This window comes from Corynebacterium singulare, assembly GCF_000833575.1.
Classification (GTDB): domain Bacteria; phylum Actinomycetota; class Actinomycetes; order Mycobacteriales; family Mycobacteriaceae; genus Corynebacterium; species Corynebacterium singulare.
Genome location: NZ_CP010827.1, coordinates 1,260,536 through 1,318,206, shown reverse-complemented (window position 1 = coordinate 1,318,206; position 57,671 = coordinate 1,260,536). Strand labels below are relative to the sequence as shown.

54 protein-coding genes (2 of these 54 running past the window's edge) are annotated in these 57,671 nt (G+C 59.8%); 23 read left to right on the top strand and 31 right to left on the bottom strand.

Going from position 1 to position 57,671, the window contains the following annotated elements; translation table 11 throughout:
- On the bottom strand, nt 1–731 hold the beginning of the coding sequence (gene gltX / locus CSING_RS06080; RefSeq protein ID WP_407637948.1) for a glutamate--tRNA ligase. The gene continues 760 nt to the left of window position 1, outside the view; the window shows 731 of its 1,491 coding nt (coding positions 1–731); its start codon is at nt 729–731; the stop codon falls past the left edge of the window.
- A gap of 172 nt (nt 732–903) precedes the next feature.
- On the opposite strand from gltX, the gene CSING_RS06075 reads away from it, so the two are divergent.
- The 8 genes from CSING_RS06075 to CSING_RS06040 all read left to right on the top strand — a co-directional run bounded on the left by CSING_RS06075 (nt 904) and on the right by CSING_RS06040 (nt 10,873).
- A complete protein-coding gene (locus tag CSING_RS06075) occupies nt 904–3,255 on the top strand; it encodes a choice-of-anchor M domain-containing protein (protein WP_042533216.1) in 2,352 nt (783 codons plus the stop codon).
- Between the two features lie 14 nt (nt 3,256–3,269).
- The gene (locus CSING_RS06070) at nt 3,270–4,334 is read left to right on the top strand and encodes a choice-of-anchor M domain-containing protein (RefSeq protein WP_042530624.1); all 1,065 of its coding nucleotides are present in this window, start codon (nt 3,270–3,272) and stop codon (nt 4,332–4,334) included.
- Nucleotides 4,334–5,821, top strand: a complete 1,488-nt coding sequence (locus tag CSING_RS06065; RefSeq protein ID WP_042530622.1) for an anchored repeat ABC transporter, substrate-binding protein — start codon at nt 4,334–4,336, stop codon at nt 5,819–5,821. Before CSING_RS06070 ends, CSING_RS06065 begins: the two co-directional genes overlap by 1 nt.
- Before the next feature lie 20 nt (nt 5,822–5,841).
- Complete coding sequence (locus tag CSING_RS14065; protein ID WP_042530620.1) at nt 5,842–6,759, top strand: choice-of-anchor M domain-containing protein; 918 nt, start codon at nt 5,842–5,844, stop codon at nt 6,757–6,759.
- Nucleotides 6,752–7,480, top strand: a complete 729-nt coding sequence (locus CSING_RS06055; protein WP_042530619.1) for an anchored repeat-type ABC transporter ATP-binding subunit — start codon at nt 6,752–6,754, stop codon at nt 7,478–7,480. The genes CSING_RS14065 and CSING_RS06055 overlap by 8 nt, the downstream gene beginning before the upstream one ends.
- A complete protein-coding gene (locus CSING_RS06050) occupies nt 7,477–8,364 on the top strand; it encodes an anchored repeat-type ABC transporter permease subunit (RefSeq protein ID WP_042530617.1) in 888 nt (295 codons plus the stop codon). The genes CSING_RS06055 and CSING_RS06050 overlap by 4 nt, the downstream gene beginning before the upstream one ends.
- Entirely contained in the window at nt 8,361–9,689 is a 1,329-nt protein-coding gene (locus tag CSING_RS06045; RefSeq protein WP_042530615.1) for a choice-of-anchor M domain-containing protein, read from the top strand. The genes CSING_RS06050 and CSING_RS06045 overlap by 4 nt, the downstream gene beginning before the upstream one ends.
- Nucleotides 9,690–9,769: 80 nt before the next feature.
- Nucleotides 9,770–10,873 (top strand): isochorismate synthase, encoded by a 1,104-nt coding sequence (locus CSING_RS06040; protein ID WP_042530613.1) that lies wholly within the window; start codon nt 9,770–9,772, stop codon nt 10,871–10,873.
- 2 nt (nt 10,874–10,875) lie between these two features.
- Here CSING_RS06040 and CSING_RS06035 read toward each other — a convergent pair whose 3' ends face one another.
- From CSING_RS06035 to CSING_RS05990, 10 genes are all read right to left on the bottom strand, one after another.
- Nucleotides 10,876–11,685, bottom strand: a complete 810-nt coding sequence (locus CSING_RS06035) for a fumarylacetoacetate hydrolase family protein (RefSeq protein ID WP_186302159.1) — start codon at nt 11,683–11,685, stop codon at nt 10,876–10,878.
- A gap of 90 nt (nt 11,686–11,775) precedes the next feature.
- Entirely contained in the window at nt 11,776–12,399 is a 624-nt protein-coding gene (locus CSING_RS06030) for an exonuclease domain-containing protein (RefSeq protein ID WP_042530609.1), read from the bottom strand.
- Nucleotides 12,400–14,256 carry a DUF294 nucleotidyltransferase-like domain-containing protein gene (locus CSING_RS06025; RefSeq protein ID WP_042530607.1) on the bottom strand — a complete coding sequence of 619 codons (1,857 nt, stop codon included), beginning with the start codon at nt 14,254–14,256 and terminating at the stop codon, nt 12,400–12,402.
- Between the two features lie 17 nt (nt 14,257–14,273).
- Nucleotides 14,274–15,293: a 3-isopropylmalate dehydrogenase gene (locus CSING_RS06020; protein ID WP_042530605.1), complete on the bottom strand. Its 1,020-nt coding sequence runs from the start codon at nt 15,291–15,293 to the stop codon at nt 14,274–14,276.
- A 164-nt stretch (nt 15,294–15,457) separates the two neighbouring features.
- Nucleotides 15,458–17,044: a phosphoglycerate dehydrogenase gene (gene serA, locus CSING_RS06015; RefSeq protein ID WP_042530603.1), complete on the bottom strand. Its 1,587-nt coding sequence runs from the start codon at nt 17,042–17,044 to the stop codon at nt 15,458–15,460.
- Between the two features lie 44 nt (nt 17,045–17,088).
- Complete coding sequence (locus tag CSING_RS06010; protein ID WP_236684054.1) at nt 17,089–17,988, bottom strand: hypothetical protein; 900 nt, start codon at nt 17,986–17,988, stop codon at nt 17,089–17,091.
- Nucleotides 17,978–19,771, bottom strand: coding sequence for a GmrSD restriction endonuclease domain-containing protein (locus CSING_RS06005; protein WP_042530601.1), 1,794 nt, complete (start codon nt 19,769–19,771; stop codon nt 17,978–17,980). Before CSING_RS06005 ends, CSING_RS06010 begins: the two co-directional genes overlap by 11 nt.
- A 121-nt stretch (nt 19,772–19,892) precedes the next feature.
- Nucleotides 19,893–20,906, bottom strand: coding sequence for a ketol-acid reductoisomerase (ilvC, locus tag CSING_RS06000; protein WP_042530599.1), 1,014 nt, complete (start codon nt 20,904–20,906; stop codon nt 19,893–19,895).
- Between the two features lie 84 nt (nt 20,907–20,990).
- Entirely contained in the window at nt 20,991–21,506 is a 516-nt protein-coding gene (ilvN, locus tag CSING_RS05995; RefSeq protein ID WP_042530597.1) for an acetolactate synthase small subunit, read from the bottom strand.
- A 5-nt stretch (nt 21,507–21,511) separates the two neighbouring features.
- Entirely contained in the window at nt 21,512–23,332 is a 1,821-nt protein-coding gene (locus tag CSING_RS05990) for an acetolactate synthase large subunit (protein ID WP_042530595.1), read from the bottom strand.
- A 312-nt stretch (nt 23,333–23,644) separates the two neighbouring features.
- On the opposite strand from CSING_RS05990, the gene CSING_RS05985 reads away from it, so the two are divergent.
- Both CSING_RS05985 and ilvD read left to right on the top strand, forming a co-directional pair.
- Complete coding sequence (locus tag CSING_RS05985) at nt 23,645–24,178, top strand: PH domain-containing protein (protein WP_042530594.1); 534 nt, start codon at nt 23,645–23,647, stop codon at nt 24,176–24,178.
- 2 nt (nt 24,179–24,180) lie between these two features.
- On the top strand, nt 24,181–26,034 hold the full coding sequence (gene ilvD / locus CSING_RS05980; protein ID WP_042530592.1) for a dihydroxy-acid dehydratase: 1,854 nt from the start codon (nt 24,181–24,183) through the stop codon (nt 26,032–26,034).
- On the opposite strand, the gene CSING_RS05975 is transcribed toward ilvD, so the two are convergent.
- The 6 genes from CSING_RS05975 to CSING_RS05950 form a co-directional block, all read right to left on the bottom strand.
- Nucleotides 25,968–27,215 carry a glycosyltransferase family 87 protein gene (locus CSING_RS05975; protein ID WP_052471392.1) on the bottom strand — a complete coding sequence of 416 codons (1,248 nt, stop codon included), beginning with the start codon at nt 27,213–27,215 and terminating at the stop codon, nt 25,968–25,970. The genes ilvD and CSING_RS05975 overlap by 67 nt on opposite strands.
- Nucleotides 27,178–29,385: an acyltransferase family protein gene (locus CSING_RS05970; RefSeq protein ID WP_042530590.1), complete on the bottom strand. Its 2,208-nt coding sequence runs from the start codon at nt 29,383–29,385 to the stop codon at nt 27,178–27,180. The genes CSING_RS05975 and CSING_RS05970 overlap by 38 nt, the downstream gene beginning before the upstream one ends.
- A gap of 83 nt (nt 29,386–29,468) precedes the next feature.
- Nucleotides 29,469–29,789 (bottom strand): transcriptional regulator, encoded by a 321-nt coding sequence (locus CSING_RS05965; RefSeq protein ID WP_042530587.1) that lies wholly within the window; start codon nt 29,787–29,789, stop codon nt 29,469–29,471.
- Complete coding sequence (locus CSING_RS05960; RefSeq protein WP_042530585.1) at nt 29,786–30,223, bottom strand: hypothetical protein; 438 nt, start codon at nt 30,221–30,223, stop codon at nt 29,786–29,788. The genes CSING_RS05965 and CSING_RS05960 overlap by 4 nt, the downstream gene beginning before the upstream one ends.
- A gap of 93 nt (nt 30,224–30,316) precedes the next feature.
- A complete protein-coding gene (locus CSING_RS05955) occupies nt 30,317–31,348 on the bottom strand; it encodes a DoxX family protein (protein WP_042530584.1) in 1,032 nt (343 codons plus the stop codon).
- Between the two features lie 28 nt (nt 31,349–31,376).
- Complete coding sequence (locus CSING_RS05950) at nt 31,377–32,261, bottom strand: LysR family transcriptional regulator ArgP (RefSeq protein WP_042530582.1); 885 nt, start codon at nt 32,259–32,261, stop codon at nt 31,377–31,379.
- Nucleotides 32,262–32,331: 70 nt separating this feature from the next.
- Here CSING_RS05950 and CSING_RS05945 point away from each other — a divergent pair, with 70 nt between their 5' ends.
- Complete coding sequence (locus CSING_RS05945) at nt 32,332–33,021, top strand: LysE/ArgO family amino acid transporter (protein ID WP_042530580.1); 690 nt, start codon at nt 32,332–32,334, stop codon at nt 33,019–33,021.
- On the opposite strand, the gene CSING_RS05940 is transcribed toward CSING_RS05945, so the two are convergent.
- The 6 genes from CSING_RS05940 to CSING_RS05915 all read right to left on the bottom strand — a co-directional run bounded on the left by CSING_RS05940 (nt 33,018) and on the right by CSING_RS05915 (nt 41,353).
- Nucleotides 33,018–34,430, bottom strand: a complete 1,413-nt coding sequence (locus CSING_RS05940; RefSeq protein ID WP_042530578.1) for a YkvI family membrane protein — start codon at nt 34,428–34,430, stop codon at nt 33,018–33,020. The two genes, CSING_RS05945 and CSING_RS05940, sit on opposite strands and share 4 nt — an antisense overlap.
- Nucleotides 34,431–34,634: 204 nt before the next feature.
- Nucleotides 34,635–35,690 (bottom strand): NAD(P)-dependent alcohol dehydrogenase, encoded by a 1,056-nt coding sequence (locus tag CSING_RS05935; RefSeq protein WP_042530576.1) that lies wholly within the window; start codon nt 35,688–35,690, stop codon nt 34,635–34,637.
- A gap of 55 nt (nt 35,691–35,745) precedes the next feature.
- Nucleotides 35,746–37,251 carry an Asp-tRNA(Asn)/Glu-tRNA(Gln) amidotransferase subunit GatB gene (gene gatB, locus CSING_RS05930; protein ID WP_042530574.1) on the bottom strand — a complete coding sequence of 502 codons (1,506 nt, stop codon included), beginning with the start codon at nt 37,249–37,251 and terminating at the stop codon, nt 35,746–35,748.
- Between the two features lie 43 nt (nt 37,252–37,294).
- Nucleotides 37,295–38,893 carry an aspartate:alanine exchanger family transporter gene (locus CSING_RS05925; protein WP_042530571.1) on the bottom strand — a complete coding sequence of 533 codons (1,599 nt, stop codon included), beginning with the start codon at nt 38,891–38,893 and terminating at the stop codon, nt 37,295–37,297.
- Between the two features lie 32 nt (nt 38,894–38,925).
- On the bottom strand, nt 38,926–39,957 hold the full coding sequence (locus CSING_RS05920) for an ATP-dependent 6-phosphofructokinase (RefSeq protein WP_042533211.1): 1,032 nt from the start codon (nt 39,955–39,957) through the stop codon (nt 38,926–38,928).
- A gap of 22 nt (nt 39,958–39,979) precedes the next feature.
- Nucleotides 39,980–41,353: an MFS transporter gene (locus CSING_RS05915; protein ID WP_042530569.1), complete on the bottom strand. Its 1,374-nt coding sequence runs from the start codon at nt 41,351–41,353 to the stop codon at nt 39,980–39,982.
- 48 nt (nt 41,354–41,401) lie between these two features.
- Here CSING_RS05915 and CSING_RS05910 point away from each other — a divergent pair, with 48 nt between their 5' ends.
- Nucleotides 41,402–41,725: a hypothetical protein gene (locus CSING_RS05910; RefSeq protein WP_042530567.1), complete on the top strand. Its 324-nt coding sequence runs from the start codon at nt 41,402–41,404 to the stop codon at nt 41,723–41,725.
- Nucleotides 41,726–42,418: 693 nt separating this feature from the next.
- Here CSING_RS05910 and gatA read toward each other — a convergent pair.
- Nucleotides 42,419–43,903: an Asp-tRNA(Asn)/Glu-tRNA(Gln) amidotransferase subunit GatA gene (gene gatA / locus CSING_RS05905; RefSeq protein ID WP_042530565.1), complete on the bottom strand. Its 1,485-nt coding sequence runs from the start codon at nt 43,901–43,903 to the stop codon at nt 42,419–42,421.
- A 2-nt stretch (nt 43,904–43,905) separates the two neighbouring features.
- Nucleotides 43,906–44,208 (bottom strand): Asp-tRNA(Asn)/Glu-tRNA(Gln) amidotransferase subunit GatC, encoded by a 303-nt coding sequence (gatC, locus tag CSING_RS05900; protein WP_042530563.1) that lies wholly within the window; start codon nt 44,206–44,208, stop codon nt 43,906–43,908.
- Between the two features lie 199 nt (nt 44,209–44,407).
- On the opposite strand from gatC, the gene CSING_RS05895 reads away from it, so the two are divergent.
- Nucleotides 44,408–45,067, top strand: a complete 660-nt coding sequence (locus CSING_RS05895) for an ACT domain-containing protein (protein ID WP_042530561.1) — start codon at nt 44,408–44,410, stop codon at nt 45,065–45,067.
- On the opposite strand, the gene CSING_RS05890 is transcribed toward CSING_RS05895, so the two are convergent.
- Genes CSING_RS05890 through CSING_RS05875 form a run of 4 tightly spaced genes read right to left on the bottom strand, consistent with a single transcriptional unit; the run spans nt 45,064 to nt 49,978 of the window.
- Entirely contained in the window at nt 45,064–45,825 is a 762-nt protein-coding gene (locus CSING_RS05890; RefSeq protein WP_042530559.1) for an HAD family hydrolase, read from the bottom strand. The two genes, CSING_RS05895 and CSING_RS05890, sit on opposite strands and share 4 nt — an antisense overlap.
- Complete coding sequence (locus CSING_RS05885; RefSeq protein ID WP_042530556.1) at nt 45,822–46,592, bottom strand: HAD family hydrolase; 771 nt, start codon at nt 46,590–46,592, stop codon at nt 45,822–45,824. The genes CSING_RS05890 and CSING_RS05885 overlap by 4 nt, the downstream gene beginning before the upstream one ends.
- Nucleotides 46,589–48,613, bottom strand: coding sequence for an NAD-dependent DNA ligase LigA (gene ligA, locus CSING_RS05880; RefSeq protein WP_042530554.1), 2,025 nt, complete (start codon nt 48,611–48,613; stop codon nt 46,589–46,591). The genes CSING_RS05885 and ligA overlap by 4 nt, the downstream gene beginning before the upstream one ends.
- A 54-nt stretch (nt 48,614–48,667) precedes the next feature.
- Complete coding sequence (locus CSING_RS05875; RefSeq protein ID WP_158407799.1) at nt 48,668–49,978, bottom strand: ATP-binding protein; 1,311 nt, start codon at nt 49,976–49,978, stop codon at nt 48,668–48,670.
- A gap of 95 nt (nt 49,979–50,073) precedes the next feature.
- Between CSING_RS05875 and CSING_RS05870 the strand changes: the two genes are divergently transcribed.
- The 10 genes from CSING_RS05870 (at nt 50,074) to CSING_RS05820 (ending at nt 56,593) form a co-directional block, all read left to right on the top strand.
- Nucleotides 50,074–50,745 (top strand): 3'-5' exonuclease, encoded by a 672-nt coding sequence (locus tag CSING_RS05870; protein WP_042530552.1) that lies wholly within the window; start codon nt 50,074–50,076, stop codon nt 50,743–50,745.
- A 53-nt stretch (nt 50,746–50,798) separates the two neighbouring features.
- Nucleotides 50,799–51,326: an ArsR/SmtB family transcription factor gene (locus CSING_RS05865; RefSeq protein ID WP_042530550.1), complete on the top strand. Its 528-nt coding sequence runs from the start codon at nt 50,799–50,801 to the stop codon at nt 51,324–51,326.
- A complete protein-coding gene (locus tag CSING_RS05860) occupies nt 51,326–52,336 on the top strand; it encodes a serine hydrolase domain-containing protein (protein WP_042530548.1) in 1,011 nt (336 codons plus the stop codon). The genes CSING_RS05865 and CSING_RS05860 overlap by 1 nt, the downstream gene beginning before the upstream one ends.
- 9 nt (nt 52,337–52,345) lie before the next feature.
- A complete protein-coding gene (locus CSING_RS05855) occupies nt 52,346–52,609 on the top strand; it encodes a hypothetical protein (protein WP_042530546.1) in 264 nt (87 codons plus the stop codon).
- Nucleotides 52,610–53,050: 441 nt separating this feature from the next.
- Nucleotides 53,051–53,410 carry a Cd(II)/Pb(II)-sensing metalloregulatory transcriptional regulator CmtR gene (gene cmtR / locus CSING_RS05845; protein WP_042530541.1) on the top strand — a complete coding sequence of 120 codons (360 nt, stop codon included), beginning with the start codon at nt 53,051–53,053 and terminating at the stop codon, nt 53,408–53,410.
- Nucleotides 53,407–54,009 carry a cadmium resistance transporter gene (locus CSING_RS05840; protein WP_042530539.1) on the top strand — a complete coding sequence of 201 codons (603 nt, stop codon included), beginning with the start codon at nt 53,407–53,409 and terminating at the stop codon, nt 54,007–54,009. Before cmtR ends, CSING_RS05840 begins: the two co-directional genes overlap by 4 nt.
- Nucleotides 54,010–54,450: 441 nt before the next feature.
- On the top strand, nt 54,451–54,711 hold the full coding sequence (locus CSING_RS05835; protein ID WP_042530536.1) for a hypothetical protein: 261 nt from the start codon (nt 54,451–54,453) through the stop codon (nt 54,709–54,711).
- 39 nt (nt 54,712–54,750) lie between these two features.
- Nucleotides 54,751–54,999, top strand: a complete 249-nt coding sequence (locus CSING_RS05830) for a FitA-like ribbon-helix-helix domain-containing protein (RefSeq protein ID WP_236684053.1) — start codon at nt 54,751–54,753, stop codon at nt 54,997–54,999.
- Nucleotides 54,996–55,391, top strand: a complete 396-nt coding sequence (locus tag CSING_RS05825; protein WP_042530532.1) for a type II toxin-antitoxin system VapC family toxin — start codon at nt 54,996–54,998, stop codon at nt 55,389–55,391. The genes CSING_RS05830 and CSING_RS05825 overlap by 4 nt, the downstream gene beginning before the upstream one ends.
- Nucleotides 55,392–55,462: 71 nt before the next feature.
- Nucleotides 55,463–56,593 carry an ATP-binding protein gene (locus CSING_RS05820; RefSeq protein ID WP_042530530.1) on the top strand — a complete coding sequence of 377 codons (1,131 nt, stop codon included), beginning with the start codon at nt 55,463–55,465 and terminating at the stop codon, nt 56,591–56,593.
- Nucleotides 56,594–56,601: 8 nt separating this feature from the next.
- Here the strand turns inward: CSING_RS05820 and CSING_RS05815 are convergent, their stop codons facing one another.
- Together CSING_RS05815 and mnmA are read right to left on the bottom strand one after the other, a co-directional pair.
- Nucleotides 56,602–57,510 (bottom strand): uroporphyrinogen decarboxylase/cobalamine-independent methonine synthase family protein, encoded by a 909-nt coding sequence (locus CSING_RS05815; protein ID WP_042530527.1) that lies wholly within the window; start codon nt 57,508–57,510, stop codon nt 56,602–56,604.
- A protein-coding gene (gene mnmA / locus CSING_RS05810; RefSeq protein ID WP_042530525.1) for a tRNA 2-thiouridine(34) synthase MnmA crosses the window boundary here: on the bottom strand, nt 57,511–57,671 show its 3' portion. Its footprint extends 925 nt past the window's final position; only the last 161 of its 1,086 coding nucleotides appear in the window; the start codon falls outside the window, past its right edge — the gene reads right to left on this strand; the stop codon is at nt 57,511–57,513.

Genomic DNA, 57,671 nt, shown 5'->3' with positions numbered 1-57,671 from the left:
TCCGGAGTCTGCTTAGCAATACCCAGCTCAATGAGTGCCTCATAGAGGGCAAGCTGGCGCGGCGTGGAGGACAGCAGGTCCTCGCCACGCAGGACGTGCGTGATGCCCATGAGGGCATCATCGACAGGGTTGACCAGCGTGTACAGCGGCGCCCCGTTGGAGCGAGCAACCACATAGTCCGGCTGAGTCTCAGATTTGAACGTCATCTCACCGCGAACAAGGTCAGTCCACGACCAGTCCTTGTCCGGCATACGCAGGCGCCAGACCGGCTTGCGTCCTTCGGCCTCAAAAGCGTCGATCTGCTCCTGGGTCAAGTCACGGTCAAAGTTGTCGTAGCCCAGCTGTGGGTCGCGGCCGGCAGCCTTGTGGCGCTCCTGGACTTCCTCATTGGTGGAGTACGCCGGATAGACGTAGCCGCCATCCTTGAGCTTCTGCAGAACCTCAGCGTAGATATCCATACGCTGGGACTGGCGGTAAGGCTCGTCCGGGCCGCCCACGTTGACGCCCTCGTCCCAACCCAATCCGAGCCAGTTCAGGGAGTCGATGATGGCCTGGTAGGACTCCTCAGAGTCGCGAGCAGCATCGGTGTCCTCGATGCGGAAGATGAGCTTTCCGCCAGTGTGGCGAGCGTAAGCCCAGTTGAACAGTGCCGTGCGGACCATGCCCACGTGGGGCGTACCGGTAGGTGAAGGACAAAAACGTACGCGGACGTCGGAAGTTGTTTCAGTCATGACCTCCATCGTAGTTCAGGGCTGCTTCGCCGCACCGGACGCCCCACATGGGGGTAAATGAAAGCTGTATCCACTAACTATATGCAGGACTTTTCGGAACCCAATAAAGAGAATGGAAATCATTACCTATAGTGAGATTCTCCCCAAAACTCAAGAAAGGTCTCCCTATATCGTGGCACGATTCCGTCCCATAGCGCTGATTACCTGCGCCGCCCTCCTCGCCTCTCCTGCTACCGCAGTCGCTGGCCCAGACGATGGCAAGCACGTAGCTACCCAAACCCACATCGACTCCCCCAAGTCCTTCTGGGAGAACAACTCCCTCACCCTCAAATCGCACTCGGCGGATTCTGACCATGACCTCGAGGACACCGTGACATGGGTGGGTAAAGGCTGGGACCAGAACGGCGCTAATCAGTACCAGTTCACCGTTCCGGACGACCCTGCCCTCGCTTTTGCTGGCCAGGCAGGAAAAACCTATTACATGGCCCCTGCCAGCGTTAATGGCAGCCTGGATCCGGTGTGGATGGGCTTCGGTGCGGACACCGAGCTGCCTGTCGACGATTTCCGTGACAACATCGCCTCCCTTGACCTTCTGAGTGTCGACGGCCCTGGCGACGTCGAGATGTTCGGCTACTACCCCGGCCCCGGCGGTCTTCAGCGTTTCTTCGGCACCACCGAGAGCGCTCCTCATTCGGCATGGCTGACTAGCGGCACGCATACCCACAACTACACGGTCTTTTCCAAGCCAGGCCGTTACGAGCTCACGTACCGCACCACTGCCCGCAACAAGGACGGACAACTCATCGCCTCCGAACCGGTAACCACCTCCATTCAGGTCGGTGGTGAGCGTCCGCTGAAGGAAGCAACTCCCTCCCTCCATGAGCGCTTCGACAAGGCAGCCTCCGGCGATGCCTCCGCTAAGAACTACAAGCTCAGCATTGCCCCGAAAAAGAAGCAGGAAAAGGACGGTGACGAGAACCTGTCCTCGATCGACTTTTCTGGCGGCACCAACGGCACGCTCACGCTGCTTATCGACGGCTACTTCCTCACCGACCTCCCCGTCACGGACGGTAAGGCACACTTTGACGAGCTCCTCGGCCCGGAAGACGCAACAATCCAAGCTGTCTACACCCCTGAGGACGGCTCGCCGCGGTGGATCTCGGAGGCACTCGATTATTCCGAGGGAGCGCAGCTGAGCACCACCTCTGAGACCTCCGCAGAGTCGTGGACGGAGACGTCCAACCCGCGAGAGTTGTCCTCCGGTGAGGAGATTTCCATTTCCAATCCGGGCATCACCGCCCGTGCGGTGCCGGAAGGCAAGGATGCCACACGCATCATCGTTGAAGCTGCCGATAAGAAGCTCGAGGGCTACGTCCATGGAGGCTTCTTCAATGGGGATAGTGAGTACGCCGACATCCCCTTCGACGGCGTCATCACCAACGGCCGCGCCGAGTTTGTCGTCGGCGCCGATAAGAGCTTCGACGGCAACCGCATCCGCCTCGATATCCTTCCGCACCCAACGGTCACATCCAACTCTGGATCCATCACGGTGACGGATTCCTTCTCCTTCGGTCAGACGTATGAGGCACAGGGCGCGTTGGGCAAGGCGTCGACCGCGCCAAGCACCACGCCTGGTGCTCAAGAGCCTTCACAGACCGAAGCCGGACCACACACCGGCCTGTGCACCACGAAGAAGGTCCTAGACCACGGCCACGTCGACATCGCCGCGACCCGCGACGGTGACTCTTTCACCGCTCGCCTCAAGGACGAAACCGCCATCGTGGACAAGAAGACTGTAGAGCGTCCGCTCGATGACGTCGTCCTCGCCGTCCACGACAACGCCCTGCGAGCCCGCCCAGAAGTTCTGAAGGGCAAGGAATTTGATTACCTGGGCACGGACAAGTTCTATCTGTTGCCCCAAACCCAGGAGCAGGGCATCATCTGGCCGGGCTATAACACCCAGTCTCTGAACTACGCCGACTACAAGGACGGCACGGTCACCCTCAACATCAAGCCAACTGAGATGCCAGAAGGCGCGGCTATTGGTCTGTTCACCACTGAGGGCTTGGGCAAGGCCTTCACCCCACTGGTGAACTCCGCCGAAGGCGATTACTCCATTGACACCACCTTCGCCTCCCATACTCACACCAACTGGGCGTTCACCAAACCGGGTCTTTACACGCTCGATGTCACCTACACCGCCACCACCACGGACGGCAAGGACATCACCTCCGCTCCCCAGACGCTCACCGTGGCCGCCGGTGACGCCGCAATCGCTGACTGTGTGAGCGCGAAGGGCGGGAAGGAAGATCCCACTACCCCCGGCACCCCAAACACCCCAGACAACTCCAGCAAGCCGGACACCTCGTCGAAGGGCATCACATCCTCCAAGCCGAAGCTCGACCGTCTGTGGGGGCTTGTTCTTCCCGTTGTTCTCGCCATCGTCTTCCAAGGCTTCCTCAACTTCTTCACTGACCATCGTCAGCAGATCGAGTCACGTATCAACGGCCTCTTTGGTCGCTAGAAAGGAGCTGCACAGTGACCATCGTTTCGCGCCGCGCTTCTAGGCCGGTTGCCGTACTGGGCGCACTGGCCCTCGTGCTCATGCACGGAGCTGTCTCTCCCGCTCACGCAGAGGTTTTCGACGCCGGGCACGTCGACGCCTTTTATGTCACCGCCCCGGGTGGCGAGCTCACCTTGTCCATGAAAGAGGACATTACCGGCAGCGGTGTTGTCCACTCCGGAGATGACGTCACGCTCAAGGTTGCTGAAGAGGCGTGGAATGAAGCCACCGTGGGCATAGATGGCATCGGCGTTCCCACCTATTATCTTCCGCAGACCCAGGACAGCGCGCTGTTGTGGCCAGGTTGGGACACTCAGCCGGCGCAGTCTGCTGGCTACAAGGACGTTGATTTCGAGTTCGTGGAGGTCACCGGCCCGGGCGACATCTTCGTCTTCGAAACGGCCGGGTTCGGCGACATCCAGCCGGTCACCGAGGAAGGCGCCATGGACTTGGTGAGCGGGGATGTCATCAACCAGGCCTACCCTGCCCATCGCCATGTCAACTGGGCGTTCACGGATCCCGGCATGTACACCATGACCGTTCAGGCGGTCTCCAACGGCGATGTCAGCAACCAGGTCACCTATACCTGGAACGTCGGTGATGCGGACGCCGCGCCCCTCGAGTCGGACGAAGAAGCTGACTCCGAGGCTGTTGAACTCGCGCCGGATGGCAGCGATGACGCAGCGCTTGGCGATGCCCCTCGCTCGTCCGACTCCCACTCTTCTTCCCACTCTGACGCCGACGCCGCACCGGACGCGGCGGCCGGCCCAGCACCGGCAGCACAAGCCAAGGACTCTGCGAAGACCAAGGCCACCGCTGCCAACAAAGAGAAGAAGGAGGGCAAGGCGAGCAAGTACCGCACACCGTCCCGCGACGCTTCGTCTAAGGCGGATGCAGATAATGTCGACGCCATGGCCGCATCCGGCTACTACGACAGCGGTCAGGGTCTCCTGCCGTGGGGCATCGGCATCCTCGGCCTCGGCATGCTCGTGCTGGGATTGGCCATCGCTCGTCTCGCCTTGCTCAAGGGCCGCGACTAATGCCGTCATCAGCTTTCCGGGCGGTACACTGCGCCGCGCTGCTCATTGTCGTTGCCACGTCGGCAGCTCTCACTACCTGTACGAGCACAGCCGCCGGCGAGGACGGCAACGATGCGAGCCTGAAGGTGGTAGCGACAACGCCGATCCTGGGGGACGTCGCCAAGCACGTGGCAGGCCCCAACGCCCAGGTGACAACACTCATTCCGGCAGGCAAGGACCCCCACACCTTCGAGCCGAGTCTGCGCACCGTGCGGGATATCGCCAACGCTGATGTGCTCCTAGCCAATGGCCTGCTGCTGGAGCCGCAGAACCTCATGAAATCACTGCGGGAATCCTCCGACGTTCCCGTGACGGAGGTCGCGGACGAAGCCTCGACGCGTGGTGCCACTCTCGTGCCGCTGGTGGAGAATGTGGCACTCGACGCCATCTGGCTGGGACTGCGTGTGCGCAACGCTCCGTCCGGTACGAACAGCGTGGACATGCGTCTGCAGTCCGCCGAAGGACCAGGTGACGTCGCCGCGTACGTTGTGTCCACCTTCGGCACCCCCGAACCGCTCTTCAACACCGCCGACGGCATTGATGACCGCGAGGATTCCACCACGCTTCCGGCCAATGCACATACACACGTGTCCTGGGCTTTCAGCAAACCCGGTATCTACCGCCTGACCTTCACAGCAACGAATGCAGGGCCGCAGGAGGTCACCGTCGCCGTCGGCGTCAACCCACCAGAGGGCATGCGCTCTCTGAGCGAGGGTCACGTCGACATCACCGCAGACATAGCCAACGGAACACTGGACCTTGAGGATCAAGGCGAGCGCTTTGACCCGACGACCACCGCATTGAGCATTCCCAACTCGACTCTGCAGGAAATCCCACCGTCCCCGGCCTATCGCTTCCTCGGGCGTCCAGGCGATGAGACCTACCTCTTGCCCCAGGCAGTGCTGGGCAAGCATCTGCACGGTGAGGTCGATCCACACCTGTGGCACAACGCCAAAAACGTCATCACCTACGCCGAGGTCATCGCCGACCAGCTGGCCCTGGCGGATCCCTCCCACGGTGCCGACTACCGCGGGCGTGCCCACGACTACGCCTTGCAAGTGCGCGAGGCAGACTCCTTTGTCCGCGACCTCATTGAGGATATCCCCGAGGACAAACGGCATCTGGTCACTCCGCATCACGGCTACGCCTACTTGGAACAAGGTTATGGCATTGACATCGCCGGCTTCGTTACGCCGAACCCCGCCATCGAGCCTTCGCCTCGCGATGTCATCGCGCTACGACGCACGCTGGAAAACCTGCGGTTACCTGCCGTCTTCATCGAGCCAACCCAAGAAGCAAGCGCAGATGTCATCCGGGAGACCGCGCACTCCCTCGGCATCGCAGTGTGCCCCATCTACGGCGACACACTCGATGAATCTGTCCCTTCCTATCTAGACCTCATGCGGTTCAACGCTGAATCTCTACACCGTTGCCTTGCAGAAAACTAAGCACAAAAAGAAAGAAGCATATGACTCATCACACCACCCACCGTCACCGTCTGCCGCGCCTGACTACCACGCTTGCCTCCGTGATAGCCGCAGCGGCTCTTGCGTGTGCTCCCTCGACTGCCTGGGCAGGAGACCTGGCACAGGTAGTCAGCGCCGACGAGGAAGTCGCCGCACCTGGTACTGAGGCCACCGTCGATCACGGGCACGTGGACCTAGGGCTCCAGGTCATCGACGGCCAAGCTCAGTTCCTGGCGCGCGATGACTCCGCCGAAAAGCCGGTGTGGCGTGAGCTAGATGACGTCGTTTTCACCGTTGGCGACAATGCCCAACTCACACTCCCGGACGATGAGGCCTTCTCTTTCGTGGGTGCCGACCCAGGTGACCACGTCTGGGTCGTCCCCCAGACTGAGCAGGCTGAGGTCCCGTGGCTAGGTTGGAATACGCAGGCCCCTTCCCTGGCTGACAACGTGGATCGCGGTCTCACCATGGAGTACGTGGGCCACCAGGGACCCGGCGATTTTTCCCTCTTCCTCCAAAATGGTGGCTTCGAACCGCCGCAGCTGCTGTGGTCCACCGCAAACGACGCCACCGATGGTTTCTGGGTTGACCTCGGCACCCATACTCACGCCAACTGGGTCTTCACCGAACCGGGTATCCACCAGGTACGCGTGCGTATGACCGGTGACGGTAGTGGTGAAAGCGCAGGCTCCGAGGTTTCCGCAGAGGCCACACTGACGTTTGCCGTGGGTGAGGGGACCGACCTGAGTGAAGCGCAAGCAACCGTGTGGGATGAAACTGCCGAATCCTCTGGTTCAGCATCCGGAGCCTCGCAGGCAGCCGTCCCGGCGTGGATATGGGCGCTGGCCGGCATCGGCGTCCTTGTCCTCGTTGCGGCGCTTGTCGCCGTTGTGCGCGCGAAGGGCGGGCGACGTGGCTAATCCGCTCATCTCCGTCGAAGGCCTCAGCGTCACATTAGCGGGACGCCACGTCATCGAGGATGCATCTGTGACCGTAAATCCGGGCGAGTTCATTGGCTTGCTCGGCCCCAACGGCGCAGGCAAGACCACGCTTCTTCGCGCCATCCTCGGCCTTATTCCCGCCACCGGGACAATCGACGTCACCACCTCTGTGGGCTATGTTCCGCAGCGTCACGACGTGGAGTGGGACTTCCCCATTAGCGTTTCCAACGCAGTTCTGAGCGGGCGCACCGGAATCGTCGGCTGGCTACGCCGCCCCGGCCGAGCAGACAAGCACGCTGCTCGTCGCGCGCTGAGCCTGACCAACTTGGAAGAATTCGCTCGCCGCCCCATCGCGCAGCTGTCGGGCGGTCAGCGCCAACGTGTCCTCATTGCGCGTGCCCTGGCCACCGAACCGGAGGTGCTGCTTCTCGACGAACCCTTTACCGGCCTCGACGCCCCGAATACCGAGGAACTTCTTTTCCTTTTCGATGAGCTCACCGCGAAAGGAACCAGCGTGGTCATGTCCACCCACAACCTCTCCGAAGCAGCTCACTCCTGCTCGCGACTCGTGCTTTTTAACCGTGGGATCGTGGCCGATGGCCCAGCTGCGGAGCTGCGCCGCACCCCGCAGCCGTGGAGCGATACCTTCGGGGTATCCACCTCGTCCCCACTGCTCTCCGCAATCGGGGTGGCGGCATGATCGACATTTCACTCATTGAGTTCTTCCAGGACCTCACCAACCCGCACCTCGATTTTCTTGCCCGCGCCGTAGCTATTTCAGTCCTGGCGGCCATCGTGTGCGGCGTCGTGGGCTGCTACGTCGTTCTTCGCGGCATGGCCTTCATTGGCGATGCCGTCTCCCACGCTGTCTTCCCAGGCCTCGCCATTGCCTTCGTGCTCCAAGGTTCGGTTCTCTTAGGTGGCGCCGTGGCCGGCTGTACCGTGGCTTTACTCATCGCCTGCTTCTCGCAGCGCCGTTCGGTGCGCGAGGATTCCGTCATCGGTATCTTTTTCGCCGCCTCGTTCGCGTTGGGAATGGTGATCATCTCCCGTGTTAAGGGCTACACCGCGTCGCTGACGAGCTTCCTGTTTGGTTCGCTCACCGGTGTTTCCCGCACGGACCTCTACACCGCACTGGTGGTCACCGTGCTCATTGTGGGGATCATCGTCCTCCTCGGCCCACAGCTGACAGCAACGTGCCTGGACAAGGAAACTGCCCGGGCAATGGGCCTTCCGGTCTTTGCCCTCGACATCGTGCTGTACCTGTGTGTTACGGGTGCGGTAGTGATCTCGGTGGGCACGGTGGGCAACATCCTCGTTCTCGCACTGCTCATCACCCCCGCAGCAACGGCGCGATTGCTGTGTGACTCCCTAGGAACCATGATGGCCGCCTCCGCCGCCATTGGTTCCTTGGGAAGTTTCTTCGGCATCTACCTGGCATGGGCCATTGACCTTCCCGCCGGCGCCACCATCGTCCTGCTACTCACTGCCTGTTTCCTCTTGGCATGGATTGCTTCTCCAATTCTCCATTCCCGCCGCTTCGCACCTTCTACCCCAACAACTAAGGAGTCCTTGTCCGCATGAACCGCCTCATCCTCCGCCCACTGACGCTGACCGCCGCGGCAGCCCTAGCCTTGTCTATCCCAACCACTGGCGCGGCTGCCCCACTGGCGTTGGCTGCAGACACCGCCAGCGATACTGCCTTCTGCGACGCCGACTCGCAGCATGCCTTTACCCGCGGCCACCAAGATTTAGCCCTGCTGGGTAACTCCGGTGACATGCGCTTCGTAGCACGCGACGACGAATCTGGAGATGACTACTCCTCCGGCGATTTTTACGTGGAGGTTGGTTCTAACGCGGCCTTCGACGATGCTGCCGGCGGAGATATCCCTTCGCACGGCTGGCAGATTCCTCAGACCCAAAACCCGGATATTCCCTGGCTAGGGTTCAATACGAGCTATATCGATGAAGACGCAGCACAGGATGCGACGCTGTCGATGACGCTGCACAGTGGCCCCGATGGTGGACGAGTTGTCGGTTTCCAGAACTCCCTCGGAGGTGCCCCCACCGTGCTCTTCGACTCAGAGGATCCCGATGTGAACTGGGATTATCCGGATCATTTCCACAGCCATACCGGAATCGTTTTCACCGAACCAGGGGCTTATGCCGTCACATTCACATTCTCGCTCAACGATGGCTCAGAGCATTCCATCGACGTTCCCTTTCTTGTCGGTGGAGCCGATACCGGCGAACTCTGCCAGCTGGAATGGGGCTCCGGTTCTGGCAGCGCATCCGAGTCAGGAAGCGCAAAGAACCGCCCACAGCAGTTAGCTAAAGACATCAACGACACGTCTAAGGCCATCGCCCAGCTAGATAAGACGATGGACAAGACGTTCAAGGAAGCGGACACCTTCCTCAACGGCGGAAAGCCCTCTGAGTCACGAGCACCACGACAGTCCCGGGACTCAACACGCACGAAGGAGTCCACACGAACCGAAAAGCCATCGAAACACCGTGAGCCGGCGGCCGACCACCCCCAACCGCAGCGCCAGGATGACCGGCAGAACTCTCATCGGCAGAACGCAGCGTCCCACAATGAGCGCACACCGAGAGATTCGACACAGCGTGAGGGGGCAGGGCGCAACGAAGCGCAGGGCTCCAAGGACTCCGCACGGGAACGCCAACGCTCAGCTGAACGCACGACCCGTTCGCGGAACGCCTCCGCGCAGGACGACTCCCACGGAACGGACACGCTAGCTAATGCCCAAAACATCGAGGCCACAAGCTATGGCGCGCCAATGGTGGGCTTTTGGGCGGGCTTTTTAGCCGGTATGGGAGCCTTGGCACTGTTGCTGGGAATTGGGCTCTTCATTGCGGTGCAGTTCTTCCGTCCACGCACTCGCGACTAGTTTCACACACCTGTCTTGTGCAGACTTAGTTGGCGATCTGGTTTTAGCAGGCACAGGCGAAGGAACTAGAGTTGTTCCTTATGTGTGATCGCAGACCCGCTTCCGCCCCAGATTTTCTCCTGTCCCGTGCGACGGGGTCTGTGCGTACCCAAGGAACGGTAGCCACCTTCACCGAGGTTGACGCTGCTGTCACTGCCCTGCGCAACGGCGAGGCAGACATGGTCGTGGGCGCGCTGCCTTTCCACAAGGGTGAGGCCGCCGCACTCACCGTGCCAGAGAGCATCATCCGTGAGGAAGGCCCGCTCGAGCCGCACGCGTACTACCGCAGTGGTGCGCTGGAAGCTCGCGTTACTGGTTTCGACCCGGAACCCGAGGAACACTTGCGGCGCATTGAAGCGGCAATCGCCACGATTGAGGCCTCCAAGCTGGACAAGGTAGTGCTAGCCCGAGCAGTCGATATCGAGTTTCTTAACCCTGTCGACCCACTACTCGTGGCAGCACGCCTTATCGATCTTTCCTCGCACCGCGATGGTTTTATCGCCGATTTGAGCCCAGCAGGACGACTAGGCGCGATGCTCGTGGGCTCCTCCCCAGAAGTACTCATCAAGAAGCAGGGCTCAACAGTCACAGCCTTCCCCCTCGCCGGCTCCGCGCCGCGCCACGCCGACAGGGCACGCGACATCGTGGCGGGGCAGGATCTCCACAACTCGGGCAAGGATCTACGCGAGCATGCTTTTGTTGTGGATCACATCCGCCGAATCCTCGAGCCGCTCTGTGAGAGCCTGGATGCTCCAACGTCGCCGGAGCTGACCTCCACAAATGAAATGTGGCACTTGGGCACTCCAATCGCAGGCACGCTCAAGGACCCAGCCATTACGGCGCTCGAGCTCGCGGAGCTGGTCTACCCCACCCCGGCTATTTGCGGCACGCCGACAGAGGCCGCGCAGGCGCTCATTGAAACCGCCGAAACTGATCGTGGCTTTTACGCAGGTGCGGTGGGCTGGTGTGATAGCTCGGGTGATGGCGAGTACATGGTGGCTATCCGCTGCGCTGAAGTGGCCGGCGATGGCTTGTCTGCGCGCGCATGGGCAGGCGGTGGCATCGTCGTGGATTCCGAACCTGAGACTGAGCTACAGGAGACCACGGCGAAGCTGCGCACCATTCTGCGCGCGCTTAATCTTTAAAACTACGCGCGGGTAATCGGGTTGGTCAGGCGGCCTACTCCCGGGATTTCGATTTCGATGGTGTCACCCGGCACCATCGGCGCGGTGCCTGCCGGGGAGCCAGTAGTGATGACATCACCTGGAAGCAAGGTATAGGACTGAGAGATCTCCGCGATGATGCCGCCCATCTTCACGATCATCTGATCAGTGTTGGAATCCTGCTTTTGCTCACGTTGACCATCGTGGGTTAGGTACGCATTGATCTTTTGGTCATCCAGGTTGATGCAGTCAAGGTCGGTTTCAATCCACGGGCCCAGCGGGCAGAAGGTATCAATACCCTTGGCACGCGCCCACTGGCCATCCTTGAACTGCAGGTCGCGGGAGGACACGTCATTGCAGATGGTGTAGCCGGCAACGTGGTCACGCCAGTTGTCCGGGTCAATATTTTTCGACACCTTGGAGATCACAACTGCAAGCTCGCCTTCAAACTCGACGTTGGTGGCAAACTCCGGAATCTTAATCGGTGCGCCCGGGCCGATAACGGCGGTGGAGGGTTTGATGAAGATGGTCGGCGGCAGGTGCTCTGCGGATTCCTTGAAGACCTCCGCCACGTGGTCGGCATAGTTGCGGCCCAGAGCCACGACCTTGGTGGGCAAGGTCGGCGCCAAAAGGCGGACCTCATTCAGCGGCCACTCGCGTCCGGTGGGCTCTGGGGGCGTAAACGGGGTGCCGGCGATTTCCTTGGCCACCAGCTGGTCCATCGGTGCATCAGCCGGGCCATCGATGATGGCGAAACAGATTCCTTCGGTGTGAGCAATTCGTCCTAAACGCATAACGGACATACTACTCGCAAGGTTCTTTCACACAGCAGCCAGGCTATGCTGTGAATTCTGTTAAATCTTCCTCTCCATGGAGAAAAGTAACTAGAGGGCAATATCGCGCAACGACTCCGCGCGCGTGCTCCGCCGCTGTGCCAGGTAAAGCTCGGCACAGGCAAGGGCATCACTCAGCGCATTGTGGTTGCTGTATCGCGGCAGGCCATACCGCTCGCGCACGCGAGCAAGCCGCAAATCTTCACCGCGCGGATAGGTCCCCATACGCTCCATGTGGCGACGCTCAAGGGCAAAAGTGTCAACCACGCTTAGGCGCGGCCGCTCCCCGAAAACGTGCTGCGAAGCCCTCTCAATGAACCCCACTTCCAGCTGTGCAAAGTGTGCGAGGAGCACGCGGCCATCGAGTGCCGTGCGCAAAGCCGAAAGGGCGTCGTCTAGTTCGATTCCCTCATCCACCATCTCTTGGGTCAGCAGATGGACGTGGGCATCCTCACCGACGCGGGCTCCGCGAACGACGCTGTAGCCAGCGCCTGAGAGATCAATCCGTGCACCGTTAATCGGTACCCAGCCTAAGGAGACAATGTCACCTGTCCGGGGATCAAGACTCGTCGTCTCCATATCCACAGCCAGTAGTTTCAGCTCATCCAGACGCGTCGAGGCTGGCGGGGCACCCCAATCAGCGCGCCTCCCGCGCCGCCCAAGGCTTCCCCACATCTAGATGCTCCTCACTGGATACTTGGTGGCTAGGGCATTCTGCATGGATTTAATGGCGCGGAAAGCATCGCGCAGACGCTCGCGCTCCAAGCGCCCAAGGCTCTTGGGGTCAATGTGATAATCCGGCTTAACTCCTTCACGGAGCTGGCGGGCCTGGTGTTGAAAGGAGAGGGCGCGGAGGAAGTCGAAGGCGTCGAGAAGCTCCTGTGCTCCCTGGCGGCTCACCGCATCACCCGCTGCTTCCTTCAGGCGCTGGCGGGTATCCACCACGGCCGAACCAGAAGCCAAGGCGAAGAGGCGGCCCATCTGCACAATGCCGGCTGTCCCGCCCTTCTTGATGTCCAGGGTATTGGCATAGTCGCCATCGCGTTCCACGACGAGTCCGCGGAAGAAGGTCAGGGGCGGCTCACGCCTAGCGGCAAGACTGGCCAGGTGTGCATGCAAGCGCGTGGCTCCCTTGCCCATCTCTACTGCGGCAGTATGAACGTGGCGGCCAAGTTCCTCGCTTCCGTACAGCACGCGGAAGTCAAAGAAGATTTGGGCATTGAGCAAAGCTTCGGGCTGTGGATCACGGATCCAGCGACGGAATGTCTCAACCCACTCCGAAGAGGTCATCCTCCACTCCGGCGTCATAGCCATCATCTCCCCGGGGCATCGCATCTGCCCTGCCTCCGCCAGGCCCTCACACACGAAGGTGCTGAGCTGTGCGAAATACTCACCATGGGCTGCGGGATTGTAGTCATCAGATAAAACCAGCGCATTATCTTGGTCCGAGGCCAAGGCCATCTCGCGGCGGCCTTGGGAGCCGACGGCCACGAACGCATAGTCCACCGGTGGCGGGCCGAGCTCTACTTCCGCCAACACGCACAGCCGCCGAGCTACTGCATCTGCAGCTAAGGTCACCAAGCTAGCTGCCTCCGCCGGTGTGGAGCCACGTTCCACGAAGCGCCCGGCCAACCGCGTTGCTTCGGTGAAGGCATCCGCCAGCTCCGCACGGCTGCCACGGCGCGACAGATCTGCCGCAAGGTAGACGGGATCGTTGTGCAGCAACTTTGTGACATCAGATTGGGTGACGATGCCGTAAAGGCGACCTTCGTCAACCACCGGCAAGTGATGGATGCCGCGCTCAGCCATGTGAAGTAGCGCCTCCATGGCAGGGGCATCCATCGGCACAACCAACGGGTTCGGGGTCATGATCTCCCCTACCGTCCGCGCAGGACTGAGCCCAAGTGCCAGCACTCGGGAGCACAGATCGCGGTCAGTCACGATGCCTTCTAGCTGGTTCTGTGCACGGGTAACCAGCAGCGAGGACACCCCACGCTGTGTCATAAGCTGGGCAGCTTCCGCGATAGTGGTCGACGCCGCAGCGGTGAGCACATCAGTGCGGGCTAGCTCGCCGAGAGGGGTACGCAAGACATCAGTCGGAGCAGCGTCAGCAAGCTCACGGGCCGCCGCGCGCACCTGACGTGATTGTGCCGAGAAAAAACGGGCGAGATCCGGATTACGCTGCGACAAGTCATTAAAAGCCTGTTGCGGGAGCGTGAAGACGAGGCTGTCTTCAACCGCTACCATGTCATACGCAGAGGTTGGCTCACCTTGCAGCGTGGAATAACCAAAGGTCAAGCCAGCCTCGCGTCGATCGAGCAACACGCCGTCTTCACCGATAACATCCACGGCACCAGCGCGAATGATGTGGAGGAACTCGTTCGTCTCTCCTCGTTGCACGGGCGTGTCACCGCGGCGCAGGTACACAATGCTCAAGTTGGCGGGCAGCGTGGCGAGCTCTTCCTCCGGCAGGTGGGAGAAGGGCTCGTGCTGGGCCAGGAAGCTAGTGACCTCATCTAATTCGACGCTCATGCGCCAAGATTACAGGGCTACGAGTGCAGTGCGGAGGCGATTCGGTCACCAATCTCGGTCGTACGCACTGGGGCATCACCGCGCGAGGACACGTCCTCGGCCACTGCCTCTTCCACGCGCACCGCATTCTCCTCGTCGCCACTATGACGCAGCAACATCGCCGCCGACAAGATTGCAGCAGTGGGGTCCGCAATCCCCTGCCCAGCAATATCCGGGGCTGAACCATGAACAGGCTCGAACATGGACGGATTCTTACCAGAGGCATCGATATTGCCGGAGGCTGCGAGACCGATGCCGCCGGTCACTGCACCAGCGAGGTCAGTAAGAATATCGCCAAAGAGGTTATCGGTCACAATGACGTCATAGCGGGCCGGGTCAGTAACCATGTAAATGGTCGCAGCATCGATGTGGTTGTAGTCCACAGCGACCTCGGGGTACTCGGCGGCAACCTCGTCGACGGTTCGCTGCCACAGCCCACCAGCATTGACCAACACGTTGGTTTTGTGGACAAGGGTAACGTGCTTGCGGCGTCCCATGGCGCGCTCAAAAGCATCGCGCACGACTCGTTCGACACCAAAGCGAGTGTTCTGGGACACCTCGGAAGCAACCTCATGCTCGGTTCCCTCACGCAGCGTGCCACCGTTGCCGCAGTAAAGTCCTTCGGTGCCCTCACGCACGACGACAAAATCTATCTCGCCTGGATTAGCCAGCGGCGAGGTCGATGTCGGGTACAACTTGGCGGGGCGCAGGTTAACGTGGTGGTCCAACGCGAAGCGCATCTTCAGCAACAATCCACGTTCTAGAATGCCCGGAGCAACCTCTCCTGGCGCGCCGATAGCACCAAGCAGGATGGCGTCGTGCTCGCGCAGGGAAGCCAGGTCATCCTCGGTGAGCAATTCCCCATTGCGCAGGTAGCGACGGGCGCCGAGGTCATAGTCTGTGACCTCAATGTCCGTACGTACAGCACGAAGTACCTTGAGTGCTTCTGCGGTTACCTCGGGTCCGATGCCGTCGCCGCCAATCACTGCCAGTTTCATATTGCGGGATTCCTTTCTCACATATTGGATAATTGTGAGAATACCACGTTCACCCCTCCCCGTAGGCCGAACCCAAGTATGCCCACCAGAAAGCAGCGAAGCCGCTCGCGCTGGCGAAGGTTTCCCCTCACAGTGAGCACGAACGGCCTTGGTGCATTGTTCCTTTAGGCGTCAAGATCAAGCTGGCGGCAGCTCGCACCCAGCGCAGCGTTGATTTCCTCAATGAGCTCCTCCGGAACCTCACGCTCAACACGCAGGATGAGGACAGCGTCATCAACTTCCTTACCCTGGGTGAGCGCAGCAGCCACGATGTTAATGCCGGCGGCACCCAGCTTGGTGCCTACGGTGCCCAGTGCGCCAGGAGCATCCTTATAGGAGAAGAAGAGGTTGCGGCCGGTTGCTCGCATATCCACGCCACGGCCGTTGATGCGAATAATCTTCTCCACACCATCGATGCCGGTCAGCGCACCAGTCAGCTGAGATACCTCACCGTCCGAGCCGATAATCTTCACCACGACGGAGGAGCGGTGCCCCTTCGACTCCACCTCAGTCCTCACATCAACACTCACGCCGCGGCTTTCCGCAATCTGCATCGCGTTCACAAAAGTCACTGTCTCCGAGACCACACCGGAGAACAAACCACGGACGGCAGACAGGCCGAGCGCGGAGACATCCTCGGTGGACAGCTCACCACAGGCCTCAACCTCAACAGCCACCGGAGCCGAGTGAAGCAGGTTGCCAGCGACGAGACCGAGCTTGCGAGCGAGATCCAACCAGCCGGCAACTTCCTCGCCCACCTTGCCGCCTTCTACGTTGACGGCATCCGCCACGAACTCACCGGCCAGAGCCTTGAGAACAGACGCAGCAACATCGGTACCGGCACGATCTTGGGCCTCAACAGTGGAAGCGCCCAGGTGCGGAGACACGGTGACCTGCGGAAGCTCGAAGAGCGGGGAATCCGTGCACGGCTCAGTAGCATAGACGTCAAAGCCGGCACCGCGGTGGTGGCCGGACTTAATGGACTCCGCAAGCGCCGCCTCATCGACAAGGCCACCGCGGGCAGCATTAATGATGATCTGACCCTTCTTAGCCTTGGACAGCAGCTCGGCATCGAACATTCCGGCAGTCTCCGGAGTCTTGGGCAGGTGAATGGTCACGAAATCAGAGCGGGACATGAGTTCTTCGAGGCCAACCAGCTCCACACCGAGTGCCGCCGCGCGAGCCGGGTTGGCGTAGGGATCGTGCGCGATAACCGTGGTCTCAAAAGCAAGGAGACGCTGCGCAAAGAGCTGACCGATGTGACCGAAGCCCACAATACCGATGGTTTTGCCGAAGATTTCCACGCCCTTGAAGGAGGAGCGCTTCCACTCACCCTGACGCAGAGACTGGTCTGCTACTGGAACCTGGCGCGCGGTGGCCAACAGCAGGGCGATGGCCTGCTCACAGGCCGAGTGAATATTAGAGGTCGGGGCATTCACTACCATAACGCCGCGTTCGGTGGCCGCAGGGATGTCAACATTGTCCAAGCCCACACCGGCGCGGCCGACGATCTTCAGCTTCTCGGCAGCAGACAAAACCTCAGCATCCACTGTTGTGGCAGAACGCACGAGGAGGGCGTCAGCTTCCGGAACTGCCGCGAGCAGCTCCTCACGATGAGGGCCGTCCACCCAGCGAACCTCAACACTGTCCCCCAAAGCAGATACGGTGGATTCTGCAAGCTTATCGGCGATAAGTACGACCGGCTTCGACATAACTTCCTTCACTAGGCTAACGAGTTGATGCCGTGAAGTGTAGTTTATTCTTTCCAGCCCTGAGCTATTTTATGCGTGAATTCTGTCACTGAACCGAATTCCGGTCCGAGCGCCACGATCGGCCCCTTTTCTAGCCCCGCCGTCATCGCCGCTCCGACCTTTGTTGCCGAAGGATCGGGATTCGGCATGACCATGACGGTACCACCGTAGGCATTAGCGTTGGCGACATTTGCCACAGGGCTATCGACGGTAGCGACGATCACCGGCGCCATCTGTGAATCGCGCCGGGCTTCTGCGGGGATGGCGGGCATCTTCTCCTTGGTGATGCGCTCGGGCAACGGCTCCCACGCTGCCTTAAGCTCAGTCTTCTCCGAAGAATTAAGGTGCGCCACGTTATCCACTATGCGGCTAGGATCCTTGACCACTTTAGAGGTGAAACGAAACGCCGTGTACTCCCCTAATGCCTTGGTATTACCGGGATCATGGATAACCTCCCGCAAGCCATACTGGCTAGCCCAAGGGACATCACCGACCACCACAATCTGGTCCACGCCCAAGTCCGTGGCCAGCTCAGAAATCTGCCCCCGAATCGACTCATCATACATCACCATAGGAATACGCTGAGACACACTCAGCGAGGCTGCGCGCAAGGCCGCAGCGTCAGTATTCTCCGCAACAATGAGAGCATTGGTCTGATTGAAAAAGAGCCGGGCAGATTCCACCCCCGACGGGTCGTCGAGAACGGCGACCACGTGATCAAATTTGGGATCGATAAGTCGCAGACGGTTTTCCTCACTCGCACGCTCGAGGTCAATCTCGGCATCGGGAACCGCAGTAATCTCTTGCGTCACAAGAGGCTCGCCGCGGCCCCAGGATGAACAGCCCGTTGCACCCACAGCAAGGCCTCCCACCGCGAGCACTGCCCATAAAGCGTTAGTGCGCAAAGGCCTGCGGGCCCTCCTCACCACCGGACAAGTTCGCTTCATCCACATCGCGCACCACAGACTTGTTGAGTGCATATTCGACGATGCCCACGAAGCGTTCGCGGCGATCCGCAAAGAACTGATGCGCGGTCGTCGAAGTCAGCAATGACGGTTGAAGGTCGTGTGAGCCCAGTACCGCATCAAACTCGGCATCTTCCATGATTGACTTGGACTGCACGCGCGGCAGATAGCGTTCCGGAGAGTGTCCATCAAGAACCACCTCTGTGCGTTTGCCCATGGGAGTGCGGTTGAGCACGGAATTCGCCAGCACCGGGCTCACACCGTGACGCTGGCACCACGAGAGCGGGAAAATGGGGAAGAATCCCGGCTTCAGTTCCTCGAACGTGCGGCGGTTGAAGGGCTGGCCAGTGCGCCAATCCTTAGCACCGCGGGCCATGAGCAGGGCATATAGGCCGTGCCACACGCCATCGTGTTCCCCGACCGACAACAGACGGGATTCACGGAAGGTAGCATCACGCACCGTCTTAGGTATCGCATCAGTCTCCCCTGCTACCCATGCGGTGACCTCATCGACGTCACGCGCGGCACGCAATTTCACCGCCGAGGAGCCATAGAGCTCACCAAACACGCCGCTCCAGAACCACTGGTTGAGTCGGTCCCTAGCATCCTGGCTGGCCAGAACGCCGCTGCTCTCGGCCAAGCGGGCAAGGATGACGGCAAGCGGAACAATTTGCTCGGAGTACGGAACTTGCTCAAGCGACAGGATGCAGCGCTCCGCCAAAAACTCTGCCACTTCCCGGAAGGTGCTAACGAGCGTTTCCGATGCCGCGCGGTAATCCGCAAGTGACAACTGCAGAATGTCCTCGCGCTGGCCTCCGGCATTGCCCTTCTTGCCCGAGACCAACAGGGACACGGCAGAGAGGAATTCGTTGCGGCCAATACCATCCAGAGCAGGGAAAGAACGCAGTTGCTTCTCGACGTCCGCCCACTCCTCCGCCAAGTGGAAGTCCGGATCCTCCGAGGCAAACACTGCGGTAAGCAGATCAAAGACATCCATCTGAAGACCGGCAGAGTTGACTTGGGCGAAGATTGAGCCGATACCGGCGCGGGCCGTTTCGCGGGAAAGACGGATCATCGGCACGGCGTAGCCCGACAACGGCCGCAGAATCCGGTTGTTGAAGGCCGCGACGACATCGCGGTTTGTGCCGTTGTTCGCAGCGGCCAGCTCGAAGAGCATGCTGGTGCCTTCTTCGCTGAGCAGAGCCGAGACCGGGATGCAGCACGCGTTGATGGCAGCATCGCGATCTGACAGGGAGCCTTCAATTTCCGGGGCAAAATGGGAGCGCAGCTCGCCATGCCGGTTAACGGCGAACACGGCCTCATCCGGCATGATGTCTTCGCTCGTTGCTTTTCGCAGGTCCACGTAGAACTTGCGGGAAACCTTCTTGGAACGGAAATCCGTGGTGTCCACGCAGCCCTCGCCCCGGAAACAGTGATAGAGAGAGGTGAGGCGCTGCTGACCGTCAAGAAGCAGCAGACCTGGATTTACCCCAGTGTCCGGCGCACCAGCCAGTACACGGGGACGGAAGCGCATGGTCTCGTTACGAGTGTCCAACGCGAGGAAGGCACCAAGCGGATAACCGCGCAGCACGGTCACGATGAGAGAGCGGATGCGGTCTTCATCCCAGGAGTATGCGCGCTGGAAATCCGGAAGCTGGATATCCCCGCGGTCGATGCGAGCGAAGAGGTCAGAGAGGTCATAGCTTGGCGTAGAAAAACCCATGGCTCCGAGCCTACTAGCAGATGTGGGAACGTGCCCGTTTAAGAGCGATGTGTGCTGCGTTACCAAACATGTGAAACTCCCTCCAGCCACGCCAGCTAGAGGGAGTCTTCAGGTTGATGACTTACGCAGTCGCATCCAGCGGGTTCTTAACCCAGCTCATGAGGTCTCGCAGCTGGGAACCAGTCTGCTCGATCGGGTGGTTGTTGACCTTCTCGCGCAGCTCCTCAAGTTCCTTGTTGCCGCCTTCAACGTTGGCCACCAAGCGCTTGACAAAGGTGCCGTCCTGAATGTCGGTGAGGACATCCTTCATGCGCTCCTTGACGGACTCATCGATAACGCGCGGGCCGGAGAGGTAGCCACCGAACTCAGCGGTATCGGAGCAGGAGTAGTTCATGTTCTTGATGCCGCCTTCAACGATGAGGTCGACGATGAGCTTCAGCTCGTGGCACACCTCAAAGTAGGCCATTTCCGGCTCATAGCCGGCTTCAGTCAACACCTCGAAGCCATTCATGATGAGGTATTCCACGCCACCGCACAGGACGGCCTGCTCACCAAAGAGGTCGGTCTCGGTTTCATCCTTGAAGGTGGTCGGGATGACGCCGGCACGGGCACCGCCGATGGCGGCCGCGTAGGACAGGGTCAGCTCGCGGCCCTCACCTTTCGGGTCCTGCTCGGTGGCGATTAGACACGGAACGCCCTTGCCGTCGACGAACTGACGGCGAACCAGGTGGCCCGGCCCCTTGGGAGCGACCATGCCGATGGTGATGTTCTCAGCAGGCTTGATCAGGTCGAAGTGGATATTGAGGCCGTGACCGAAGAACAGGGCGTTGCCGTCCTCCAGGTTCGGCTCGATGTCCTCGGTGAAGATGGCTGCCTGGGAGGTATCAGGAGCCAGCAGCATGATGACGTCGGCCCACTTGGCAGCCTCCGCGTTGGTGAAGACCTGGAAACCGGCCTCCTCTGCCTTCTCGCGGGACTTGGAGCCTTCGCGCAGGCCGATGGCAACCTCAACGCCGGAGTCACGCAGGTTCATTGCGTGGGCGTGGCCCTGGGAGCCGTATCCGATAACGGCAACCTTACGACCTTGGATGATGCTCAGGTCGGCGTCAGATTCGTAGAGAGTTTCAATAGCCATGATGGGTGTTCCTTTGCTTGTATGGTAAATCGTTCTACTGAATTTGTATCACAGTTTGGGACGCTACGTCCACATTGTGAGATTTTATTTTGAAGGTGCCATCGCCTTCGGGCCACGAGCCAGCGCCACGTGACCAGACTGAACCAGTTCGCGGATGCCGAAGGGCTCGAGGACGTCGAGAAGCGCTCGCAGCTTGCCCGGTGTACCTGTAGCCTCAACGACCACGGACTCCGGCGCCACGTCCACAATGCGGGCGCGGAAGATGTTCACAGCGTCGACCACCTGCGGCCGGTTGGTGTTATCGGCCGCTACCTTGACCAACATGATGGCCCGCGCGATGGTGCTCTCCTCTTCGAGCTCCACCACCTTGAGCACAGGCACGATCTTGTTGAGCTGTTTGGTCACCTGCTCAGTGATCACCTCGGAAGCGTCGACCACGATAGTGAGGCGGTTAATGCCTTCGGTCTCAGTTTTGGCGGACACCAAGGAGATCAGGTTGTAGCCGCGGCGGGTAAACATGCCGGTGACGCGGGAGATGATGCCCTCAATATCCTCGACAAGCACGGACAGGGTGTGGCGAGTGATGTCGTCTTTAGCCATGGTTCTTAGGCCTCCTCGAGAGATTCGTGGATTTCGGCCGGTTCCTCGGCCGCGGACTCGTTGTCATCGAATAGCGGGCGCAGGCCCAACGCGTACTGGATTTCCTCGTTCGAGGCGCCGCCGCCAATCATCGGCCACACCTGAGCGTCATGCCCCACAATGAAGTCAATAACCACCGGGCGGTCATTGATTTCCCGCGCGCGTTCGATGGCCGGGACAATCTCCTCCTCTGAGGTCACGCGAATAGACTCGCATCCCAGCGCCTCGCTGAGCTTCACAAAGTCCGGCACGTACTCATCATGCTCACGCAGCTTCGTATGGGAGTACTTGTTGTCATAGAAGAGCGTCTGCCATTGGCGCACCATGCCCAAGTTGCCATTGTTAATGACGGCCACCTTAATGGGGAATCCTTCCACCGCGGCCGTCGTGAGCTCCTGATTGGTCATCTGGAAGCATCCATCACCATCAATCGCCCACACCTCGTGCTCCGGCATGGCTGCCTTGGCGCCGAGCGCCGCGGGGACGGCGTAGCCCATCGTGCCGGCACCGCCCGAGTTGATCCAGCTACGCGGGTGCTCAAAGTCGAGGAATTGTGCCGACCACATCTGGTGCTGCCCCACACCAGCACAGTAGATTGCCTCAGGCCCGACAATGTCACTGAGCTTCTCAATGACATGTTGCGGATTGAGCAGGCCATCGGGAGTGGGCTCGAAACCACGCGGAAAGCGGCGCTGCATGTCAGTGAGGTAGTCCATCCACGCGCCAATGTTAGGCGCGGAGATCTCGGTGTCGTTCTCATAGGCCTTGGTCAGACGCAGAAGAACCTCGCGGGCATCACCCACAATCGGGATGGAGACCTCGCGAATTTTACCCACCTCTGCCGGGTCAATATCGGCGTGGATAACCTCCGCATTCGGCGCGAAAGTAGAGGTATCACCAGTGACGCGGTCATCGAAACGCGCGCCGATCGCGATGATGAGGTCTGCGCGCTGCAGGGCAGCCACCGCCGGAACCGAACCGTGCATTCCCGGCATACCCATGTGTTGCGGGTGCGAATCCGGAAAGGATCCCAGGGCCATGAGGGTGGTGACCACGGGGATGCCGGTCAGCTCAGCAAACTCACGCAACTCGCGCGCTGCATTCGCCTTGATAACGCCACCGCCTATGTACAGCACCGGCTTCTCGGCGCGGGCAATGCGCTTGACCGCCTGAGTAATTTGGCGCGGGTGCGGGGTGGTGTTGGGCTTGTAGCCCGGCAGGTCCATCATCTCCGGACCGGTGTAGTCCATGTAGGCGTTTTGCACGTCCTTCGGAATATCCACGAGGACTGGGCCAGGGCGGCCGGTTGAAGCCAAGTGGAAAGCAGCGGAGATGGCGGCCGGAATGTCTGCGGCATCCGTGACGATGAAGTTGTGCTTAGTAATTGGCATCGTGATGCCGCGGATATCGGCCTCTTGGAAGGCATCGGTACCCAGTAGGGAGCTGCCCACCTGGCCGGTAATGGCTACAACGGGGACGGAGTCCAGGTTGGCGTCAGCAAGCGGCGTCACCAAGTTGGTCGCACCCGGCCCGGAGGTGGCGATCATGACGCCGACCTTGCCAGAGGCCTGCGCATAGCCCTCAGCGGCGTGGCCCGCGCCCTGCTCGTGGCGGGTGAGCACGTGGCGCAGCTTCGTCGATTCAAACAGTGCGTCATACAGCGGAAGCACGGCGCCGCCCGGAATGCCGAAGACGAGGTCAGTACCAAGATCTTCAAGAGTTCGGACGATGGCGTGTGCGCCCGTGATGCGCTCGGGCGCCTGGTGTGGCGGAGTGGAAGCTGTCACGGTGGGTGTGCTCCTTCTATGGGGTGGATATCGGAGAGACCATTTCTTACGACTAACGCCCCCGTCTGTCCTTCGTGGGTGTGAAGGTAGCGGGGGCGCGTGTAGGTCAACGTCACTGTGGACTCGTTACGGCTCGCGCCGCCCGGGTACTACGAGGTGAAGTCGAATAATGATCATGGAATAAACTGTACACTGATAGAAAAGCACACGCTGGCCTTTACCCCCATTTTTGGGATCTTTTTCTCATTTTGCGAGATTTCACAGGTGGGGCGGTTCGCCACGGCACCCCACAGTCAATTACGATGGCCCACTATGACGTCCTCACACCCGCAGAACGCATCCCTCCGCGCCGACCACTCCCCGGCCGAAACGTTCAAGCCCACCCGCGAACACCTCCTCGGAATTGGGCTCCTCGCCGCCATCGCGCTGCTCAGCATCGGCTGGGCGCCGAAGTACCTCTTCTGGATCCTCATCTTCCCAGCACTGGGCATCTGGTGGGTCCTTCGTTCCCGCACCACCGTGGACGCCGCAGGCATCCACACCACCTACGGTTTCCGCGGCCCGAAGGACATTGTGTGGAACGACTTTAAAGGAATTGGCTTCCAGCGCTCCCGCGCTTTTGCCCGCACCGCAGGCGGCGACAACGTCAACCTCCCTGGCGTGACATTCAACTCCCTTCCCCGTCTGGCTAAATCCTCACAGGGACGCATCCCCGATGCACTCACCGCTGGACGCGACGCCGCCGATGACAAGGTGGTCATTGTCCACCGCGACGGCCAGCAAGTCCTCCTCTCCAAGGAGGAATACGCCGCATACCTCGATAAACACCCCGAACTGAAGGACTAAACATGTACCCGCTGCGCTCTAAAGTCACCACTGTCGGCCGCCAAGCGTCCGGCGCCCGCGCTCTCTGGCGGGCTACCGGCACTAAAGAGAACGAGTTCGGCAAGCCCATCGTGGCCATCGCCAACTCTTATACCCAGTTTGTGCCTGGGCACGTGCACTTGAAGAACGTCGGTGACATCGTCGCTGATGCCGTGCGCGAAGCCGGCGGCGTGCCGAAGGAATTCAACACCATTGCCGTGGATGATGGCATCGCGATGGGTCACAGCGGCATGCTCTATTCCCTCCCCTCGCGCGAGATCATCTCCGATTCCATCGAGTACATGGTCAACGCGCATACTGCCGACGCCCTCGTGTGCATCTCCAACTGCGACAAGATCACCCCAGGCATGCTCAACGCGGCCCTGCGCCTCAACATCCCCACCATCTTCGTCTCCGGCGGCCCAATGGAAGCCGGTAAGGCCGTTGTCGTCGATGGCGTGGCTCATGCACCGACGGATCTGATTACGGCCATCACGGCGTCGGCAAGCGATGCCGTCTCCGATGAGGGCCTCGCACAGGTAGAAGAATCTGCCTGTCCCACCTGCGGTTCCTGCTCCGGAATGTTTACGGCCAACTCCATGAACTGCCTCACTGAGGCACTCGGCTTGGCCCTGCCGGGAAACGGAACCACGCTGGCCACCCACGCTTTCCGCCGTCGCCTCTTCGAGGACGCCGGACGCACCATCGTGGCCATGTGCCAGCGCTACTACGGCGAAGAGAATGACGCGGTCCTCCCGCGCTCCATCGCCACGAAGGAAGCCTTCACGAACGCCATGGCGTTGGATATGGCCATGGGCGGTTCCACGAACACCATCCTCCACACCCTTGCCGCCGCGCAGGAGGGCGAAGTGGACTTCACCTTGGAGGACATCAACGAGATTTCCTACCGCGTGCCCTGCCTGTCCAAGGTGGCCCCCAACGGCACCTATCACATCGAGGACGTGCATCGCGCCGGCGGCATCCCCGCCATCCTGGGCGAACTGCGCCGCGCCGGCCACGTGAACATGAAAGTCCACACCGCGCTCTATGACAATGCCGAGCAGTGGCTCGATGATTGGGATATCCGCGGCGGCAAGGCAACCGACGCTGCCCGCGAGCTCTTCTTCGCGGCCCCCGGCGGCGTGCGCACCACCGAGCCTTTCTCCCAGTCCAACCGCTGGGATGAACTCGACACGGATGCTACCAATGGCTGCATCCACGACGCTGAGCATGCTTTCTCCTCCGATGGAGGCCTCGTTGTCCTGCGCGGCAACCTAGCCCCCAACGGCGCCATCGTGAAGGCCGCGGGAGTGGAAGAGGAACTGTGGACCTTCACCGGCCCTGCCCGCGTCGTGGAATCACAGGAAGAAGCCGTGTCCATCATCCTCAAAAAAGAAGTCCAGCCCGGCGATGTCATCGTCATCCGCTACGAGGGCCCTGCCGGTGGACCGGGCATGCAGGAGATGCTGCACCCAACGTCCTTCCTCAAGGGTTCCGGCCTAGGCAAGGCCTGCGCCTTGATTACGGATGGGCGCTTCTCCGGCGGCACCTCTGGCCTGTCCATCGGCCACATTTCCCCGGAAGCCGCTCACGGCGGTCTCATCGGCCTCGTAGAAAATGGCGATCCCATCACCATCAACATTCGCGAGCGTCAGCTCACCCTCGACGTGGACGACGACGTCCTTGAACGCCGCTGCGCCGCCGAGGAGCAGCGCGAGAAGCCATGGACACCGAAGGACCGTACACGCCCAGTTACCAAGGCGCTGCGTGCCTACGCCAACATGGCAACCTCAGCTGACCGCGGTGCAGTGCGCGTCGTGGATGGCCACGTCCAGTAGGCCATCCCGGCCATAATAAGCGGCAGCGTCACCCAGGCCAAGGACGAGCGCCAGCGGATAATAGCTTCCGCTGGTGCCCACAAGTCTTCGGGCGGCGCAGCACTGGCAACAAGGCACCACCACACCACGACGATGAGCAGGGTCCGCGCTGGGCTGCCGGGGATAACGACCGTAGCTATCAATGGCAGCAGCCAAATGCAGTAATAGCCCTGCATGAGCCCAGTAGTCATGAGAACTCCGGCGAAAAGAACACCGAGCGAGCAGTACACCCACACCACCGGTTGCTCGCGCTTGTAGCGCCACAGTGCCACCAACGCTAGCCCCACCACGACGAGGAAAGCCACGGTTGCGCCTGTGATGGCTCCTTCCGACCAGCCCAGCTGCCGGCCCACGCCTTCGATGGAACCATTGTTATAGTCGCGGGCCTGCCCCAGGTAGGGCAGCAAACGGTTGAGGTAATCCTGCGGTTGGGACATTGTCAACCACCCAGCGGCGAAGACCCCCACCATGAACACTCCGGCCACGACGAGCACGGTGATATGGCCGGATAGCAGCGATACAACACCCAACGCCAGAAATTGTGGCTTGATGGTCATGGCCACGCCCAGAATAACGCCTGCTGCGACCGCCTCCCAGGACTTCAGGCTGGCACGCCAACCGCGTGCCAGCAGCTTGATGGTTAACAGCGCAAAAAGCACCTGCAAGAGGAAGAGGAAGCCGTTGATATTGGTCAGGCTCAGCGTGCTCTTTACTGGCTCGTCGAAAGTGCAAGCTACGATGACCAGCACGGCGAAGACACGGCCCCGATAACGCGCCGCAACGGAGGCAGCCAGCAGCCATAGCGCAATGAAGATGGAGGCCGCGCCCAACCACATCATGATGGTGCGTGCGATGTCCCGGCCGGGCAGCCAGCCGATTGGGCCGAGAAGAAATGTTGCCCCAGGTGAGTACAGGTAGTGGGGATCGAGCGTGGAGTAGTCCTCATCGTAGACCGGCCGGCCATGGACGTACTTGTCCACGGCGTTCCAGATGGGGTCAAAATCGGATCCCGTGGTCCCAGCTGGGGACCACACTACGGCAGCAAATACCATAACGCCGGCGACACAATAGAGCATCCGGACTGCCGGGACACGCCAATCAGGGTCAGAGGCCGGGGGAAGCAGGTTCTTCAACAGGTTCATCGCTAGGTAGCGTACCACCGTACATTTGGTGCTCTAGCTCGTCACTCAGCATGGCTGCGAACATGTTGGTGAGATGCGAAGAATCGCGGTAAACCATCACGTTGCCGATAACGCCGGGGCAACGGTCTGGACCACACATGGCGTTTGTGAGGTCAAGGTGAGTGACATCCAATCCAGCCAGTGTGTTCACGGCAGGATTCTCAGGCAGCAGTGAGTCGTCTCGCTCCACGCCACAATCAAGCAGAGGATCACCTGCAACGTATCCGCGCGCGGCCACGCAGTCACGCACATCTAAAGGGCCTGCCGGAGTGTGTGGCCAGGGAGTGTCGCGCAAACCCCACACTGGCATGCCTGCACCGTTGAGGCGCTCGACCACCGTACGCAGGCCCTCGGGAGTCTGCTCGGGCCCCATGGTTCCTGGCGCTGGCTGGGTAGAAATGAGGAAGGCGCCTTCCGTCGCTGGATTGGCCTCCATGTAGTCCAGAGCAGCCTCGCTCCAGACGGCGCACTCTGGGTAATCGTGCCCATCGGAACGCTTAGGCTCACCGCCTGGGAAGCAGCCCATCTTCACCATCGGAATGATTCGAATCCCCTGTTCACGGCCCACAATATCCAGGGCCGGCAGCATCTGGTCCGCGTGTGAATTTCCAAACAGGTACATCGTGCGAGCGGAATTTACGTCACCGTAAGCGCACAGCGTGTCCTCGGTGTTCCACTGTCGCGTCAGGATCGGCTCCTCATGTTCATAAAGCGCTGTGCACCCATCGGTATGCGTGGTCGGGTAAAAAGACTCGATCGGATTGCGTGCGCTCGGCACAGGATCCCGCGGAGGGACTTCAACGCTCTTCAAGAGAGCATCGGGGCCTGGGTAGTCAAGAATGTCGCTCTCGCTCACGCTCGCGGTGGAATCTGATACCGCAGGAGGCTGTGCCCATGCGGCCAGCGCTACAGCTGCTACAGTCAGCGCCGCGATGCCTGCCGACGCCCTCTTTTCCGTACCTACTAACCGCCCTGGCAGCCAAGAGCGCTCTCCGGGCTTAGCTTTCTGCCGAGTGGGTACCTCCACAAAGCGCAGTGTGAGCCAGGCAAGCACCACCGAGAGGATAATGACGCCCGTGCCCGCCAAAAGTCCACGAGTCGTGCCGACGGCAGCGAGAATGCCCATACCGTCACGGTTGGACTCTCCCCCGCTGAGTAGATAGGTCACCAACACCAGCAATGGCCAGTGCCACAGGTAGAGACTGTAAGAAATACGCCCTAAGAATTGGAAAGGTGCGGTGGTCAGAACCCGTCCGAGGCGGGAGGAGGGTCCCGCGACGATAACGAGAGCCGCCCCCGCAAGCGGCATCAACGTTGCAGGGCCGGGAAACTGCTGTGCGCCATCCATGACCATGCCGGTGGCCAGGATGAGTGCTAGGCCAACAAGGCTCCAGTCAGTCCGCCGGTGACCAGCCCCAGCAGCCCCGGCCATGCGGTGGGTTCCGGGCTGCGTCAGCCACAGCCCCAGCAACCCGCCAAGACCAATCTCCCAGAAACGGCTGAGCGGCGAATAATAGTTTGTGCCTTGGTCAACACCATGCAGGTAAATCGCGTACAAGAAGCTGGCCAGCGTAGCAATTCCCAGCCCCCAAGGGGCGACGCGTGAATTGATGCCCTGGACATCACCACCGTGGCCCCCACACAGCCGGTACACGCCTGCGCACAGGAAAATGACCAGTAGGGATCCTAGATAGATTTGCAGCTGGGCCGACATGGACCACAGGTGTTGATACGTGCTTACGTCCTGGCCGATGGCCGCGTAATCTTGCCCGGCAGCCGAGAGCGCGAAGTTCTGGACATAGGCTAACGAGCTCAGCGCTTCTCTGCCTTCCCTTCCCCACCGCGTTGGCGGGAAGACAAGGAGAGCCAGCGCTAATGTGACAGTGACAGTGACCACGAGTGCCGGAAAGAGTCGACGCAGCATCCGAATGACCACTTGAACTGGGGTTAGCCCCTGAGGGTTGAATGCGTTGCGGATTTGGGGGCCGAAGAAGAAGACACCGCCGATAAGAAGGAAGACGTCAACGCCCGCTGAGACCTTGCCCACGAAGACGTGGAAGAACACGACCAGCGCGATGGCCAAGCCGCGCAGGCCGTCGATGTCTGTACGATAGGTCGATGATTTCGGCATAGACCCTAAAGCCTAGGACATGTGGGCTCTAAAACCGTCATCGGCCATGATGCGCGGGACCGCTGACGCATCGAGGACTGCGTTCACATTCGGTCCCCAGCCAAGTCCTTGAGCGCCGCCAGGTGACCGTCGAAAGCAGCTTTACCTTCTTCCGTGAGCGCAACCCACACCGAGTCTTTGGCACGGCTAGCACCGTATTCCCGAAAGCGGGTCACATAGCCGGCCTGTTCTAGAGCCCCCAATTGCTTGGACAAGGTGGCGTCCGAGAGCTCCGTACGGTCACGCAGCACGGCAAATTTCATCTCACGGTTAACTTCACCGCCCTGCGTGGCCCCGAAGGCGTTGAGCGTGGCACAGATTTTAAAGCGGTTGAGCGGGTGGATAGCCGGATCAAGTCCGCTCATCGCGGCATCCGATCCATCGCGCGGGTGTGCAGCGTCCAAAAGGCCGCCGCGGCACACAGAACACCCGCGATACACGAGGCAACAACGTGTCCTTCGACGAAGGGAGTGAAGAGCGTCGGCAGAATCATAAAACCTACGCCCGCAAAGTAGCGCCAGCTGACACTCCGGCCAGCATTCGGATCCACCTTCTGCCGCATCGAATCCCGCACCCCTGAGCGGTAAAAGAAGGCCAGCCCCACCAGGAGGCCAACAACGAGAAGAAGCCCGCCCACGAGAACAAGCGGGTGGACATCGACCTGAATCCACATGTAGGCGAACCAGGCGCCGTAGGCCGCAGCCACGAGCAGGCTCACCCAGATGGGCGGCCGCTTCGCTGCGGCCGCCTGCTGTTGTTCCTCAAACGCTAATGCGTCCTGAATATCCTGGTCCACCATGTGCTGTCTTCACCCTTCCACGTCTTGTTTTCCATTACGGAAATCAACTTACTTTACGCAATGGAAAACAACAAGGTGGGTGCGTGGACGTGTTTAGTTCAGCGGATTAACACCGGCGCCAAACCACCAAATGGCAACGAGCGCTGCGACGCCAATAATCACAAACACCCAGGAAGTCGCCAACGGACGGCGCGTCCAGGAGCGGTTGAAGTCGAGGGAGATAAAGCCCGGGCCAGTGAACTGCAGGGCTACTGCGATGACAAAAAGGACAAGACCCAGCCAGACACTCTCGTTCCACGCAAAGACATCGAGGCCATCACCGGAAGCATTAAGACCGTGAATCGCGTCAAAGCCGGTCACGATGAGGCCGAACATGGCCGCCAGCGGGGTCACGAGGCCAAGCAGGAGGAAGGCACCAGCGATAAGCTGAACCGTCGGAACCCCGATGGCCAGCGCTGCTGCCATGGCGTACTCGCCGTACTCGCTCTCCAGTCCCGCCAGCCCCTCGTTGCCGCCGAGCTTGAAGAAAGTGGAGGCACCTGCCACAAGCAGGTAGATGCTTAGAGCCAAGCGCACAAACAGAAGGCCAAAGTCCATGGTGCCGCGGCGTGCCGGCTTCGGCTCCTCTGTTGTCTCGGTGGCATCGTGCTCAACGTCCGAGTCGGCGACAGCAACAGTGCTCGGAACCTCGTCGTGCGTAGCCGCCTCCGGCATCGCAGTAGCCTCAGCGGTGGCCTCTGCCCGCGGGAACGCGGTGGTCTCGGCATTCGTCGAATCTACTGCCGCGGTGCGGTCCGCAGCAGCGCTGTCGAAAGACAGGGAATCCGAAGACTGGCTCTCAAAAGCCTCAGTCCTAGCATCAGCACCAGGTTCGGTGGCGGGAGTGGTAGAAGAAGTGGTGGCAGTCTCAGCAGGCTTAGGTTTAATCACCTTTGGCTCCGCGCGCCCAGCGCGCTGAAAAAGACGGCTCTTCTTGGGCTCAGGCTTGCCTTCAGCTGCAGATTCTACGGCAGCCTCGCTCGCCTTCACAGAATTGGAGCCAGTCCCAGAAGTGGAATTAGAGCCGGTGTAGGTGGGAATATCGTCATCAATGCCGAATGCTTTATCTGGAGTCTTATCGCTCATGCCTCCAACTTAAGCCAGTATGGCGAGCTTATGGTGCATTCTCGTCGGCGCGGCGCGAAGCTAAAACCGCACGACCAGCGGCAAGAACATCTCCGGTAAGGTCCGCCAACACCTCAGATTCCAGACGCCAGCGCTGCCAGTAGAGGTCGATGTCGAGGGGGAAGTCGTCGAGAAGCACTAGCGCCCCTGAGTTCAACAAAGGTTGTGCCTGCAAGCGCGGCACGAGCCCCCAGCCCAGCCCATAGCGCACGGCCTCAACATAGGACTCTGACGAGGGAATCTGCGACACCCGGGCCCGCAGAACTCGGGAGTCAATGAAGCGCTCGCGCATCGCATCATCGAGGGTCGCATCATTCGGACCAAAGCCAACGATGGGCAGGGTATCCCAGTCCTCGAAACTCTCCGCCAGGCTGGGCGCGGCCACCGCAAAATACCGCATCGTCCCCAGGTACGTTGACTCGCAGCCTGACACCGGAGTCTGCTCACGGGTCACCGCACCCAAAACATCGCCTCGTCGCAGCATAGCCAACGTGCGCGCCTCATCCTCAATACGAATGCGCAAGGCAGCCTCTCCACGCGCGGCGGTCTTTTGAATCACGGGTTGGAACCACGTGGCGAGTGAATCAGAGTTGATAGCCACGGTCAACGGCACACGCGCAAGCCTTGCTGTGAGGCGGGCATCAGCCTCTGCCTGAACAAGCGCCATACGCCTCGCCGCCTGGGCCACAATCTCCCCTGCCTCGGTCACGGTCACGGGATTGCCGCGGCGCAAAAGGATACGCCCGGTGGAGACCTCAAGGGCTTTGATGCGCTGACTGACGGCCGAGGGTGTGATTCCTAGCACACTTGCGGCGGCCTCAAAAGAGCCTTCGTCAACAATGGCCAGCAGAGTTTCGGTGTGGAGCGGGTTCATGAAGCTATTTTAAACCAACTGTAGAACACTTAACTGGACTTCATATGCGTTTCCCCGCACACTTAATGCCATGTCAGTAGTGCTCGCAGGATTTGCGCTGGGATTGTCCCTCATCATCGCCATCGGACCGCAGAACGCCTACATCATCAAGATGGGCATCAAACGGGATCATGTTGGCGCGATTCTGCTGGCCTGCCTGCTTTCCGACGTCATCCTCATCAACGCCGGAACCGCCGGCGTGGGCTACCTTGTCGAGCGCTTCCCCACTGCGCTGACCGTGGTGAAATACCTCGGCGCGGCTTACCTCATCTACTTCGGATTCACCTGTTTCCGTGATGCGTTTAAGAAAGAACAGGAAGCGCTGGTCGTTCACAAGAGCGAGCCCGTTGCCGCCTCAGTAGAAGCCAACGGTGGAGACTCCACAGCTCCGGGCGGCTCCGTGCTGACAAAGATCCGCCCCCGGATGCGCTCAACGTCGTGGGTCAAGCCGGTCATGGGCGCAATGGCCCTGACCTGGCTCAATCCCCTGGCCTATGTCGATGCCCTCGTGATGCTCGGCGGTATTGCTAACCAGTACGGCGATCAGCGCTGGATCTTTGCCGCAGGCGCTGTCCTTGCTAGTGCCGTCTGGTTCCCCTCCCTCGGCTTCGGCGCCTACAAGCTGTCCCACGTACTGGCGAAGCCGATGACGTGGCGCATAGTCAACATCGTCATCGGCTTCGTCATGCTGGGGCTTACCGCCAAGCTGCTACTGCACTAATTCTTGGCAGCCTCATCGTCCTCAGTGGGGTCGCCCACGGCGCCGGTTTCCTCGACCCACGCCTTGATTTCTTCCTCGCTGCGGTCTTGCTCCACGGCGTCGCGCTCGGTGTAGTAGGAGTGATCGTTACGGTTTTCCTCCCACTCCTCTTTGTCGAAGTCCACGTCGTCATCGGAGTGCAGCTCCTCGACGACCTCCGAAACGAGGTCCTCGAATAGAGCCTCATCGTCCACATTGGAATCAGCAATCTGCTGGCCGATTTCGTCGTCATAGCGCTCGGCATCATAATCAGTGTCCGGGTGCAGCTTCAGATGCAGCAGCGCACGGATGCGCTCGCGGCGCAGCCCCTCATCCTTGATGGTGCTCAGCGTACGCAACCAGCCAATAACCAGGATGACCACGAGGACGATGCCCATGTAGCCCAGCACCGGGTAAACGTACTGCATGAGGGACTTGAATCCCGCGAAAGAAACCGCGAAACCGGCAAGGCAGCCAGCGATGAAAATGATGCGGTACTTAGACTCATTGCCCGAAGACAAACGCTTGCCCAGCGCATAGAACATGCCGATGGCCGTGTTGAAAATCATCAGGTAGATGATGATGGCCATGATGACGCCGAGCGTCGGGTGAATATTGTCCACCAGGGTCAGCATCGGGATGTCAGAACCCGCAACGTCCTCCGCGTTCATGAGCAGGGTGAATCCCGCGATACCCATGAGCAGCGCGTAGACGGCACCACCCACGATGCCACCGAGGCCCGCCTCACGTGGAGAGATGTTATCGCCACCAATAACCAGGGACATGGACACTGCGAGGATGAGAGCCAAACCGTTGTAGTTGAGGGCGGAGACCAGCCAGTTGGAGATCGGGGACTCTACTGCAGCAGAAGCATCGATGGCAGCGGAAACATCAGCCGGCATGTGCATCAGCGTGTAGCCGCCGGCAAACAAAACGGCGATGATGATAGTCGGCGTCAGCATGCCGATGACCTGCGAGACCTTATCCACATCCAGCATGCCGGCCACGAGAACCATGACGAGCATGATGAGCGAGCCGATCCACGCGGGCCAACCAAACTGCTGCTGCAAGTTGGATCCGGCACCAGCGAGCATGACGAAGCCCACGGCGAACAGGGTGAGAATCACCGCAATATCGAGAATGCGCGAAATAAACGGGTGAGTAATGTTACGGAACACTTGGTTGTGCTCATTGGCGTGGAAGTAGCTTCCCAGCTGCAGAAACACAGTTCCGGCCAGAGTCATCACGAGGCCGGCAACAACAATGCCCCAGATACCGTTGATTCCGAAGGACGTAAAGTACTGGACAACCTCCTGGCCTGTAGCGAAGCCCGCTCCCACGAGCAGGCCGATAAAGGACAGGGCAATGCCCACGACGTTTTTGTACGACACGTTTTCCTATCTTCTTATCTAGTTCTTGAGGGAATAAAAACGCGCCATACCTCCCGTCAGAAGTATGGCGAAGGACTAATCCCACGGTACGCGGGTCAGATAAGAAAGCCAGTATCCGGCAACCGAGATTTTGCTCCAATTTACTTTCATGCATGAGCAAAGTCACCGCAGCCGTAGGCATAGGTCACACCAGGGCTGCCTGTCTTAGTGGTCGGCGAAAGTTGCTGTGTCAATAACGAAGCGGAACTTCACATCGCCGGCTACAACTCGCTCGTAAGCGTCATCAACCTCATCGACGCCGACCTTTTCAATGACCGCACCGAGGTTGTGCTCAGCGCAGAAATCAAGCATCTCCTGAGTTTCTGCGATACCACCGATGTTGTTACCGGTCAGAACCTTGCCGCCGCCGACGATGCTGCGCAGACGCAGCGGAAGCGCCTCCGGCGGAAGGCCGACGACGGACATGATGCCGCGCGGCTTGAGCATGCCCAAGTAGGCCTCGAGATCGTACTCAGCAGAGATGGTCGACAGAATCAGATCAAACTCGCCGCGATGGTTCTTGAAGAAGTCCTCTTCCTCCGTGGTTGCCAAAGTTCGGGACGCACCCAGCTCCTTCGCTTCTTCGGCCTTGCGGGAGGTGCGGGAAATGACGGTGACGTCCACCCCCTTGGCGGCTGCGATCTGCACACCCATGTGGCCGAGGCCACCGAGTCCCACGATGGCCACCTTCTGGCCCTCCTTGACATCCCAGCGAGCCAGCGGGGAGTACGTCGTGATGCCTGCGCACAACAGCGGTGCGGCCACGTCGAAATCAAGGGCATCCGGGATGGAAAGAACGAAGTTCTCGTTAACGACAACCTTCTCGGCATAGCCACCCTGGGTAATGGTGCCGTCGACGTCCTTGGAGTTGTAGGTACCGACGTTGCCGTTGAGGCAGTTCTGCTCCATACCGGCCTGGCACTGTTCACACTCACCACAGGAGTTCACCAAACAGCCAACGCCTACGCGGTCGCCGACCTTAAACTTAGTGACGTCCGCGCCCACGGCGGACACCACACCAGCAATCTCGTGACCGACGGTGAGCGGAAAGTGCGCCTCTCCCCACTCATTGCGAATGGTGTGAATATCGGAGTGGCAGATACCGGCCGCCTTGATGTCGATGACGACGTCATCGGCGCGGGGGTCGCGGCGCTCAATCGTTACGACCTTGAAAGGCTCAGTGGGTCCGGTTTTCTGCAGTACTTTCGCTTGAATAGTCATGGCGACCACGGTACTCCGTGGCCGCCTGACCTCGCATAACGGAAACTACTCCCAATTAGGAGAGCTTCTTTGCGATGAGCTTGTTCACCTGGCCCGGGTCAGCCTTTCCCTGGGTAGCCTTCATTACGGCACCAACGATGGCACCGGTGACCTTCTTGTTGCCGGCCTTGTACTTCTCCACGATGTCTGGGTTGGCTGCAAGCGCGTCATCAACTGCTTTCTCAATGGCGCCGTCATCGCGAACAACCTCGAGTCCGCGCTTGGCGACGACCTCATCGACGTCACCCTCACCTTCCAGTACGCCATCCACGGCTTGGCGCGCCAGCTTGGTGGTGAGCTTGCCCTCCTTGACCAACTCGACCACGCGGGCAACCTGTGCTGGGGTAATGCTCAGAGAGTTAAGCTCCACACCGGACTCGTTAGCCTTGCCCGTCAGGTAGGACACCCACCAGGAGCGAGCCTCGTCCGGAGTAGTGCCGGCCTCGACGGTCTCAATGATGAGGTCAAGCGCACCAGCGTTGACCAGGTCACGCATCTCCTCATCCTTAAGGCCCCACTCCTCCTGGATGCGGGCGCGGCGAATCCACGGCATCTCCGGTAGGGTCTCACGAATCTCCTCGACCCACTCGCGGGACACAATCACCGGTGGAAGATCCGGGTCGTTGAAGTAGCGGTAGTCTTCCGCGGTCTCCTTCGGGCGCCCCTTCGAGGTGGAGCCGTCCGTTTCCTGGTAGTGGCGGGTTTCCTGGACGATCGAGCCGCCATCGACAAGCACCTGCGCCTGGCGTTGCATCTCAAAACGCACGGCCTGCTCTACCGAGCGCAACGAGTTGATGTTCTTGGTCTCCGTGCGGGTACCAAACTCCTCCTGTCCCACCGGACGCAGGGAAAGGTTAGAGTCCACACGCATTGAGCCCTGATCCATGCGGGCATCGGACACGCCCAGCGCCGCAACAAGCTCACGCAGCGCGGATACGTAGGCGCGGGCAACCTCAGGCGCACGCTCGCCCGCACCAATGATCGGCTTCGTCACAATCTCAATGAGCGGAATGCCCGCGCGGTTGCAGTCCACGAGCGAGGAGGTGGCACCGTGGATGCGACCATCCGCACCGCCCAGGTGCGTCAGTTTGCCGGTGTCCTCCTCCATATGTGCGCGCTCAATCTCAACGCGCCACTCGGTACCGTCATCGAGGACGACGTCCAGGTATCCGTCGTACGCAATCGGCTCATCGTACTGGGAAATCTGGTAGTTCTTCGGCTGGTCCGGGTAGAAGTAGTTCTTGCGGGCGAAGCGCGAAGACTCCGCAATGGAGCAGTTCAGCGCAAGGCCAATCTTGATGGCTCCTTCTACACCCTTGGAGTTGACGACGGGCAGGGCTCCCGGCAGGCCGAGAGAGACCGGATCAACATTGGAGTTGGGGGCTGCGTTGAAGTTGGTGGGCGACGTGGAGAACATCTTGGTCTCCGTGTTGAGCTCCACGTGGACTTCCATGCCCATAACGGGCTCGAACTTTTCTAGGACCTCGTCATAATCCATCAGGTCATACATCGCAGCAGTCATGCGTGCCATCTTAGTATGTCAGCACGACTCCGTGCGCAACCGGCTAGCCCAACACCGTGATGGCATGGGTAATGAGAATTTTGGCAATCATCGCCGCTGGATACACCATGGCATAGCCCAACGCCACGCGCTGATCCGTGTTCGTGCGGTTATTGACAAAAGCCAGGACAGCAGGCTGCGTTTGCGCGCCCGCCAAGGCACCAGCGGTCTTTGTAGCACCAACATGGAGGAACCAACGGAGGACGAAGGCATACCCCGCCGCCACAATGGTGGTCACGATGGCTCCGAGGAGGAGAATTTTCCACCACGAGCCGCCGGTAAACGCACTCGCAATCTCACTTCCGGCATTAGTGCCGGCCTGGGCAAGGAACAGCAGGAGGCCCAGTTCAGCCAAGATGGTATTCGCCGAATGCGGCAAAGCAGTCACTGTGTTTCCAATACGGCCAATTCGGGCCATGATGAGGGCCACGATGAGCACGCCCGCCGCTGCACCCAGGTTGAAGGATGAGCCACCGGGAATCGGAATGTCGATGTGCCCCAAGAATATGCCCAAGGCCAGGCCCAACCCGAGGGACACAGGGTTAATATCGGTCAACCCCTGGGAAGAGTCACCGAGGAACTTTGAGATGTCACGTAACGCGTCTTTAGGGCCGACCACTCGCACGCGGTCACCCAGCTCCACGATGTGCTCCGGGATAGCCACTTGGTCATTATCAGCGCGACGAACTCGAGAAATTCGGGCTCCCCATCCATCTGCGAGCTGGTTGTTGAGCTCCGCAATTGTCTGGCCCGCCAGGTTATGTTCCGAAATCGTAATGCGGCGGAAATCCAGGTCATGGCGATCATCATTAAGAATCTGCGGCGATTCACGCCCCGCATACTCAATGATGTTGTCGAGGACCTCCGGTGCTCCCACCAGCGTCACCACATCTCCTGGATGCAGGACGTCAAAGTATTTTGGGATGACGATGTCATTGCTGCCCACGCGGCGCAGGCGGGTAACCTGAACTTCCCCATTACCGAAGTCTGCGAGCTCAGCAATCGAGGTCTCGCGCTGCAACTGCATGTGTTGGCGCGTGACAGGAGACAAGGTGTCGTCGTCATTGCCGGCGTCCCGAAGCACCAGCACCGTCGCCGCCAACATCCCGATGACACCAAAAAGGTACGCTACGGCATAACCCACCGTGGCTGCGCTTGGATCGCCCGTGGCTTCGGACGCCGCTGCCAGCGCCGGGGTGTTAGTCACAGCACCAGCGAATGCACCGGCAATGGTTGCAGTCGACAGATCAAAGACATATGTACCCAAGCCCCATGCAGCGATCGCGGCAATGATGAATACCGCGATCATGGAGAGGACTGGGCCCGTCGCGGTCTTAAGAGACTTAAAAAAGGACACACCAGAGTTGTTGCCGATGCCAAACGCAAACAGCACCAAGCCAAACATGCCCAGGATGGGAGGAACCGAGGCCTCTACCCCGACTGCAGCGGCTGCCGCCGAGAAGGCGATGCCCAGAAAAAGCACAGCAGCCGCGCCGAGACTGATGCCGCGGGTTTTAATACCGCCGAGGGCCATTCCTACACCGATGAGCAGGAATACCAAGAGGACTGGTTGCTCAGCAAAGTACGCTAAAACGCTCGTCATCACTACCTTTTACGTGTGGTTAGGACCGGGGTTTAACCAAACAGGGCCTGCGCGTTGGCGTAGCGCTTCTCCGGAACCACCTTGAGCTGGCCGACGGCCTCTTCCAGCGGAACGAGGTCGATGTTTTCGCCATGCAGGGCTACGCACATGCCCGACTCACCGTTGTGGGCTGCACGCGCTGCATGGGTGCCGTAGCGGGTAGCGAGGACACGGTCATAGGCGGTCGGGGTACCACCGCGCTGAATGTGGCCGAGGACCGTCGTGCGCACGTCGTAGCCGGTGCGCTTCTTAATCTCGTCACCGATAACCTGGCCGATTCCGTTGAAGGTCTTGTGTCCAAACTGATCCACCCCGCCCTCTTCAAAGTCCATGGTGCCTTCCTTCGGCAGCGCGCCCTCAGCCACACAGACGATGCCATACTTCTCACCCATCTGGAAACGGCGCTCCATGGCCTTGGTGATATCCGCGATGTCGAAAGGAACCTCGGGGATCACGGTGTAGTGCGCACCGCCGGCCATACCTGCGTGCAATGCAATCCAGCCCACGTGGCGGCCCATGACCTCAACGATGAGGATGCGGTTGTGTGATTCCGCGGTGGTGTGAAGGCGGTCGATCGCGTCGGTGGCCACAGATACTGCGGTATCGAATCCGAAGGTGTAGTCCGTGGCATTGACGTCATTATCAATCGTCTTCGGTACGCCAACTACAGGGATGCCGTTGTCCGAGAGCCACTTCGCGCCTTTGAGGGTGCCTTCGCCGCCAATGGCGATAAGAGCGTCTACCTCTGCATCGGCCATGTTGGCCTTGATGGTATCTAGGCCTGCTTTGAACTTGTCTGGGTGCAGGCGACCAGTACCGAGAATGGTTCCGCCGCGCAAAAGAATGCGGTCGATTTCAGCATCGTCGTAAAGGTCCCGGCGGCGATCCTCCATAAGACCAACCCAACCGTCCTCGTAGCCGACGACCGTATCGCCAAACTCGTTGGATGCGGTACGAACGACCGCGCGGATAACAGCATTCAGACCGGGGCAATCACCACCGGATGTCAGTACAGCAAGACGCATGGTTTCCAATCTACTCGCTTCCCTATAGGTGTGCAGTTTCGGGGACTACATGCAGGGTGTCGCGGAAGAAGAGCGACGCGCCCCATCCCACAGCCAGCACGGCGATAATGACAACCATGGAGTTCGCCACCCCGGCCACTTGCATGACGGCAGAAACCGCAGCCACACCACTAACCGAGCCCACCTGCCGCGAGGTGTTGTAGACACCTGACGCCGCACCCATGAGCTGCGGCTCAATGTCCCGCATCGACGTGGCGGCATTCGAGCCCCAAATGAAGGACTGCCCAGCGCCCAGCGCAGCACACGGCACACTCAGCCACCACGCCGCCACACCCGAGTGCATCAGAAACCACATCCCTATAAACGTCGCGATAAGGACGCCGAAACCAGTTGCTGCAAGCCGCCGCGGGTCGAGCTTGTCCGCAAGAATTCCCGCCAAGGGTGAAACACACAAGGAGACCAGCGCCATCGGTGTGACAATGAGTCCGGCATCCCGGGCCGAAAGTCCCTGCGTTCCCTGCAGCCACATCATGATGGGAATCATCATCGAAGCAGCCATGAATCCCATCGCCACAATCGCCACTGACCCGGCCGAATAATTGCGATCAGCAAAAAGCTCCAAGGGAACAAGCGGCTCACGACTACGCTGCTGCAATGCGATGAAGACACCAACTCCTGCTATGCCTACCACGAGAAGTGCCCAGATCCACCATGGCCACCCCGTCTCCGGCCCCTGCTGTACGGCGAAGACAAGACAGCTCAGCGCAACAAACGACGCCGCCACGGAGACATAATCAATCTTCCTCCCAGTCGTTGGCAACGCAGGCACCCACGCACCAGCCAGCACAATTGCTACGACCACAAAGGGAATATGGACCCAGAACACGGCCTGCCAGCCAAAACTGGCCACCACAAAGCCGCCCAATAGCGGACCCGCCAGCGACGCTACCGAGCCAACAATGCCCCACACGCCAAGGGCACGACCACGTCGCTCACGGGCAAAGACCCTATTAATCACCGCCATTGTCTGGGGCATCTGAATCGAGGCGCCGAAGCCCTGCACAGCACGTGCCGCAATGAGAAACTCCACGCTGGGTGCTAACGCACACAGCAGCGCACCCACACCAAACAGCCCTACGCCCAGCTGAAACATCTTCTTTTGCCCATAGATATCCCCGAGCCTGCCGGTAAACAAGAGCGGTACGACGACCGCCAACAGATAGATGGCTGAAACCCACAGGACGTGGTTCACGTTGGCATCGAATGCGCGAAGAATTTCAGGTAGCGCAACGGCAATCATCGTCTGATCCAGCAAGGAAATGAAGAATCCCAGGGACAGCGCGGCCATGGCCCGCCAGGCCTGACGTTCAGGTGGAAGCGCAATGGGTTGATTCATGCAGCGAAGTCTAGCCACCGCTTCGGACACGGGCCTACACTGGGCGGCATGGGAATGATTGATATTAAGAAACCACAGGACGTATCCACTGCCACCACCGTGACTCTCGGCCTTATCGGCGGTTGGGTAACCGCGAAAGAAACCGGCATCCGCCCTCTCGGCGGCGTCATCCTCGCCGCCGCTGGCGTGTGGGCGGGTCGCAGCTGGTGGGCTAAGACAAACCCCGCCACTACCGCCGGCCTGTCTGCGCTCTACGCAGGCGCTTTTGGCCTCTCCCACCCACTTGCTAAGAAAATCGGTGCCTGGCCCTCGGTCCTCGCCGTTACTGCCGCCAGTGCCGGTGCCGTCTACGCGCTTTCCGACGCCCAGTAAGAGCGCCAGGTAGAAACGCCAGGCAAAAATCCTGCAAATCTGCATAAATAAAACGCCCTACGTGCGCCGGAAAGGGGTAAGCGCGCGAAGGGCGTTTTATTTTGTCTCTCTCACAGTGTGATCCGCACCCAGCAGATGCAATCACTAAGTTCACTCTAACCCACGACTATGCAAATGTAAAGCCTTAAGCAATTTTATTTTTCAAAGACCGCATTTTCCCTGTTCTTGACGTATATTTACTTCCTGAGAATATATAAACACTAACCCGCCAGATCGTAAAGGCCGCATCGCCTCCCCGACGGCCTTCACGCCCGGGTTGGGCTACGGCACCCGCTTTGACTTGACTGCAGTGCCGCACTTACTCCCCCAGCGCACGTGAGGACCGCACAACGGGCTCCTGCACGAATAACTCGATTTACGCTAGGAACGAGCGGCTTTTTCGATTTTTGCTAAAGCAACCACCAAATGCATAAGGAGCCTTTTCGTGTCTAACTCATTTTGGTACTACTACGAGAAGCAGCCGTACGGAGCGTGGGATCTGAAACGTCGACAAGGATTTTTCCGGGCGTAATAGCTGCAACGCTAGCACTATGACCTAGCACAAAGAAGCCGGCAGCCTCTCATTTCTGTAAGAGACCGCCGGCTTCTTGCGTGTTACGGCATAGCGCCCGGATGCAGAGAGGACAGAGCGTATTACTCGCGGCCTGCTTCGTAAGCGGCGCCTACCTTGTAGAGGCGGTCGTCTTGGAAGGCGGGGGCCATGATCTGGAGGCCAGTCGGCAGGTTGGTGTCGGAGGCCAGGCCAGACGGCACCGACATGCCGCACAGACCGGCGAGGTTGAGCGGCAAGGTGCACAGGTCGAAGTTGTACATCGCCATCGGATCCTCAACCTTCTCCCCCAGCTTGAAGGCCGTGGTCGGGGTCGTCGGGGACACCAGGACGTCGGCCTGTTCGAAGGCGCGAGCAAAGTCCTGGGCAATGAGGGTACGCACGCGCTGTGCTTGGAGGTAGTAGGCGTCGTAGTAACCAACGGACAGTGCGTAGGTACCCAGCATGATGCGGCGCTTGACCTCAGGACCGAAGCCAGCGGCACGGGACAGGGACATGACCTCTTCCGCGGAGTGGGTGCCGTCGTCGCCGACACGCTGGCCGTAGCGCATGCCGTCAAAACGGGCCAGGTTGGAAGAGACCTCACACGGCATGATCAGGTAGTACGCAGCCAAGGCGTCATCGAAGTGCGGACAGTCAACCTCAACAATCTCGGCCCCCTGGGACTTCAGCTGCTCAACGGCGGCGTGGTAGGCCTCCATGACGCCGGCCTGCCAGCCATCGCGCTCGAACTGCTTGATGAGTCCGACCTTGACGCCGGACAGGTCACCGTTTGCGCCTTCCTTTGCGGCCTCGACGACCGGTGCGACCGGCTTATCCACAGAGGTCGCGTCAAAGGAATCATGGCCGGCAATAATCTCGTGCAGGAGCGCGGTATCCAGGACTGTGCGGGCGGTCGGGCCAGCCTGGTCCAGGGAGCTCGCGGCAGCGATGAGGCCATAGCGAGAGACGGTGCCGTAGGTTGGCTTGACGCCAACGGTATTGGTCAGAGCGGCGGGCTGACGAATAGATCCGCCCGTGTCGGTACCGATACCCAGTGGAGCCTGGCCGGAAGCAAGGGCTGCAGCAGTGCCGCCGCCGGAGCCACCCGGGGTGCGCTCAGTGTCGTAGGGGTTATGAACCGGACCGAAGGCGGAGTTCTCGTTGGAGGAACCCATGGCGAACTCGTCGAGGTTCGTCTTACCAAGGATGGGGATACCAGCCTCACGCAGCTTCTTCACCAAAGTTGCGTCGTAAGGCGAGACCCAACCCTCGAGCATCTTGGAGGCAGCGGTCGTCGGAGCGTCCGTCGTCACGAGCAGGTCCTTGAGCGCCAGCGGCACGCCAGCCAACGCCGAGGCGGGTTCCTCACCAGCATCGAGAGACTTATCGACGGCGTCGGCAGCCGCAAGTGCCTCCTCAGCGCCCACGTGCAAGAAGGCGTTGAGCTCGCCATCGGTCTCCGCGATGCGGTCCAAGAAAGCCTGGGTAACTTCACGGGAGGTGAGCTCGCGGGAATGGGTCTTCTGAGCCAACTCGGCGGCGGTCAGAGCGGTAAGGCCCTCAGCGGGCGCGATGAATTGTGCCATGTTTATTCGTCTCCTCCACCCAGAATCTGCGGAACCATGAAGCGGTCATCCTCGGACGCCGGGGCCTGATCCAAGGCCTGCTCGGCGGTGAGCGTGCGGACGATGACATCCTCACGCATCGGCGCGACCACGGAGTGCGGGTGCGACATCGGCTCCACGCCCTCTGCATCGACCTTGCCCACCGCGGACACAGAGTCCACAATCTCATCAATCTGAGTGGCGAACTGCTGCAGTTCTTCCTCGCTCAGGGCCAGTCGCGACAGCTTTGCCAGGTGCGCGACTTCGTCACGCGAAATATCAGACACGCGAACTCCATCCTTATTATTCATCGAGACGGTTACTAGCTAAGCCCCCATGGTACTGCACGCCTTGTGCGCCGCCACCACCACTCCTCCCTGTGTAAAGCATGGCACCCATTGAATAGTATTCGCCCGGTTGTGTACCATAGGTCACGTTAGGTAAACCTATTAATCCCGCCTCACAGAGCCGTCCTTAGGAAAAGAAATGTCGTACCTCGTCCGTGTCCTTCTCCCCGACACCCCTGGCAGCCTCGGCTTCTTAGCCAATGCTTTAGGAGAAATCGAGGCCGATATTCGCTCTGTGGACATCGTGGAAAACTTCCCCGACGGAACCGTCATGGATGACATCGTGCTGGACCTGCCTAAAACCACCATGGCAGATGAGATAATTACCGCAGCACAAACGGTCGACGGCGTGGAGATTGATTCGATTCGCCCGTTTAGTGGACGCGTGGATCGTCGTGGACAGATTCACCTACTAGCCAAAGTGGCATCCCGCCGCAGCGTAACCGCCGCCATGGAAGAGGTCTGCGCCGCCATCCCGAAGGCGTTGACCTCAAACTGGGCAATCGTCATCACTAATGACGATCCCATCAAGCGCATTGCATCCTCCGATGCCGCGCCTGCCGATGACGGCACGATCCCCACCGATCTCAATATCACGTCCGCCCGTGTACTCACCCCGGAGAAAGACACCTGGATTCCGGAGTCCTGGGCACTTCTCGATTCGGCACTGGCTGCCGCTCCCCTCGTGGGTACCAAGTACGTCGTCGTGATGGGCCGCGTCGGCGGGCCAGACTACCTGGCATCGGAGGTTGAGCATCTCGGTGACCTGGGAGCCATTTTGGGGGCTTTCCTCACCTAGGATTCTGCCAGCAGGCGATTCAATCCAGCGGCGACGTCGGGTACAACATGGTCAACGTCGCCGCTGATCTCTGCGGAGGGAAAGCTAAAGGATTCAGTGGCAATGGCATGCATGGAGAGGTCGTTGAAGCTGTCGCCGAAGGTGTAGAGGGGAACGTCGACAAGCCCCAAGCGTTTCCTCAGACGCATCAAGCCTTCGCCTTTATTGTGGCCAGGCGGCATGATGTCATAGAAATCGCAGTTGAAGGATGATTCCACATCACAATTCGCGCTCACCCACTCATCGACCTCGCGGCGCAGCGCCAAGTCACCAGGAATCCACAGGGACATGAGCACGGTGTCGCGCTTGACGACGTCCCCCAGCTCCACCGACTGCGCCCCTGCCACCATCGAAGACTCCCTGCCTGCAAGCCCGTCCCACACAATCTGATCGACTCCAGTCAAGCCTGTGGTGTAGATATTGAGCTTCTCACCCGTGAATCGTTCCGCAATAGCCCGAACGGTTTCGGTAGGCAGATGCTCTTCGTGCAGCACGGTGAAATCACCATCGGTGATCACTGTGCCGTTGTACAGCACGTGATAGTCCATCTCCACGCCACAGGGCTCAAGAGTAGTGCGCGCGTTCGAGATGGACTTGCCTGTTGCGGAAACCGCAAGGTTTCCGGCGGCACGCCACGAGCTAATGGCCTGCTTCACGGAATCACTGATGGTCTCGTTGACATAAACAGTGCCGTCCATGTCCAAGGCTGCAATCTTCATGATGAATAGCGTAGTAGCCCATCCACGGCCGACTCGACAACCACGTCGCAGGCTTCCTGGATAGCGGGATGTGCCCAGGGGAAGGTTAGGGAGACGTCGGCAAGCGCATGCATGGGCAGGTCGTTATAGCCGTCACCCAACGTGACAACCTGGACATCCCCGCGAGCCAAGGAGAGGTGATCCAACAGCCACGTCAAGGCAAAGCCCTTGTCGTGGCCTGGCGGGGTGATGTCGAAGAAGTTCTGATTCATCGCGGTCCCAACATCGAAACGGGAGGTGACCCACTCCGCAATCTCGCGTTGAAGTTCCTGATTATCCGGAGTCCAGGCGGCAACAAGTGGGAAGACTTCCTCTTCGATGACTTTCGGAGCAACCGCAACTGGGTCCGTGATGATTGGATTATGCACGCCTGCGAGGTTGCGGACGAGGTAGCCATCTGGCCCCTTGATCCGTGTGCAGTAGAGATCAAGCCCGGAGGTGTCGTGCACGCGGTCATATACGGCGCGAACTGCCTGTGGCGGAACGTGACTTTCATAGAGGATGCGCTGCTCGCCATCGAGGATCACCGTGCCATTGCACAAGAGGTAATAATCAAATTCGATGTCAAAGGGCTGAAGAGCGCGACGCATGGCGTACGGGGATTTACCTGTGGCCACGACGGCAAGATTGCCCGCGGCACGCCACCTAGCAATGGCTGCGGGGACATCCGCAGGCATATGCCCATCAAAAAAGATGGTGCCATCAAGGTCACAGGCGGCTAGCTTCATGCCTCGCCCGTTTCCAGAAGACGCTGGAATCCCGCTTCATCAAGGATGGTGAGCCCCAGGTCACGGGCTTTTTGTTCCTTGGATCCAGCGTTCTCGCCCACAACAACATAGTTGGTCTTCTTAGATACCGAGCCAGAAGCCTTGCCACCACGGGTAATGATGGCCTCCTTGGCGGAATCACGCGTGAATTTTTCGAGCGTGCCGGTGACCACCACGGTGAGACCCTCTAGGGTTTGTTCCGGTTTATCGCTGATTTCATCAGCCATGGTCACACCCGCTGCAGTCCACTTCTCGACGATGTTGTCGTGCCAGTCCACTTCGAACCAGGCTTTAAAGGATTCCGCGATGATTCCGCCCACGCCATCGGTATCGGCGAGCTCCTCGACGGAAGCCTTGCGCAGCGCCTCCATCGAGCCAAAGCGAGTCGCCAACGCACGAGCCGCGATGGGACCCACATGGCGAATGGACAAGGCCACGAGCACGCGCCAGAAATCAGTCTCGCGGGCGGTCTTAAGGTTCTCCAGCAGCTTCTTGCCAGAGGCATTGAGGTTACCGCTCTTCGTCGTGTACATCGAAGACTTCAGCAGTGCTTCCTCATCAAGGTCAAAGAGATCCGCTTCATCTTTAAGCACGCCGGAGGCGATAAGGTCTGCCGCAGCCTTCTCCCCTAACTCGCCTATGTCAAGCGCCTTGCGGGATGCCAGATACTCGAGGCGGGCAGAAAGCTGAGCCGGGCAGCTGCGAGTGTTCGGGCACCGCCAGTCCTGGTCACCTTCCTTCTGCGGAGCCAGCTTCGTGCCGCAGGCCGGGCAGTTCTCTGGGAAAACCCACTCGGTCTCGCTACCATCACGCTTGTCCAGCACCGGGCCGAGGACCTCCGGAATAATTTCGCCAGCCTTGCGGATGATGATGGTATCCCCGATGAGGACGTTCTTGTTCTTGACCTCGAACTGGTTGTGCAGGGTAGCCATAGACACGGTTGAACCGGACACAAACACCGGCTCCATAATGGCAAAGGGCGTCACACGTCCCGTGCGGCCAACGCCTACCTCAATGTTGAGCAGCTTGGTGGTCACTTCTTCCGGCGGGTACTTGTACGCAATAGCCCACCGTGGTGCCCTAGAGGTTGCTCCCAGCGCGCGTTGGCTGGCCAAGTCATCAACCTTGACCACAAGACCATCCATTTCAAAATATGCATCATGGCGGTGCTCAGCCCAGTGTGCAACCTGCTCCTGGACTTCCTTGGCGCTGGTCACGCGCTTGGTGTACGGCGAGACGGGGAATCCCCACGCTTCTAGTGCCAGGTAAGCATCGTGTTGCGAGGAAGGTTCAAAACCTTCGCGCGCACCGATACCGTGGCACACCATATGAAGGCGGCGCTTTTTCACGTCCTCCGGGTTCTTCATGCGCAAACCGCCTGCGGCCGCGTTGCGCGGGTTGGCAAACGTGGGTTTGCCATCTTCACGGCGTGCGGAGTTAATCTCCTCAAACTCATCCGGGCGCATGTACACCTCGCCGCGAACCTCCACCACGGAGGGCACCGGATACTCTTCGGTGCCGGTCAGCTCGTGTGGAATATCAGGAATGACGCGCGCATTGGCAGTGATGTCCTCGCCGACACGGCCATCGCCTCGCGTAGCGGCCGAGGCAAGCTTGCCATCGCGGTACACCAAGTCAATGGACAGCCCGTCGATCTTCAGCTCGGTGAGGTAGGACTCCGCCGGCGTACGGTCGAGCCAGTCCTGCAGCTCATCCGCACTGAAGACATTGTCCAAGCTGTACAAGCGCTCAAGGTGCTCGATGTCTACAGCACCCTCCGGGGCTGCGCCTACCTGCTGGGTAGGCGAATCAGGAGTCTGCAGCTCCGGGTGCTCTGCTTCCAGTGCCAGCAAACGCTGGAAAAGCGCGTCAAAGTCCGCGTCCGGAATCGACGGCTCGCCGTTGTAGTACAGCTCGCGGTGCTTACGCACTTCCTGGGCAAGCTCGGACCATTCGCGTTGGATATCTACTGCATCACTCACGGTTAACCAGTGTAGCGGGGCAGCTGGACGTGAGACGTGACCTGCCCAAACATCCTATTTACGCCACAGATATGACATCGGAAGCGCACATAATTTTTCACCTAGGGGCTGCACGTGAGGAATAGGTGCGACAACAAATCCTCCGCGGAATCGCGAACCTAATTTTTCTCTCAGTGTGCGCACATGCCGAACCTGCCCTGCTTTCACGGTTGCCCCGGATTTGACCTCGAGTGCGGCGATGGAGTTGTCAGCGAATTCGATGACAATATCCACTTCCATCCCTGTACTATCACGCCAATGAAAAAGCCGATGCTCGCTTTCTGCCCACCCTTGCTGGGCAGAAAGCTCTTGGAGTACAAACCCTTCCACCAGATGCCCGAAGTGGGACTGGGCCAGAGGGTCCATAAGTATGTCTCGAGTTTGCCCCGCTAGCCATGAAGCCAAACCGGAATCAGTGACCCAGCTTTTAGGCTTGGAAATTTCCCTCGACGTCAGATTCGATTTCCACGCTTTCACATGTGAGGAAAGAAATAACCTTGACAAAGTATCAAGGTACGAGCGGACAGTGGATACTGGGATTTCCGCTTCACGCGCAAGCTTTGCCGGAACCAACTCCCCTGCCTGATGCGCTGCAAGTAAACGCAATAATGATTGCAGCCTTCCCGGCTGTGCGCTTTCCCGGGAAAGCGTTTCCTCAACCACAGTCACATGCGATACATACGAATCGAACCAGGCTCGGCGCATCCGATCGGGTAGTTCAAGCGCTACTGGGTAACCCCCCTTGAGCACCTTGTCAACGAGGCTAGCCCGGTCTACGTATTCCTCAGGAGTAGAACGCGCAGGTAAACCGATAAGATCATCAATCCTATCTACAAAGGCCCCGTCGCTTACTGTTTCGCAGATTTCTTGCTGGCTCAGTGGATGCAGATGGAGATCGATGATTCTTCCCGCTAGCGAATCCTTCCTTCCTATCCCCCGAGCAAAGTCAGATGAACCAGTAATGACAAAGCGACCTGGCCGGCGGTCTCTATCGACCTCAGCCTTCAACGGCAGGGTGAGTTCCGGAAGCCGCTGAATCTCATCAATAATCAACGTTCCATTGCCACCCTGCTGGACAAAGGTCATCGGATCTTCTTCTGCCAATGAAAAAGCTGCGGGGTCATCCAGCGTTACATACACAGCACGCTCAAGACCGAGATGCCGTGTCAGCGTCGATTTTCCCACTTGCCGTGCTCCCGTGACGTGCACAACGGGAGAAAAAGACAACGCCTCTCGCGCAAACCCTTCCATACCTCGCCTAATATAGCGCTCCATAAAACAGTATTTTACCTGCAGTTGGTCATTCTGCAAGACTTCATCCGTCATTCTGCAGGAGTCCATTCGTCATTCTGCAAAACCTTGTCCGTCATTCTGCAGCACTTCCACAGTGCATGTCCGAGCCGGGCGCTAGAGTGTTGTCCATGAACTTCGACGCCACCCGCATGCTCTCCTTCGATCTGGAGACCACCTCCGTGAACCCTAAAGAAGCCCGCATCGTCACCTCTGCCCTGGTGCGCATCGACGGGCGCGAGGTGGACAAGCGCGAGATGCTCGCTGACCCAGGCGTGGAAATCCCTGAAGAGGCCGCCAAGGTTCACGGCATCACCACGGAGAAGGCTCGTGCGGAGGGCCGACCACATGAGGATGTGCTCAAAGAAACGGTCGATGCCATATACCAGGCCTGGGACGATGGTCTGACCCTCATTGTCTATAACGCCGCCTACGACCTATCCGTGCTACGCGCGTTGACCGGGGACTTCACGGTGAACGGCCCGGTGTTCGATCCTTTCGTCATCGACCGCGTCAAAGACAAATGGCGCAAGGGCAAGCGCACCTTGGGAGATGTGTCCGCACACTACGGCGTGGAGCTAAGCAACGCGCATGAGGCAACTGCCGACGCCCTCGCGGCCGCCCGCGTGGCCTGGAAGCAGGTGCGTCAGCACTTCCCTGAGCTAGCGCAGATGGATACCAACGAACTCATGGAGTTCCAGGCTGTGGAGTGGTACAAGGACCGCGAATCCTTCAAGAAATACCTGGAGGGCCGTGGGCGGGACGCCTCGAATGTCTCCACCGCGTGGCCGATGATTTCATAATCAACGCATCACCACTCTTGTCAGATTTCTAGAATTATGGAATTCTAGAAAACATGGAAACAACAGTCGAAGCACGCCTCGCCGAGCTTGAAGCGCGCGTCGCCGCGCTTGAGGGACGCGTCAGCGCTGAACACACCGACCCCACTTCACCAACCTCCACCCAACCAACCACAGAGGATTCGACCTACTGGCTCGTTGACGCCCTTACGCCCAACGAACAGCTTCCCGACGGCTCCGTCATCTTCGGCGGCAACATTAACGTGGGCAAGCGCGCCTATGCCTACCAATGGCAACGCCCCACCAACTTTGTCAGCGACGAGGCTTGGACAGAGAATCTTGAGCGCCTTTCCGCCCTTGCTCACCCCGTCCGCGGCGAGATCCTTCGCCGCCTGCTCGCCGCACCTGCGACGGCCGCCGAGCTTGTCGAAGAAAACATCGTCTCCTCCACCGGCACCGCCTATCACCACTTGAGTGCACTCACCCACGCCGGTTGGACCACCAAGTCTGGCGGCGAATATTCCATCCGCCCTCCCCGCGTCATTCCCCTGCTCACCATCATCACTGCAAGTGAGGACCACTAATGAATAACCGTGTCGCATCCAAGATTGCCCTAGCTATCATCACCATCATTGTTGTTGCCGCCGTCCTCCTCGTTGTAGGGCCACAAAGAATTGCTCTGGCACAAGACAAAACTGGCGACGAAGCCCTAGCAACCCAGCTGGAAAATCACTCCGAATCCGGTTTCCACAACCTCACCGCCTTCACGCTTCACGACGGCCAAGCCACCTTCGCGGGACTGGGCAGCGACGAGCACACAGAGGTCGAAATCGGGTCCGTGACCAAGATGTTCACCGGCGAACTGGCCCGCCAGCTCGTCGACGAAGGAAAATTGAAACCTGATACCACTGTGGGCGAGGTCCTCGATGTCGGCGATGCGCCCGTCGCTGACGTCACCGTGAGAGAGCTGCTCGACCACACCTCTGGACTACCCCGGCTGGCAAGCGCGAACCTCCTCAGCAGTCTCGCCTCGGGTGTCACCGGTTCGAACCCCTATGAAGGCGAGACCGTAGAGGACATCATGGCTGCCGCCACGAAGGCCGAGCTGAAGAACCGCGGCGAAGAATCCTATTCCAATCTTGGCTATGGGCTCCTTGGCCACGTGGTGGAGACCGTTGCCGGGCAGCCTTATGAGCAGATGCTCAAAGAACGAATCTTCGAGCCTGCAGAAATGACCGAAACCTACCTCATGACGCCGGGCTCCGTGCCCGACGACGCCCCACAGGGACTTACCAACACCGGCCGCCACGCCGAGCCTTGGGAGGAGGACGGCTCCGCGCCCGCGGGTGCTATCCGCTCCACGGCGAGTGACATGGCCAAGTTCGCCGAGTGGTTTATGGATAACGGCGATACAGAGTACGGCTGGGTTCCTAACGAAGACGGCCCAGGTGTCTGGCACAACGGCGGCACCTATGGCTATTCCACAATGCTCATCATCGATCCGGACACCAAACGCGCTACTTTCGCCAACAACGATTCACCCGCCGGCACCGAAGACCTAGCCCAAGCACTGTTCAACGAGCTCGCATCTTAAGGAGAAACCGTGTCCCTCACCATCAGCATGATTGTTATCATTGCCGCTCTTTTATGGTCCGCCTGGAAGGCATTCACCACCTCAGGAAAGACGGTCTACCGCGCTATTTCTGTAGCGATAACTGCCCTCGTCCTAGTCCTTATCGGATATACCCTACCCTGGAATACAGACCTCCATTTCGCCTGGTGGTATGGCCTCATCGCCGCATGCGCTCTGTACGCCGGCGCAGTAGCTTGGCGAGCCGCAGAATCGAAGCCCAAAAGCGCAATCTAAGTCCTTCCGCAAACTGACGTTATGACTGCTCCCTCTCACCGCACGGTCCGCATCCATAACGTCGCCCCCACCGTAATTGCCCCCCTTCAAAAGCGCGCTGGCGGCACGAACCATCGTCGGACCCTGAAGTGTCCCCGCTGCAAACGGGAATCGAGTCAAGGCTGCGGATGAGGTAGATAAGTTTGTTCGAGCCTTCCCAGTTCAAGATGATGAGGTCATCGAGTTTTGTCCCGTTCGGGTCATTGTTTGGGGCCTGAAAACGGATCTCGCGTACTAAGCCAGGCTCGTGCGCAAGTTGAATCTCGAGCTGGCGACGCTGCTTTCGCAACTTTGCCGGAATCTCTGCCATCTCTGCTACTTCCACTGCCTCTTGAGCAGCGCAGACAGCTGCACCGCTATCCGGAACTTGACTAGTTCAGCGATCGCTGTATAGTTCAGCACATGCTGACCATTGCTTCTCGTCTTGACGTGATGAACCGCCTGGGTCGTGCACTGGCCGACCCCACTCGATCCCGGATCATCTTGACCCTGCTCGACCATCCCGCGTACCCGGCGGAACTATCCCGAGATCTGGACCTGACACGCTCGAACGTGTCCAACCACCTGGCATGCTTGCGCGATTGTGGGATTGTCGTCTCCGAGCCCGAGGGGCGTCGGACGCGATACGAGATCGCCGATCCGCACCTGGCGCAGGCGCTGACCACATTGGTCGATGCCACCTTGGCAGTAGACGAAGACGCCCGGTGCATCGATCCCGCCTGCTCGCTTCCCGGGTGCTACGCAGCTGGGGAGGACGCATGATCCTCACCTCGGTCTTGCAGGCGATAGGCCTGTTCGCAGCTACCAACATCGACGACATCATCGTGCTCTCCCTCTTCTTCGCGCGAGGGGCAGGCCAGCGCGGCACTACCGCCCGCATTCTGGCCGGCCAGTACCTCGGATTCGCGGGCATCCTCGGTGCCGCGGTTCTGGTGACCATGGGCGCCGGAGCATTCCTGCCCTCGACAGCCATCCCGTACTTCGGTCTCATCCCTCTGGGCCTCGGCCTCTGGGCCGCATGGCAGGCCTGGCGCGGAGACGATGACGACGATGACGACGAGGCCAAGGTTGCCGGCAAGAAGGTAGGCGTGGGGACAGTCGCAGGCGTCACCTTTGCCAACGGTGGCGACAACATCGGCGTCTACACCCCTGTATTCCTCAGCGTGGAACCTCTCGCAGTAGTCGCCTACTGTGTTATCTTCCTCGCGCTCGTCGCGGTCCTAGTGGCCCTGGCAAAGTTCGTCGCCACCCGACCCCCGATCGCGGAAGTGCTCGAACGCTGGGAGCACATCCTTTTCCCCATCGTTCTCATCGGCCTCGGCATCGCGATCCTCGTCAGCGGTGGAGCCTTCGGGCTATGACGTAGCGGTAGCGTTCCAAACGGCCCCGACTGGGCGCACCCTTCTCGGTTCAAACCCCAACAACTACCCGCAGCCAGTCCTGCGTGATCGCAGCAAAAGACCGCTATGGAGCGCTACAAGACCCCCACCCAGCGAACGAAGCCACCACCGGCTGGTCCTCAACAACGAGGACGAAGCCCGTGGCCTAGAGGTCGTGGGCGAGTGCCGAAATTAGGCCTAAAACGGCGTTGAGACCAAGAAAAAATGACCCCTCCAAACGAAGGGAGTGGGTCATTTTTTCGTCGCGGCCAATTTTTTGGCTGGCAGGAGGTTTCGTAAAAAGATTGAGGTGGTTTCGTGAAAGCCCCCAAACGAGGCGCCTTGGCCAACAACGATTCCCTCACCGGCACCGAAGACCTAGCCCAAGCACTATTCGACGGTCTCGCGCTCTAAGGAGAAACCGTGGTCCTCACTATCAGCATGATCGTTATCATTGTTTCTCTTCTAGGGTCCGCATGGAAAGCAATCGTTGTCCCCAAAAAGACTAGCTCACGCGTTATTTCCGCGCTGATGAATACCCTCACCGTCGCCGTTATCGGACTTGCCCTGCCCTGGTACGACAGCCTCCACTACTTCTGGTGGTACGGCCTCGTCGCCACATGCGCTCTGTGCGCCGGCGCGGTGGCTTGGCAGGCCGGCGCGCCAAAGACTTACGAAGACTAGCCATAGTGCATGCACAGTGCATGCACTATTATGACGGGTATGACAAACCCAAAAGCCATCAATGTTCAGATCCGTGATGTCGATGCTGACGTCGTCAACATTCTTAAAAAGCGCGCCGACAGTAAGGGCATTTCCCTCTCTAGCTACCTGCGAGAGACCCTTGAGAAGATCGCTTCACGCCCATCCCTGGAAGAGAAGCTGGAAGAACTCTCGCAGCGCGAACCCATTGAACTCAAGAAGGACTTTGACGTGGTGGCCGCAATACGTGAAGCACGAGACGCTTCATGACACTGTTAGTCATCGATGCCTCCGCAGCGATCGAGTTTCTCTTGAAACGAGATGCGCTTCAACGACTTAGCACTGCTTACCCCGCGTTCGATTTTATTACCCCGAGTCACATGCCCTTGGAATGCCTCACCGTGTTGAAAAGATTGGAGCGGACAGAAGCAATCGACAGCGCTACGGCAAGCCTTCTTGCCAACGATGTCATGGACTTGAACATTGAATTGATAAGCGTAGGCGACATCGCCAACCATGTGTGGAGCCGTCGACACACCTTCTCCATCTATGATTCAGCCTATGTAGCAGTGTCCAACATCTTCGAAGCCCCTCTTGTCAGTCGAGACACTCACCTCATGGCTGCGTGGCCCAACTCGATTGACTTGGACAGCTTGCCTTAAACGCCAAAAGTCTCCAAAATCTCCGTCTTTTAAAAAGTCTCCCAAATCTCCCAATGCGCTAGGATGCAATTATGTCCCCGCACGAGAATCCTTTCCGCCCCACGTTCGGCGTGCCCCCACTGTTTTGGGTTGGCCGCACGGCAGTGCTCGATACCTTTCGGGCTGCCCTTGACTCGCAGCCGGGAACACCCGGCCGCTCGCTTATCATCAGCGGCGCCCGCGGTATTGGCAAGACGGTGCTCCTGAACGAACTCGAAGATATCGCCTCGAGCCGCGGATGGATTACGTTGCGCGCCTCCGGACGCAGCTCCATGGTGGAAGAACTCGTGGATACCACCATCCCGCGCATCATGGACAAGCTCGCCCCGGCAGACAAGCACAAGGTCAACCGCGTCGGTGTTGGCGGTCTGGCAACCATCGGCATTCAGCACAACACCGAAGAGGCCTATAAACCCACGCTCAACACTCGCCTGCGCGAGCTTTTAGCACTACTCAAAGGCACAGGCGTACTGCTCACCATCGACGAGGTCCAGGACGCGGACGCAGATGACCTCACCTCCCTGGCCGTGACCTACCAGGACCTCGTGCGCGATGAGCTCGACGTTGCCATCGTGGCCGCTGGTCTGCCGCAGGGCGTTAACCGTCTGCTGGACTTGCCTGGCGTGACCTTTCTACGCCGCGCCCAGAAGTTTGTTCTGGGTCCGCTCTCTCCTGCTAATGCCACCGCGGCCTTCACGGAGACTGCCGCGCACTCGGGGCTCGAATTCACTGATGATGCAGTGGCCGCCGCCGTGCGCCTTTCCCGCGGCTACCCCTACCTGGTGCAGCTCGTCGGTTCATTGGCCTGGGGCAGCGCGCAGCGTGGAGGTGGAAGCAGCATCGAGGAACGCGACGTCACGGCAGTATCAGCCGAGGCTATCTCGGTTCTAGGCGCCCAGGTCCATCAGCCGGCCACCCTGGCGCTCCCGCCCGCGCAGCGGCTCTTCCTCGAAGCGATGAGCGCGGTCATGGAGGATGGCACGGCGGAAATCAAGAACATCGCCGCGCACCAGGATCGGACGGTGCGCTCTCTATCGGCTACGCGCCAGAGGCTTATCGACGCCGACCTCATCGAACCCACCGCCCACGGCCAGCTTCAGTTCGTCATCCCGTATATGGAGGCCTACTTCACCTCTACCGACAGCCTGGGACGAGTCGACTAGAAGCTGGACTAAAGGTCACCGGCGTCGCGAGCCAGGATATCGGCGGTCTCAGATACCGAGCGCAAAGTGCTAGCGGAAGCCTCGACTGGGTACACGTCGAATTTATCGACGAGCAGCTCGCGCGGCATGCCAATGCGGTCGAGGTGGCGGGCCAGCGCGATGGCCTCCGCGCGGGCATCGGAACCCTCGATGCCCAGACCAATGCGGTGGCCTGCGTTGAGGTGCTCACCCAAGCCGTCGAGGTGGCGCGGGGTGTCCAGGCCGCGAAAATCCGTGAGGAACGTGGGAGCGGCCGGCGCTAACGACCACAGCGGCGGGGCATAGAGGTAGTCCACGTCAAAGGACTGCAGGAGGTCGAGCGCGACCTCGTCCGGGACGGCGGGAATGGTGTCGAAGTCGGTGGTGCCCGGAATGCGCCCGGCCACGATGTCAGCGAGCAGGGGCTCGTCGAGTTGTACGACGACCTCCCCGTGGAAACGGCGCGCCACGTCGTCGGCGTGGGCGTGGAGGCCGTGGCGGAGGGCGTCGGCAAGCTCGTTAAAGGCACCACGATCGGTGAGGACGCGGTGGCCGTCGGAAAGCTCAATGCTCGCCGCGAGTGTCCACGGGCCAAGCGCCTGCACTTTGACGCGCGGCACGGTCTCGCCCCAGACCTCCTGGACCTCGTCGAGATCGCGCTCCAGGCGGTCCCAGGCGCGGCGGGTCAGCAGTTGCGGGCGCGCCGTCATGCGCCACGCGCGCGGGCCGCGGTCGATGGTGATGTCCTCCAGCATGCTCGCAGTGCGACCCACCGAATCAGAGCCCAAGCCGCGCTCGGGCAGCTGCGGGATGGCGGGAAGCTCCGTCTCCCCCAGGATGATGTCCGCGGCCTCCGCAATGGAGATACCGGGCATAGGGCCAAGAGCAAACCCAGTCATCTACTCAGTCCCGCAAATGGTGCCGGAGCCCAAGACAATATCGCCCAGCTCATCCGGGCTCGGCAGGTACAACACCGCGGCCTGGCCGCGGGCTACGCCGGAGAGTGGCTCAGAAAGCTCCAGCGTCATGCGGTCGGCCTCGCGGTCCACATGGGCGCGGC

Bases quoted from the DNA above. Each gene is read 5' to 3' on its own strand.
- serA (WP_042530603.1), bottom strand. From the start codon at position 17,044: ATGTCGAAGCCGGTCGTACTTATCGCCGATAAGCTTGCAGAATCCACC.
- CSING_RS05890 (WP_042530559.1), bottom strand. From the start codon at position 45,825: ATGAAGATTGCAGCCTTGGACATGGACGGCACTGTTTATGTCAACGAG.
- CSING_RS05910 (WP_042530567.1), top strand. From the start codon at position 41,402: ATGGGAATGATTGATATTAAGAAACCACAGGACGTATCCACTGCCACC.
- CSING_RS05865 (WP_042530550.1), top strand. From the start codon at position 50,799: ATGGAAACAACAGTCGAAGCACGCCTCGCCGAGCTTGAAGCGCGCGTC.
- CSING_RS05860 (WP_042530548.1), top strand. From the start codon at position 51,326: ATGAATAACCGTGTCGCATCCAAGATTGCCCTAGCTATCATCACCATC.
- CSING_RS05955 (WP_042530584.1), bottom strand. From the start codon at position 31,348: ATGAGCGATAAGACTCCAGATAAAGCATTCGGCATTGATGACGATATT.
- CSING_RS05825 (WP_042530532.1), top strand. From the start codon at position 54,996: ATGACACTGTTAGTCATCGATGCCTCCGCAGCGATCGAGTTTCTCTTG.
- CSING_RS05950 (WP_042530582.1), bottom strand. From the start codon at position 32,261: ATGAACCCGCTCCACACCGAAACTCTGCTGGCCATTGTTGACGAAGGC.
- CSING_RS06040 (WP_042530613.1), top strand. From the start codon at position 9,770: ATGTGTGATCGCAGACCCGCTTCCGCCCCAGATTTTCTCCTGTCCCGT.
- CSING_RS05945 (WP_042530580.1), top strand. From the start codon at position 32,332: ATGTCAGTAGTGCTCGCAGGATTTGCGCTGGGATTGTCCCTCATCATC.
- CSING_RS06005 (WP_042530601.1), bottom strand. From the start codon at position 19,771: ATGGGTTTTTCTACGCCAAGCTATGACCTCTCTGACCTCTTCGCTCGC.
- CSING_RS06035 (WP_186302159.1), bottom strand. From the start codon at position 11,685: ATGCGTTTAGGACGAATTGCTCACACCGAAGGAATCTGTTTCGCCATC.
- CSING_RS05965 (WP_042530587.1), bottom strand. From the start codon at position 29,789: ATGAGCGGACTTGATCCGGCTATCCACCCGCTCAACCGCTTTAAAATC.
- CSING_RS05820 (WP_042530530.1), top strand. From the start codon at position 55,463: ATGTCCCCGCACGAGAATCCTTTCCGCCCCACGTTCGGCGTGCCCCCA.
- CSING_RS05920 (WP_042533211.1), bottom strand. From the start codon at position 39,957: ATGCGTCTTGCTGTACTGACATCCGGTGGTGATTGCCCCGGTCTGAAT.
- gatB (WP_042530574.1), bottom strand. From the start codon at position 37,251: ATGACTGCTGCGATGTATGACCTGATGGATTATGACGAGGTCCTAGAA.
- CSING_RS06050 (WP_042530617.1), top strand. From the start codon at position 7,477: ATGATCGACATTTCACTCATTGAGTTCTTCCAGGACCTCACCAACCCG.
- CSING_RS05925 (WP_042530571.1), bottom strand. From the start codon at position 38,893: ATGACGAGCGTTTTAGCGTACTTTGCTGAGCAACCAGTCCTCTTGGTA.
- CSING_RS05885 (WP_042530556.1), bottom strand. From the start codon at position 46,592: ATGAAGCTAGCCGCCTGTGACCTTGATGGCACCATCTTTTTTGATGGG.
- CSING_RS05815 (WP_042530527.1), bottom strand. From the start codon at position 57,510: ATGACTGGGTTTGCTCTTGGCCCTATGCCCGGTATCTCCATTGCGGAG.
- ilvN (WP_042530597.1), bottom strand. From the start codon at position 21,506: ATGGCTAAAGACGACATCACTCGCCACACCCTGTCCGTGCTTGTCGAG.
- ilvC (WP_042530599.1), bottom strand. From the start codon at position 20,906: ATGGCTATTGAAACTCTCTACGAATCTGACGCCGACCTGAGCATCATC.
- CSING_RS06030 (WP_042530609.1), bottom strand. From the start codon at position 12,399: ATGTGGGGAAGCCTTGGGCGGCGCGGGAGGCGCGCTGATTGGGGTGCC.
- CSING_RS05875 (WP_158407799.1), bottom strand. From the start codon at position 49,978: ATGACGGATGAAGTCTTGCAGAATGACCAACTGCAGGTAAAATACTGT.
- CSING_RS06020 (WP_042530605.1), bottom strand. From the start codon at position 15,293: ATGAAACTGGCAGTGATTGGCGGCGACGGCATCGGACCCGAGGTAACC.
- cmtR (WP_042530541.1), top strand. From the start codon at position 53,051: ATGCTGACCATTGCTTCTCGTCTTGACGTGATGAACCGCCTGGGTCGT.
- gatA (WP_042530565.1), bottom strand. From the start codon at position 43,903: ATGGCACAATTCATCGCGCCCGCTGAGGGCCTTACCGCTCTGACCGCC.
- CSING_RS06025 (WP_042530607.1), bottom strand. From the start codon at position 14,256: ATGAGCGTCGAATTAGATGAGGTCACTAGCTTCCTGGCCCAGCACGAG.
- CSING_RS14065 (WP_042530620.1), top strand. From the start codon at position 5,842: ATGACTCATCACACCACCCACCGTCACCGTCTGCCGCGCCTGACTACC.
- CSING_RS06045 (WP_042530615.1), top strand. From the start codon at position 8,361: ATGAACCGCCTCATCCTCCGCCCACTGACGCTGACCGCCGCGGCAGCC.
- CSING_RS05985 (WP_042530594.1), top strand. From the start codon at position 23,645: ATGACGTCCTCACACCCGCAGAACGCATCCCTCCGCGCCGACCACTCC.
- CSING_RS05960 (WP_042530585.1), bottom strand. From the start codon at position 30,223: ATGGTGGACCAGGATATTCAGGACGCATTAGCGTTTGAGGAACAACAG.
- CSING_RS06065 (WP_042530622.1), top strand. From the start codon at position 4,334: ATGCCGTCATCAGCTTTCCGGGCGGTACACTGCGCCGCGCTGCTCATT.
- CSING_RS05870 (WP_042530552.1), top strand. From the start codon at position 50,074: ATGAACTTCGACGCCACCCGCATGCTCTCCTTCGATCTGGAGACCACC.
- CSING_RS05915 (WP_042530569.1), bottom strand. From the start codon at position 41,353: ATGAATCAACCCATTGCGCTTCCACCTGAACGTCAGGCCTGGCGGGCC.
- ilvD (WP_042530592.1), top strand. From the start codon at position 24,181: ATGTACCCGCTGCGCTCTAAAGTCACCACTGTCGGCCGCCAAGCGTCC.
- CSING_RS05970 (WP_042530590.1), bottom strand. From the start codon at position 29,385: ATGCCGAAATCATCGACCTATCGTACAGACATCGACGGCCTGCGCGGC.
- CSING_RS05830 (WP_236684053.1), top strand. From the start codon at position 54,751: ATGACAAACCCAAAAGCCATCAATGTTCAGATCCGTGATGTCGATGCT.
- CSING_RS05840 (WP_042530539.1), top strand. From the start codon at position 53,407: ATGATCCTCACCTCGGTCTTGCAGGCGATAGGCCTGTTCGCAGCTACC.
- CSING_RS05895 (WP_042530561.1), top strand. From the start codon at position 44,408: ATGTCGTACCTCGTCCGTGTCCTTCTCCCCGACACCCCTGGCAGCCTC.
- CSING_RS05975 (WP_052471392.1), bottom strand. From the start codon at position 27,215: ATGAACCTGTTGAAGAACCTGCTTCCCCCGGCCTCTGACCCTGATTGG.
- CSING_RS05935 (WP_042530576.1), bottom strand. From the start codon at position 35,690: ATGACTATTCAAGCGAAAGTACTGCAGAAAACCGGACCCACTGAGCCT.